Below are 40934 nucleotides of genomic sequence, written 5' to 3' on the forward strand. Positions count from 1 at the left end.
CTGCTCACCCTCTACGTGGCGAGCCGGGTGTGGAACATCGCCTTCTGGCGCTCACCCTGCGAAACGGTCGCGCCGACCGCACCACTGCCCGCGCTTATGGTCGGCGCCACGGTCGCCCTGGTGGCGCTCGGGGTGGCGCTGACCGTGGTGGCGGGTCCGCTGTTCGAGTACACCGGACGGGCGGCGACCGATCTGATCGAACGCACCCCGTACGTGCGCGCCGTCCTGCCCGGCGGGGCGTCATGACCGCGCCGGACACCGTGCCACCCGCGCCGCCGGACCGGCAGACCCGGATGGGCCGATGGCGTGACCAGCTGATCGCCTACGGCTGGTTGGTGCTGGCCTGGAACCTGTTCTGGGGGGAGTTCACCTGGGGCAACCTGCTGGGCGGGCTGCTGGCCGCCGCCGTGGTGCTGCTGTTCTTCCCGTTGCCGCCGGTGACCTTTCACGGCCGGCTCCGGCCGTGGGGCCTGCTGGTGTTCGGCGGCCGGTTCGTCGTCGAACTGGTCCGGGCCAGCGCCCACGTCGCCCGGATCGCGGTGCAGCCGGGCTACACCCCCCGCTCGGCCATCATCGCGGTGCGGCTGCGCCTGCCCACCGACCTCAACCTGGCCCTCACCGCCGAGGTGCTCTCCCTGGTGCCCGGCACGTTGATCGTGGAGGTGGACCGGGACGCCGGAATCCTCTACGTGCACGTGCTCGACGTACGCGGCCCCGACTCGCTCGCCGCCAGCCGTGAGCAGGTCCGCGCCGTGGAGCGCCGGATCGTCGAGGCGGTCGGCTCCAACGCCGAACTGCGCCGGGTGCGTACCGGATCCGTAGACAAGGAGTCGCCGTGACCGTCTTCCTCGCCATCGCCCTCACCAGCCTGCTGTCGGTGACCGCCCTGCTCGCCCTCGCCCGCCTCTACCGGGGCCCGTCGCTGCTGGACCGGGTCGTCGCCGCCGACATGCTGCTCGCCACCATGGTCGGCGCCGTCGGCGCGGAGGCGGCGGTCAACCGGCACGCCACCACCCTGCCGGTGCTGGTGGTGCTCGCCCTGCTCGGCTTCGTCGGATCCGTGTCGCTTGTCCGCTTCGCCGTCCGGGACCGGCCGTGACACCGGGTACCGTCGCCGACTGGTTGGGTGCGGTCAGCCTGGTCGCCGGTGCGCTGCTGAGCCTGGCCGCCGCCATCGGGGTGCTGCGCTTCCCGGACACGCTGAGCCGGATGCACGCGGCCACCAAGCCGCAGGTGCTCGGGGTGCTGCTCCTGCTGCTGGGCCTGGGGCTGCGGCTGCGTAGCCCTGCCGACCTGGGCATGATCGTGCTCGTCGGGGTCTTCCAACTGGCCACCGCTCCGGTCGCCGCGCAGATGATCGGTCGGGCCGCGTACCGCGCCGGGCGGGTGGACCGGAACCTGCTCGACGCCGACGAACTCGCGACCGCCGACCACCCCCCGCCCGGGCGGGCACAATGAGTGCACTCGCGCCCGGCCCGGGCCCGGACGCCGGTAGAATGACCGCATGATCGACTCTTCTGCCCAGGAGGGCAGCAGTAGCCAGCCGGGTAGGCCCCGGCATCCCCACAGACCGACGACCCCGGGAGCCCTGAACCTCCCGTGTTGATCCTCGTCGGCCTTCTTCTGATCACTGTCTTGACCGTCGCGACGGGGTACTTCGTCGCGCAGGAGTTCGGCTACGTCGCGGTCGACCGCGGCAAGCTGAAGCAACGCGCCGCCGAGGGCGACCAGGCGTCCGCCCGGGCCCTGGAGGTCGCCGGACGGCTGTCGTTCATGCTCTCCGGCGCGCAGCTCGGCATCACCGTGACCGCCCTGCTCGTCGGCTACGTCGCCCAGCCCTACCTCGGTGCCGGCCTGGCCGAGCTGCTCGGCGTGGCCGGCGTCTCCACCCGCGTCAGCCTGCCGCTCTCGGTCGCGCTGGCCCTGGTCATCGCCACTGTGGTGCAGATGGTCGTGGGCGAGCTGGCGCCGAAGAACCTGGCCATCGCCCGCCCCGAACCGGTCGCCCGGACGTTGGCCCGGTCCACCCTGGTCTACCTGGCCATCGCCGGCCCGCTGATCAAGCTCTTCGACAAGTCCGCGGTGCGGCTGCTGCGGCGGGTCGGCATCGAGCCGATCGAGGAACTGCCCAGCGGCGCCACTCCAGAGGACCTGGAACAGATCATCGCCGAGTCCCGGCTGGAGGGGCACCTCGACGCGGAGATGTCGGAGCTGCTCGACCGAGGGCTCGACTTTCGGCAGCTGACCGCCGGTGAGGCCATGGTGCCCCGGGTCGACGTGCACACCGTGCGGGCACACGAGCCGGTCAGCCGGGTGGTCGAGCTGCTCGACACCGGCCGCTCCCGCTTCCCGGTACGCGGTACGGAGGGCGTCGACGACCTGGTCGGCGTGATCGGCATCGCGGACGTGCTCCAGGTGCCACCGGCCGAGCGCGCCACCACCCCGGTCAGCGCGGTGGCCGTACCCCCGCTGCTGGTGCCCGAGACGCTGCCGCTGCCCACCGTGCTGGACCGGCTCCGCTCGGGGCACCGCCAGCTCGCCTGCGTGGTCGACGAGTACGGCGGCTTCGCCGGCGTCATCACGCTTGAGGACATCGCCGAGGAACTTGTCGGCCCGATCCGCGACGAGGACGACCCGCCGGAGCGGGCCCCGGCGCGGCAGGACGACGGTTCCTGGGTGGTGCCCGCCCGTTGGCGCATCGACGAGGTGGCCGACAGCACCGGCATCGCCCTGCCGGAGGGGCCCGAGTACGACACCATCTCGGGGCTGGTCATGCGGGAGCTGGGTCGGGTGCCGGAGGTCGGTGACCGGCTGGAGATCAGCCTGCCGGCCGACGGTGACAACGGTCAGGTCCCGCCGCGCGCCCTGGTCGAGGTGCTCGCGGTGGATCGGCACGTGGCCGACTCGGTCCGCCTCCAGGTCACCGACGGGCCCGCGGAGGTGACGGCATGAGCACCGGATTCGCACTGATCACCTCGGTGGTCCTGCTGGCGCTCAACGGATTCTTCGTCGCCGCCGAGTTCGCCCTGGTGGCGAGCAAGCGGTACCGCCTGGAACAGGCGGCGGCCGGTGGCGGCCGGGCCGCCCGGGCAGCGCTCGACGGCGTACGCGAGCTGTCGCTGATGCTGGCCGGTGCGCAGCTCGGCATCACCCTGTGCACGCTGGGTCTCGGTGCCCTGGCCGAGCCGGCGATCGAACGGCTGCTCGGCCCGCTGCTGCACGCCGTCGGCCTGCCGTACGGCGCCAGTCACGTGATCGCACTGATCTTCGCGCTGAGCCTGGTCACCTTCCTGCATCTGGTGGTCGGCGAGATGGCACCGAAGTCCTGGGCGATCACCCACCCGGAGCGGTCCGCGCTGCTGCTGGCGCTGCCGTTCCGGGCCTTCGCCCGGGTGGCCCGTCCGGTGCTGTCGGTGCTCAACGCGGTGGCGAACGCGATGCTGCGGCTGGTGAAGGTCAACCCGCAGGACCAGCTGGCCCAGGTGCACGGCCCCGATGAGCTGCGGATGCTGCTGGAGCAGTCCCGGGAGCACGGGCTGCTCGGCGCCGCCCAGCACGAACTGCTCACCAGCATGCTGGAGTTGCAGGGCACCACTGTCGCCCAGGTGATGGAACCGTTCGACCAGATCGTGACCGTACGCCGGGACGATCCGGCCGGCCGCATCGAGCAGGTCAGCCGGGACAGCGGCCGGTCCCGGCTGGCGGTGCTGGACGCCGCCGGTGACGTCTGCGGCCTGGTGCACGTACGGGAGGCGGTGCGGGCCACGGCCGGCCGACCCGACGCCACCGCGGCCGACCTGATGAACGACGCCATCACGATCCCCGACACCGCCACCGTCACCGAGGCGGTGGCCGTGATGCGGGCCCGCCAGTCGCAACTCGCGCTGGTCCGCAACGGTGGGGGGCCCACCCGGCCGGTCGGCTTCGTCGCCCTGGAGGACCTGCTGGAGGAGGTCATCGGGGAGTTCGACGACGAGACCGATCCGATTCCACGCGCGGTACGACGGCTCAGATAGGAGCACACGGGTGCGGCTGACGGGGGTGTCACCGGGATCGGGCGGAACGGGCCTGACGGTGCAGACCGCGCTGGCCAACCCGAGCACCCGCCCCGGCCTGCGACTGCCGGGGCGGGTGAACCTCATAGCCGGTTCCGTCGACGTGCCGGTCCTGCACGTCCGGCTCGGCCTGGTCAGCACGGCCGAGCCGGACGATCCGGAAGCTCCCCGCCGGCTGGTGCAGTTCCACCAGGCGCAGGTGGCCGACGCCCTGGTGCTGCGGGCCGGGCGGGCCCGCTCGATTCCGTTCGAGTTCCCGGTGCCGTGGGAGACGCCGGTGACCACGCTGGGCGGGGTGCCGCTGCTCAGCCTGCGGATGGGCCTGCGTACCGAGGTGGCGATCGAAGCCACAGTGGACCAGGGCGCGATGGTGCCGATCTTCGTCCATCCGCTGCCGACCCAGCAGCACGTGCTGGCCGCCCTGGACACGCTCGGCTTCAGCGTCCGCCAGTCCGGGCTTGTCGACGGCCGGTTGCCCGGCGTGGAGCAGGCCCTGCCCCTGCACCAGCGGTGGGGCTTCTGGGTCGGCCCGCTCTACGCCGGGCCGATCACCGAGCTGGAGGTGATCTTCGTGGCCAACTCCGCCGGCCTGGAGGTGATCCTCTGGTGTGACCGGCGGCTGGCGCTGGCCGGGATCACCCACACCAGCATCAGCCGGTTCCGGATCTGGCACGTCGGCGCCGACCAGCGGGACTGGGTGAACACCGTGGACGGGTGGCTGCGCGAGGCGATCAACCGGCACGCCGCCGCCGCAGCGCACGCCGACTGGTCGGCCACCGTCACCGAGTCGGCCCACGTCAGTCGACCACCCGACCGGCCGCTGCCGCCCGGCCCGGAACCTGGTGGCGACGCGGGCGGCGCCGGTGTCGGTGGCGGCGAGGGCGGTGGTGGCGGCGGAGGCGGCGGCACCTGACGCCGTCCGCGCCGGCACCGCGGCGGCTCATCCGCCGGGGCGTCCCCGCCCGTCTCGTCAGCCCTGGGCGAGCTTGAGGCCGAAGCCGAGGAAGAGGGCCCCGACGGCACTTGTCGCGCCCGCCGCCAGCCGGCGACGCCGGCTGAACTGGGCGGCCAGGAAGGTGCCCGCGAAGATCAGCGCGGTCAGGTAGAGCGCGCTTGTCACCTGGGCGATCAGGCCGAGCAGCAGGAACGACAGCGCGGGCCAGGGGTAGGTCGGGTCGACGAACTGGATGAAGAACGAGACGAAGAAGAGGATCGCCTTCGGGTTGAGCAGGCTGATCACCAGCGCCTTGCGGAACGGGCTGCGGGTCGCCGTCGGCTCCGCGGCGTCGATCAGGCGCGGGGTGCTCGGGTCGTTGCGGTCCCGCCAGCGCCGCCACGCGCCGCGCAGCATGGTCAACCCCACATAGCCCAGGTACGCGGCACCCGCGTACTTGATCACGAGGAAGATCGGGGGGTACGCCTTGAGCAGCGAAGCCACCCCGGCGGCGGAGAGGAACATCAGGATCGCGTCACCGACCCAGACGCCGCTCGCCGCCTGGTAGCCGACGCCGACCCCGCGCCGCGCGGCGGTGGAGAGGACGAACAGCGAGTTGGGGCCGGGCAGCAGCACGATGGCCACGGTGCCCAGCACGTACGTCCAGATGTCGGTGATTCCCAGCACGCCCGACATCATCGGGCCGACGAGGGGCGAGCGCTAAGCCTTTCCCGCAGGCTGACCTGTGCTTTCGGCCACTCGTCGACGGTCATCGAATACTGCACGGTGTCCCGCCACGAGCCGTCCGGACGCTGCCGGTCCATCCGCAGCACCCCCTCCCGGCGGGCGCCGAGCCGTTCCAGGGAACGCTGGGAACGTTCGTTGCGGATGTCGGTGTGCCAGACCACCCGCACCGCGTCGAGGTCGTCGAAGGCGCGGGTGAGCAGCAGCAGCTTCGCCTCGGTGTTGATCCCGGTACGCCACAGCGCCCGGCCGAGCACGGTGTGCCCGATCGCCAGCGACCGCCGTTCGGGATCGATTGCGTAGTACGACGTGGTGCCGACCACCGCACCGGTGACCGCACACCGTTGCACCCAGGCGACCCGGTTCTGGCGGTGCTGTTCGGCGAGCGCCGCGACGATCACCTCACGCAACTGTCCCGGCCCGGTCGGCAGTGGCCGGCTCAGGTGCTGCCAGACCTCGGCGTCGGCGGTGGCCGCGTACAACTCGTCGGTGTGGGCCAGATCGAGCGGCTCCAGCAGCACGTGCGCGCCGCGCAGCACCGCCGGTTCGTGCCAGGGCGAGCGGTTCGGGCGCAGGTAGGCCGGCAGTGGCGCGGTGACCCCGACGTCGGGCTCCGGCAGGCCGGGGGTCAGCCGCAGCGGCACCACCCCGGCCCAGTGCGGCAGGTCGAGGTCGGCCGGGTCGTCGCGTACCTGGCCGGTGCGGGTGCGCAGCGACACCTCCGCCAGCGGCAGTGCCAGCACGGCGGTCTCGGCCAGCTCCCGCCGGTTCGGCGGGCGGCTGTCCGCCGCGCGGCCGGTGCCGACCTTCTCCACAAGTGCGGTCAGCACGTCGGCCTTCTCGCCAGGGTCGGTGACCAGGTGAGCGGTGCCGTGTGCGACCACCGACCGGTAGTTGGCGCTGTGGTGGAACTGGGAGCGACCGTAGACCAGCCCGTCGAGGAGGGTGACCGCGACGCAGACCGGCAGACCGTCGGCGCGGGCGGCGAGCAGCGGCCGGCCACCGGTCGAGCCGTGCAGGTAGAGCGTGTCGCCGATGCGTACGTGCAGGGTGGGCAGCACGCGGGGTTCGCCGTCCACAGTGAACCCGAGCGCACAGTCGTACGCCTCGTCGAGCACGGCGTGCGTGGCGGTCCGGTCGTAGCTCATCCGGTCCCGGGAGCGGCTGGCGGTGGTGCGGGTGGTCTGCGGGTACATGCTTCCACCTTTGTTCTAGTACAATCCCATGTTTGTGTCAGCACGCTATCAGGTGGCAGGTGCGACGGCTGTCGAGATTTCGGCGAGCATCGAGTCCGGCATCCGCGACGCCGCCCTCGCCCCCGGTGATCCACTGCCACCGGTCCGCGCCCTCGCCGCCGACCTGGCCGTCAGCCCGGCCACCGTGTCCCGCGCCTACGCCGAACTGCGTCGCCGAGGGCTCATCGTCACCGCCGGCCGACACGGCACCCGGGTACGCCCCCGCCCACCGGTCGCCGCCCGCCGGGCGGCGCTGCGCCCACCGCCCGCACCCGGTCTGCGCGACCTGTCCCGAGGCGAACCAGACCGGCGCCTGCTGCCGCCGCTGGGGCGGCACCTGGCCGCCCTCGCCGAAGCCGCCGGCGACCCGGTGGGCTATCCCGACCTAGGCGTACTCCCCGAGATGGCCGAGGTGGCCGGGGCGCGGCTGGCCGCCGACGGGGTGCCGGCCGCCGGGCTGACCCTCACCGGCGGCGCACTGGACGGCATCGAACGACTGCTCGGCGCACACCTGCGGCACGGCGACGCGGTAGCCGTGGAGGACCCCGGCTGGGCCGGGCTGCTCGACCTGCTCGCCGCCCTCGGGCTGCGGCCGATCGGGATGCCGATCGACGACGACGGACCGATCGTCGCCGGAGTCGCCGCGGCCCTGGCCGCCGGAGCCCGAGCGCTCATCGTGACCAGCCGGGCCCAGAACCCCACCGGCGCGACGCTCTCCGCCGACCGGGCAGACGCCCTGCGCGCCCTGCTCGCCGGCCGCGCCGACCTGCTGTTGATCGAGGACGATCACGCCGCCGAACTGGCCCGCGTACCGCTGCATCCGCTCGCCGGAGCGACAGCCCACTGGGCCTTCCTCCGCTCGGTCAGCAAGCCCTTCGGCCCCGACCTGCGCCTGGCCGTGCTGGCCGGAGACGAGACCACCGTGGCGCGGGTGGCCGGCCGAGCCCGGATCGGCGCCGGCTGGGTCTCCACAGTGCTGCAACGGCTGGTGCTGTCAATTTGGGGCGATCCCGAGGCGACCGCCCTGGTCGACCGGGCGGCGGAGAGTTACGAACGGCGACGGAACGCCCTGATCACCGCCCTGGCCGAGCGTGGCCTGCCCGCGCACGGCCGCACCGGCATCAACGTCTGGGTGCCGGTGGACGACGAGACAAGCGCGCTCACCACCCTGCGGGACGCCGGCTGGGCGGTCGCGCCGGGCGCGCTCTACCGGCTCGCCGGCCCGCCCGGGCTGCGCATCACCGTCAGCAACCTGCACGAGGAGGAGATCCCCACACTCGCCGACGCGGTCGCCCGGGCGACCCGCCCCACCCCGGCACCGGGTTTCACCGCCTGACCTACCCACACCACACGCCCGGCGTCGACGTGCGGCAGCAGCATCCCCGATGTTGCTGTCTGGGCTGGGGTTGGAGGCGGCAGCATCCCCGAAGTTGCTGATTCGGGCGCAGGGTCTCCGGCCCGGCCCGGCCCGGCCCGGCCAGGGGCCAGGGGCGGCGGCGCAGGGGCCAGGGGCGGCGGCGCAGGGGCCAGGGGCGTCGGCCCAGCTTGCGGCATCTCGGGCTTTCCCGGGCGGCGGATACACCGAGTTGCGGCATCCCGCGCGGGCCGGGCGTGCCATGCGTGCCTGGCGGGCCAAGGCGGGCCCTGTGGGCCCGATGTGCCCCGGCCGTGCCGTGCGGGCCGCTCGTGCCGTGCGGGCGGGGCTTCCTGTGGGCCGGCCTTCCCGGGCGGGCTGTTTCCTCGGGCTGGCCGTCCTGAGGCTGGCCTTTCTCGGACTGCCTCCCGGGTGGCCGGTTCGCCGGAGGTGCCGGGAAAGGGGCACCGATCCGGCGTTCCTGCTCGCGTGGGCCGCGTCACACCGGGTAGAACAGTCGCCATGGCCGACACCGAGACCGCGCCCGGCGCCCAGCGGTTCATCCCGCCGCAGGCCGACACGCTCGACGAACTGCGCGCCGCCGCCACCGGCTGCCGGGGCTGCGAGCTGTACCGGGACGCCTCACAGACCGTCTTCGGCCGGGGTGACGCCGCCGCCCGCGTCGTCTTCGTCGGCGAGCAGCCCGGCGACATGGAGGACCAGAAGGGGCTGCCCTTCGTCGGCCCCGCCGGTCGGCTGCTGCGCAAGGCGGTCGACGACGCCGGGCTGGACCCGGGACACATCTACCTCACCAATGCGGTTGCGTTGTCAAGGGTTTGTAGACGGATGTATGGTGCAACGCATGACCTCGTTGCGCCTGCTAGGAGCCGTCCGCCTGTCTCGCCACCGTGGCGAGGCTGACCCCAGCACCAGTCCAGAGCGTCAAACCGCAGACGTCGAGTTTGCTGCCGCTGAGGAGTCGGGAGAGATCATCGGCTGGGCTCGGGATCTTGACGTCTCCGCAATCAAGCTGACGCCGTTCGAACGTCCAGAGCTAGGACCGTGGCTGAAGCGGCCCCAGGCGTACGACGGGATCGTGTGGAGCCGTGCTGACCGTGCTGTCCGGAGTATGCGCGACATGCATTCGCTGAGTGAGTGGGCGGTTCAGAATCGCAAACTAATCATCTTCGCCATTGGCCCTGGTGGCGGACCGAAAATGCGTCTGGACTTCCGTAGTGGTCCGCTGGACACCATGACCCAGTTGATGTTGATGCTTTTCGCGTTCGCGGCCGAGATGGAGGCGAACGTCATCAAAGAGCGCAACCGCGATACCAAGGCGTTCATGCGTGCTACTGGTCGTTGGGGTGGTGGCATGTTCCCCTACTGGGCTATGCCTGAGAAGCAGGGTAACGAATGGCGGCTGATTCACAACCCCGATACCGTTCCTGCGACGCTGGATATCATCGATCGTGTCCTCAAGAAGGAATCCAAGCAGTCCGTGATGCGCTGGCTCAATGATGAGGGGATTCTCAGCCCTCGTGAATACCGCATTCAGCAGGCCGGGAAGGTGCCTACGGCCCCTATCTCTGGTGTCGTGAGTGTTGGTGAGGGGACGGTTTCGATCACGCCTGAGGATGGCTCTGAGGCGGTCACAGTGAACCTCTTCCCTAAGCACGTCAGTGCGTCCGTCGAAGATGGCCAGAAGGTCGAAGAGGGGGACCGGCTTACCAAGCGAATCCTCTGGAGTGCTCAAACAATCAAGATGATGCTGCGTTCCCGTGCTCTCCTCGGTCAGGTTGAGCTAGACGGGAAACCCTTCCTCGGTCCGGACGGTATGCCAGTGAAGCGGGTAGAGCCTCTGACTGACCTAGACACTTTCGAGAAACTTCAGCGCATCCTTGACGCCTCCGCAGTGCACGACGCTTCTACCCGTACCGCTGGAGCGGGAATGCTGCTTCGCATTGGATGGTGCGGCATCTGCGGTGAGCGCCTGTACCGCCGTAGTCAGCCCAAGCCCTACGGGCGGTATGAGTATTACGGATGCCGGTCGGCATGGGGCTATCTCAAGAAGCAGAGCAGTGATGAGAAATGCAGGGCTTTGGCAATCTCGGCTGAGCTTCTAGAGAGCACCACTGAGGAGATGCTGCTAAAGACCATCGGAAACCTTGAGGTGCTGGAAAAGGTCGTTATTCCTGCTCAGTCGCATCACCAGGAACTTGCCGAGGCTGAGGAGGCGTACGCCTTTCTCTATGGAGAGGCAGCCAAAAAGCCTGCCAACCTCGCTCGGCTGTTGCAGCCGCAGATCAAAGCGCTAGAAAAGCGCATTGCGGTGTTGTCCGCTCTGCCAGAGCGGGAAGAGCGGGAAGAGCTACGTGCTACCGGCGAAACGTATGCTGAGCGCTGGGAACTGGCTGACGCTGGTGAGCGAAGGAAGATGCTCCTTGAAGCAGGAGTCCGCATCGAGGCAGTCAACGAGGACACCGAAGAGGTTGCCGTCCGTTCCTTTGAACGTCCGCAGCGAGATGATGAAGCTGTGTGGCTGGGAAGCACAGAGGGTGTCTCTTATGCCTTCTACGTGCCGAAGGATCTAGCTGAGCGTGCCACTGGCAAGAGCCAGAGCCTAGGTTTCGTAGACCAGAAGCTCTAACCGTCTAGCGAACGAAGCCCCGGAGATGATCCGGGGCTTTTCGCTGTCCTACTTCACAGCACCAGTACCCGCCTGAACGCCCATGAGATCCCGGATCTTCTTGAGAGCCTTGATGCTGTCATCGAAGCCTTCCCGCTTCACCTTTGGGTCTACCTCTGGACAGTACCTAACCCTGAGCGCTTCGCGCTCTTCCTCGGTCAGTTCGCCCATCTTCTCTTCGAGCATCGGATTAGTGAACCGTCCGGTGATTCCCCAGATGTACAAATCCAATTCGATGTCGTAGCGCTTCGCAAGCCACTCCATCCGGCTCTTCGGCTTGGCTTCTCTCATTGGTCGGGCTGCGAGCACGTCAGCGGTTATCTCGTCATCGGTGCTGTTGGCCGTAGCAGACCCACGGAAGCCACTCAGAGCGCCTGAGAGCCATTCAGAGTCTCCAGGGGTGTCTTCGTATACCTCAAGGGACTCCAGGGCCGCAGAAAGGCTCTCAGAGCGATTGCCGTTGGCGTACACCCCTGCTAGGTAGTCGCTCTGCTCCTGGTCGGGGTAGCGACGCTGCCTGAAGCCTGCCGGACGTAGCTGCGGACCCCAGCCGTAGGCGGCATGGTCCTCAGGGTCGGCGTGCTCCCCGGGAGCGTTGCCAGAGTTCAGGATCTCTACGAGTTTGTCACGTCCGCGCTGAAGGTTGTTGCGACCTACGGCGCTCGCTCGCTGGCCATCCCGATAGTGCCTGGTGAGAGCATCCCTGTACGCCTCACTGAGGCGATCGGAGGCTAGTGCCTCCACTACAACCTCAGGAAGGTTGTCCCAATCCTTCAGCGCGTTGCCTACGGCCTTGCCGGTCCATAGCGACTGAATTTGATCCTCAGTCTTGAATCTACGAGTTTCAAGCTCGCCGCTCTTCAGTGCCCTAGCAACTTTGTTCGCCTCAAGAGCGAACACCTTAGCGGCGCTGTAGTTGACTTCCCAATCGTCAACCGTGTACCACGGGTCATGGATGGCGTTCGCTTGATGATGCATCCGGATAGTTGCTCGATCGATCAGGTCTGGGCGACTGCTGATTGCCCAGAGAAGCAACTCCGAATAGATGTCTTCGGCATCATCCTTAGGACTAGCTAACTTCGCTTCGTTAGCAGCCCTTCGGGCGGTTTGCTTGAGGAAGATATCCAGTCGCTTTCCAGCGACGTAAGAGAACTTCTCAAAGTCTTCTTCGTTCATTGGCGTTCCTATTTGAAGTTGTTATGAAGTTATTCGCCATCGGTGGTGTCGATGGCGGTCTAGCTATCTACCACCCCGGGAGTGACTGCCTCAGCAGTACGACCGGAGGAGAATTGATGCCGTAGGCATCCTGAGAGCCCAACGTGCCGGAGGCACGAGGGTTCTCATCGGCATCTGAGTAGCAGCGAAGATGCCTTCAAAGTGTGACCTACGTCACCTCACGCTCTAATAAGTAGAGGGAGAGTGAGGGCCTACGGCCCCTGAGGCTAGGTGAGTAGTGCTGGCCAGAGGCCAGCGAACACGATGACTCACCGGCCAGAGCCGAAGGGTTAAGAGCCGTAGGACCGAACGACATCCCAGGAGGGACTACGGGAACCTGGGTTCCCGTACCTAAAGAGAGAGCCCGGAGTCATTGAGCCTAAGCGCCGTAGGCGCTGACTGATGGCTCGCCCTCCGGGCTCGCTACTGTGGTCCTCTGAGAAAACTACTCCTCATACTATATATATTCGTCTCCAAGCCGCTTAGCGCGGCATCACTCCAAAAGTTTCTGCCCACTAGGGCAGGGTTAATGATGGGCCAGCGTTCAACGTGGCCGGGTTCGGTGGAGCGGCAGGTTGCTACAGGTGTGCCGCAAATGGGTAACGCAACCAAAGGGTTGAACACTGGAGTTGAGGGGTTTGTCTCCGCTTCTCCTCCGGTGTTCCCCTCAATTCTTCTGGCTAGGTGCCAATGACAAACAATCCTGAGTACCGCAGATTGCACACTGGCAGATACGAGATCGCCAGAGCAGAGATGTTCGCCTTGTACGGCGACACCTGCTGGCTATGCGGGCACAGTGGTGCCGGTGATGCTGACTACATCACGCCGCTGAAGGTTGATCCCAACCAACGCCCCAGCGTCGAGACGCTGCGCCCTGCTCATGGTGTACGTAGCCGCTGCTTCGAGTGCGATACCGCACGAGGTAAGTGCTGCAATCAAAGCCGTAACAAGAAGACCTGGACGCCACCTGCGAACCGTAGTCGTGACTGGTGACCGGGGGTAGGGGTCGGCGACCTGATCATGAGCCTTCCTGACCCATGCCCCTGAGGTCCAAAAATTTACCCCCCAGAGGTGATGCCCCATGAACGACTTTTCGAAGGTCATCCAAGAGGGCTGCTACCGCGAGCAGCTTGAAGCCCTACGCGACCTTTTGGCGGAACGACTGGAGCGGGCCTTTCCGAGAGATGCCGCTGGCATCGCAAAACAACTAGCCGAGGTGCTTGCTGAGCTGGAAACGCTCGGCGCGGAAGATGAGGAGTCTTTCATTGATCGACTCCAGCGCGACCGTGATAACAGGCGCTCAGGAACCAACTAGCTGGTACTGCCCACCCTTCAAGTCTTCTGCCGTCGATGAAGCAATCAGGCTCCTTGAGGACGGTCTAGGGTTCAGGCTGTTTCCCTGGCAGAAGTTCCTTCTAGAACACATCTTCGGAGAGAACGAAGTTTCTCCTGGAATTTGGAAATGGGCTGCTAAGCAAGTCGTCGTCTCGATTCCCCGCCAGAATGGCAAATCGTTCCTCCTTGACTGCATCATCCTCGTTGGGCTTTTCGCCTTCGGGGAGAGAATTGTCCTGACTGCTCAGAACCGTGACACCGCTGCTAGGGCGTTCCTGCGAATCGTCGCCCTTCTTGAAGAGCCTCGGCTCGCCTTCCTCAGGAAGGCTGTCAAGAAGGTCAGCAAGCGCAGCGGTAACGAGTTCATCGAGACTCGCAACGGTGGCGTCTTCTTTGTGAAGACACGAGGGCCGGACTCCGCTCGCGGCTTGGATGCCATCGATCGGTTGCTCCAAGACGAGGCGTACGATCTTGATGATTCTGACCTTCAGGCGATCATGCCAACGGTCCTGGCTTCTCGGAATCCTCAGGTTCTCTACTTCTCAACTCCTCCCCGCAATGCTCTCATCGGTGAACCGTTCGCACGCCTTCGGCAGCAGGGTGAAAACAAAGTCGATGGGGTTGCCTACTTTATCTGGGGAATTGATCCCAAGAAGCTAGAAGGCGAACTCGACACTAGCGATCGTAAGCACTGGACGGTTAATCCGTCCCTTGGGCTTCCCGGTGGAATGCCGATCGAAAACCTCGCCATCATGCATGGCAGTTTGTCGCCAGAGGCGTTCAGAATCGAGTGCCTAGGGATTTGGCCTGAGAAGGTTGGAACGGCTCTGATCACGCCGGAGGCGTGGGCTGCTCTGGCCGACCCTGAGTCTCGTCCTGCTGGTGATATCGCGTTCGCCGTTGACACTTGCGGTTGGGGAGACCGAGCGGTTACCTCTATCTGCGCCTACGGCGTCCGTGAGGACGGTCTAGGGCACCTGGAGCTGATCGACCAGCGCCCCGGCACTGACTGGGTGGTCGCTGAGGTTGCAAGGCTCAAAGAAGCCCACAACCCCGTAGCTATCGGGTTCGACCACAAGGCTCCTATCGGGTCTCTGCTCATCGACCTTCAGAAGGCCGGCATAGACACGCCTGAGAAGCCCGACGATCCCCGATATGGAGAGCTGGCTATCCCAGGTGCCCAGGATTTCTCTGGTGCCTGTATCGCCTTCGTAGACGGCGTAAACAACAAGACTCTTCACCACCGTGACCAGCCTGAGTTGAACCGAGCTATTACCGCCGGGAAACCTCGCAAGATCGGTGACTCCTGGGGATGGGATCGCTTCAAGAGCGAAATCGACATCTCTGCGCTTACCGCTGCGACTTTGGCGCGCTGGGCTTACGAATCTCGTAGTCATCTTGTCGGGCGTACGCCTAACCCCGGCGCTTACCTCTTCTGACGGAGGAACTTTATGGGCTTTATAAGCCGGATGCGTTCGTGGTTCGGCGTCAACGACATCTCCAGATACCAGCCTCCGGCAGCAGCCGATGCGGCTATGAATTACTTGTTCACCTACGGCACTCCGAACACTGAGAAGGCTATCCCGACTTTCGACAGCATGGCTAACGTCGCGTACGCCGGTAACGGTGTCGTCTTTGGCGTCATTCATGCTCGGCTGAAGTTCTTCAGTGAGGCTCGGTTTAAGTTCCGCAGTCTTGCGGATAAGCGCCTCTATGGCACTGACGCCCTGAGGAAGCTAGAGAAGCCTTGGCCTGGTGGCACTACTGGTGAACTGCTGGCGAGGATGGAGCAGGACGCTTCTCTTTACGGGAACGCCTACATCCGTGATGCCGGTGACAGGCTGGAGCGGCTACGCCCGGACTGGGTAACGATCGTCTCTGAGATCAAGATTGACGCCTACGGCGAACAGGTAAGAGAAGTCGTCGGGTACATGTACGAGCCGATCGGGGATACCGATCGAGATATCGCCTTCTATCCGGTTGAGGAAGTGGCGCACTGGTCGCCAATCCCGGACCCTATGGCGAACTTCCGTGGGATGTCGTGGCTGACTCCGGTTCTGCGAGAGGTTAACGCAGACAACTTGATGACAGATCATCGTGAGGCGTACTACAAAAACGCCGCTACGCCGAATATGATTATCAGGTATCCGCAGGAGTTGACTCAAGAGCAGGTTGACCGGATCGGTAAGACTGTCGCCGCTCGGCACGCTGGTCCGGAGAACGCCTACAGAACGATGGTGTTGGACGTTGGCGCTGACCCGATGATCGTTGGCGACCAGATCAACGACGCTGTTGCGACTGTTCAGGCTGCCGGTGAGAACCGAATTGCTGTCGCCGCTGGTGTTCCTGCGATCGTTGTTGGTCTGAAGGAGGGTCTGAACGCTGCGACCCTCGCTAACTACGAATCTGCGGTGAAGAGCTTCGCTGATCTGACGATGCGTCCGCTTTGGCGCTCTGCTTGTGCATCTCTGGCGAAGCTAGTCCAGGTGCCGGGAGGCGCTGAGCTGTGGTACGACACCAGCGACATCATCGCTCTTCAGGACGGTGAGCAGACGCAAGCGGAGACGTTCTCTGCTGACGCTCAGACCGCCTCGACGCTGATCACCTCCGGTTATACGCCGGATTCGGTCGCTACCGCTATCAAGGCTCGTGACCTCAGCTTGCTTCAGCACACCGGACGTTACTCCGTCCAGCTACTTCCTCCCGGCGCTGATTCGCCCAAGGAAAACGAAAGGGGCGACAATGAAGCGTGAGGAATACCGTAGGACGTTCGCCCTCGATGACATCTCTATCAGCCGGTCGCATTCTGACGGCCGGACCGTCGAGGCGTACGCCGCAGTCTTTGACACTCCTGTTGAGGTCAAGGACCGTCATGGCCACTACATCGAGGTTATTGACCGGGCTGCCTTCAACCGCACCTTGAAGAACAACTCTCACAAGGTCGTCTGCCTTTACAACCATGGCTTCACCCTTCACGGCACTCCTTCAGACCTCGGGTCGGTACCGATTGGTACGCCACTGGAGATCAGGGCAGACAACAAGGGTGTCTTCACGGTCACTCGATACAACCGCTCCGAGCTAGCCGACAGTGTTCTTGAGTCAATCCGGAACGGAGATATTCGAGGGCAGAGCTTCACCGGCAGGATCTTCCGGAGTTCCCCGAATGGGAAAATCCCGAAGGGCAAGCCTGGTGAGCTTCCCACTGTTAGGCGGCTGGAGCTTGGCTTGTCTGAGTACGGTCCGACTCCTGTCCCCGTTTATGAAGCCGCAGAGATTATGGCTGTGCGCTCCATTGAAGAGATCGCTGACGAACTTGCGCATCTTGACGAAGATGCTCTTGCGGAACTAGTCCGCACCCTGACCTCTACTTCTCAGAACTCAGAGGCAGCAGTACGCGCCACTCCCGGAAATGCGGGACTCGGCTCCGAGGACTCGCCTGACAGGCACTCCGTTCGGCTTCGTGCGCTCCGGCTTCGGTCGGAGATCCGTGACCGAGGAGTCATGAAAATTGAAGAAGCAGAGTGAGCAGCTTGCCGATGAGATGGAGATCATCCGGGCTGAGCTGAAGACTATCCAGGATGCCGAAGATCCCACCGAGGATGAGCTGAGCCGTGGTGAGGCTCTGCTTGAGGAGTGGGACGTCAAGAAGGCTGTTTACGACAAGGCTGTTGCTCGTGAGAGCAAGGTCGATGAGGTTATGCGTGCGTCGCTGGCTAGCGGCAACCGCGAGTCTGGTCCGACTGTCATCACTCGGACGAAGCGTAATCCGTACGAGGAGCTTCACAGGTCGAAGACTTGGACTGATGCGGACTTCATCGAGCGTGCCAAGGACGCCGTTGAGCAGGCTCCGGAGCACATGACTGATGATGCTCGGGAGAACGCTACGGCGCTGATCGAGCGTGCTGCGAAGGGTCAGCGCAAGGCTGTCGCTAAGCACATTCTCACCACCGGTTCTCCGGAGTACCACGAGGCGTTTGAGGATTACCTCAACGATCCTGAGAACACGGTCAATCGGGCTGCGCTGTCGCTGACCGCTGCGAACGGTGGTTACCTGATCCCGTTCACGCTTGACCCGTCGATCATCCTGACCAATAACGGTTCTTCGAACCCGTATCGGCGTATCGCTGCGATCAAGCAGACCGCTACCAATGAGTGGAACGGTGTCACGTCCGCTGGTGTGAACGCTGGCTGGCTCGCTGAGGCTGCTGAGGCGTCGGACAACACTCCGACCGTGGGTCAGGTGAAGATCCCTGTCCACAAGGGCGCGGCGTGGCTGTTTGGCTCCTTTGAGGTTCTTCAGGACTCGGACTTTGCCTCTGAGCTGCCGATGCTGATTGCCGACGCGAAGGACCGGATCGAAGAGACCGCCTTCACCACCGGCAACGGCACCACTGCTCCGAAGGGCATCATCACTGCTGCGACCACCACGGTTACCGCTGCTGGCACTGCGGCGTACGCCGTAGGCGACGTCTACGCCTTGCAGGCTGCGGTCCCGCCTCGGTGGCGCGACAAGGGCTCCTGGCTGATGAACATCAGCACCGTGAACCGGACTCGACAGTTTGACGAGGCCGGCGGTTCGTCCTTCTGGGCGAACCTGGGTGCTGGCACCCCGGAGCGGCTGCTTGGTCGGCCCGTTTACGAGTCCAGCACGATGGCTAGCGCTCTGACGACTGGTTCGAAGATCGCCGTTTACGGTGACTTCTCGCAGTTCGCCATCGTGGACCGTATCGGCGTTTCGCTGATGTACGAGCCGCTGATTAAGGGCGAGAACGGTCGTCCGACTGGTCAGGCTGGCTGGTTCGCCTACTGGCGTACTGGTTCTGACGTCCTCACCCCGAACGCTTTCCGCGTGCTGGTGACTGGCTAATTCGGAGTCGGAGTCGGGGACGGAGCTAGGCGCTCCGTCCCTTCTCCCTGCCTGCCGGAAGGAGGTACGCAGTGAGTGACATGATCGCTAAGACTACTTTCTTCGTTTCTGACGGCACCGTTGAGACGTGTGTCCGTAAGGGTGCGGAGTACGCCGCCACCGATCCGGTGGTCAAGGCAAACAAGCAGTTCTTCGAAGGCAAGCCCAAGCCTCCGGCTTCTCGTAAGCGGGGTTGAGGATGGCTAACGAATACACCAGCCTTGAACTCCTCAAGGAGTTTGTAGGCGAAAAGACAGACACCTTCAACGCTCTACTAGGGCAGTGCCTTACGACTGCCTCTCGGGCAATCGACGCTCACTGTCGTCGCAGGTTTTACGCCGACGACACCGTTTCGGAGCGAACCTATCGCCTCGGCGACCGGCTTGTGTACGAAGCTGACGGAGACCTGATCATCGTTGATGACATCTCTAGTGTCGATGGCTTGGTAGTCGAGATCAGGAATGACTCTAGTTGGCGGACCATCGAGGATTACCGCACAGAGCCGGACAACGCTGTAGCCCACAACCAGCCGATCACCTACCTTCGCCTTCCTGGTTCCAACTGGGCGATCTCGCTTCGAGCTGAGGCGAGAGTCACTGCAAAGTGGGGTTGGCCGGCAGTTCCGGACCAGGTTGTTCAGGCGACTTTGCTGCAAGCAGCCCGGTTGTTTAAGCGCAAGGACTCGGTTGGCGGCACCGTAGGTAATGAGGAGTTCGGATTCCTTCGGATCACTCGGGTTGATCCCGATGTCGAGTCGCTGCTTCGTCCGTTCGTGATTCGGTCGGTGGGGTGATCCGGTGAACATCTCCGCTATCCGCTCTGCGCTTGCAGAGTCGGTCGCCTCTGTCACTCCGGAACTGAACACCTACGGCTACGTCCCTGATTCGGTTGCCGTTCCATGCTTCTATGTCGGTGGCGTCGAGATCGATTATGACGTCACGATGGGGAGAGGTAGCGACGAACTCTCTGTTACCTGTGTGGTATTGGTGAGCGCGAACAGTGACGCATCCGGTCAAGAACAGTTGGACGCCTATCTCAACGGTTCTGGCGCAAGCTCCTTGAAGGCTGCTATCGAGGCTGATGAGACGTTGGGTGGCGAGTGCTTCACTCTGGCTGTCAGCAGAGCCCAGGGGTACGGATTTCACAAGGTCGGCACTACCGATTACCTCGGTGCCGAATTGGTCGTGAACATCACTGGGGACGGTAGCTGATGGCTCGTAAGCGCTACCGAGTGAAGGTCGGTTTGAACTATCCCACTAAGGGTGGGAAAGAGAAGCGCGCTAATCCTGGCGACGCCGTTTCCGATATCCCTGCGAAGTCTCTGCCGTTGCTGATGAGCCTCGGCTACATCGAGGAGGTCTAGATGGCAGTGCATAGCAAGCAGTCGAGAGTCGTAATCAACGACAGCCACGTCTCCGGTCGGGTGACCGGCTGGGGCGTATCGAGCAGCCGGACGATGGCTGCCATCACTGGGCTACTGGACGAAGGCGCTCGGTACGTACCGGGGCTAGCCTCCGGTGAGATCACACTCAACGGCGTCTTTGACGCTGACCCCGGGGCTCTTGTCGATCAGGCTCAGGCTGCCGCTGGGGTTGATAACGGCGCACTTGTGACCGTGCTGCCAGCGGGGTTCGCCATAGGCGGTGTGGCGCTGGGTGCGGTCACTGACGTCGAGGGCATCGACGTCACCTCGACTGTCACCGAGGCTGTGAGCGTCGCAGTCAGCAGCCAGGCGGACGACGGCGTTGACCTGGGCTACGTCCTCCATGGTGCTGACGCTGAGACTGCCAGCGGCACGGCTGATGACGTAGACGGACTGCTCTCCTCCGCCAACGGCGGTGTCGGGACGCTGCATGTCCTGAGCTTCACCGGGCTGGACGAGCTGTCGGTGACCATCCAGCACTCCGCAGACGGAGACACCTGGGCTGACCTCGTGACGTTCACGCCTGCCGCTGACAAGACCGCTGAGCGTCTGAAGGTCTCCGGCACGGTCAGTCAGTACCTCCGGGCGACGTGGACGGCAGACGGCACGGGCAGTGCCGGATTCGTTGTGACGTTCTCTCGCCGCTAATCCCCAAACTCTTCCTCTTAACCCGCCTATGTGCGGGTTTTTTGCTGCGCTCTCAAGGAGTGATTCATGGCTGCCAGTCACGGCAAGAATGCCGTCTTTAGTCTCGACAACGCTTCGGGTACGACCCCGGGCACCCTTCAGGATATTTCTGTGTACGTCGATAACGTCTCCGGTCTTCCTGGCACTCGGAATCTTTCCGAGGTGACGGCGTTCGGTGACGAAGGAGTCCGGAACATTCCGGGGCTTGAGAACACTCAGTTCACTATCTCCGGAACCCTTGATCCTCAGGTGGTCACCATCGTCGGTGGTGCTCACAAGGCGTCCGTTACCGCTAGCTTCGAATACGGCCCTCAGGGCAGCGGCTCCGGAGCTGTGAAGTATTCGGGTGAGGCATGGGTCAGTGACTTCAACGTTGACGCCTCGGTCGCTGAGAAGGTTCCGTTTTCTGCGACGCTTCAGGTTGACGGCGTAGTCGCCATCGGCACCTACAGCTAAGCCAATGGGCTTTGACGTCCAGATGTCCGGAGGCGCTCTTTACCGCCTCCGGACTCAGCTCAAGAAGATAGGCGACACCGGGCTAGGCAAACAGATTGACCGTGGGATGAAGCGAGCGGTAAAGCCGCTCGGCCCTGCGATCGTCGCTGAAGTGCCTAAGGCTATGCCCTCTGGGTACGCCCCGTTGCTGTCAAAGAGTATGCGCTTCCGGCTGTCCAGCCGCACGAAGCGCCAATCAACGACCCTCAGCTACAAGGTATTTGGTGACGGCAAAAGGGAGCGCAGAGACGTTCCGGCCCTCAACCGAGGTCGCCTCCGTCACCCCGTTTTCGGTAAGCGCCGTAGGGCCTGGGTTGACCAGAAGGTCCGCTCCGGCTTTGTAGACAGACCCGTTGATCGCCTTCAACCGGAGATGCGCCGGGAGATGCAAGCCGTTCTGAAGTACGTCGCAGACCAATTGAAAGGCTAGCCGATGATTCGCTTTACCCTGACCGAGGAAGATCGAGCTGTGCTCGATGCTCCCGAGGTTCTTGAGTACGACCCTTCCCGACCCAAGCTGAAGGAACTCCGGGAGCTTGAGCGCCAGTGTGGCGTCACTTATGACGCCCTGGGTGACGGTCTCTCCTCTGGCGACATGCTGTCGCTCGCCCGAGTGGTGTGGATGGCCCTCCTCCGGGCTGGCGTCACCGTTCGGTGGGAAGACCTCGATCTTGACCTCCTCGGTATTACCTACGAGGTCGATGAGGAGTCCCCAAAAGCGCAGAAGCCCAAGAAGTAGAGGCGTACCTTCCTCTGTTCGCTCACCTCTTCGGGCTGAAGCCTTCGGACGTCGATGAGCTTGACGTCACGCAATTCGAGCTGTTCAAACAGTTCGCTGACAACTACATAAAGGAGCAGGCATGAACGCTCGTGAACTCCTGTTCCGATTCATCGGCAAAGAGACGATCTCCCCTGCTGCCAAGAAGGCTGGAGATTCTGTCAAGAATCTCGGCAACAACTTCAAGGCGACAGCCGAAGACAGCAAGAGCCTCGATCGTGAGATTGAGAAGAGCAAAGCCAGTCTTGCTCAGCTAGCAGTAGCGTTCGCTCGCACTCAGGACGCGACAGAGCGGGTAGACCTGTCGAGGTCCATCCGGAAGCAGCAATCCGAGCTGCGGAAGCTGACGAAAGCCAAGGATCTTGTTGCCGAGTTCGCTGAGGCCGGAGCTAAGGCCGCGAACGGCTTTGGCGCTCAGTTCGTCACAAAGGTCGGGCCGATTCTGGCTAGAGCGCCTATGCACCCTGTGGGGCTGGCGATCGGCGTTGCGCTAGCTGCCGGCATCCTGCCGCCCTTGATGGCGGCACTCGGTGGCGCTGTGCTCGCTACCGCTGTCGCTGGGGCTGTGACTGGTGGCGTCATCCTCGCTTCCCGGGATGTCCGCGTGAAGCAGGCCGGGCGTGACCTCGGCGAAACCGTCATGGGCGACCTTGACGACATCGGAGCTAGGTTCGTCGGCCCGACGCTCAAGGGAATCGGCATCCTCAAGGAGGGATGGCGTGACGTCCGCAGTGACGTCGATGGCGCTGCCGCCGCCGCTAGCCGCTTCGTAGAGCCTCTGACACGCGGTGTCGTCGGCCTGGTCCGGGAGCTGCTTCCCGGGCTCCGCTCAGGGCTGGAGAAGGCCGGACCAATCGCCCGGGAGCTAGAGCTTGGCTTCACTCGCGTCGGTCGCACCGTAGGCGAACTCTTCCGCCAGCTAGGCGAGAACAGCTCCGAGGGTGCTGCTGGGCTCCGCTGGGTGTTCCTCGCGATTGACGACATCGTGAAGGTCACCGGCTGGGCTATCGACAAGTTCGGAGACTGGCTCCGAGGAATGCTGATGATCGCTGACGCTGCCGGCAAGGTCGCGTCCGTGTGGTCGTGGATTCCGGTCCTCGGTGACCAAATCGACCGCTCAAACAGTCACATCGATGAGATGCGCGCTGCCCTGAACGGCAGTGGCGACGCTGGAGAGAACGCCGGAGAGAACATCTTCGAGGGCTTGAAGAAGGCTGCCGATGGTGCAGGTTCAGCGAACCGGGAAGTGAAGTCCCTGACCGAGACTCTTCGAGAACTCCGGGAGCAGACGGCTAACGCCATCGATTCTGAGATCGCGTTCGAGCGTTCCCTTGATGACGTGGCTGCCGCTGCCAAGAAGGCCAACGGTGGTATCGATCTGAACACCGAGGCTGGCCGCAGGAACATGGAACAGCTTCGGTCGCTGCATGAGTCTACGAAGCGGTACGCCGACGCTATCCGGGAGCGCACTGGTTCTGAGGACCAGGCTTCGGCTGTCACTGAGAAGGGCCGGAAGGCTTTCATTGCCAACGCCGTTGCCATGGGCGTCTCAAAGAAGGAAGCTCGGGATCTGGCGACTCAGTTGTTCGGCATTCCGAATATCAGCCGAGAGGTAACCGTCAAGACCGATAAGGCTGCGCACGATGTAAGGACGCTGCGTGGTCTGATCGCAGCGATTAAGAGCAAGCGCGTCGTGATCACTGCGGTCACACGCTCTGAGGGTCGCGCTGTGCCTATCGGTGACGGTATCGGTGGACGTGCCTCCGGTGGCCCGGTGAAGGCTGGGCAGACCTTCTGGGTCGGTGAAAAGGGTCCAGAGTTGGTCACCTTCAGCCGTGACGGCTGGGTGCATGACGCTGAGAAGTCAAAGCGCATGACTACTCCGAAGATGGCTTCTGCCCACCGCAGTTCTAGAGGTACAGGTGGCTCTAGCAATCAACCGACCGTTGTTCAGATCGATCTAACCGGCGGCGAAGAGGCGTTCAAAGCGTTCTTCCGATCGCTCCTCCGCAAGAACAAAAACCTACTGGTTATGGGGTGATCATGGCTTTTCCTCAAACGCCCCTCCCTTTGCATGGTGAGATTTACGTCGCTGGTCTGGGGTGGGTAGACGTGACGTCGGATATTCGGCTCTCGTCTGCCTCCTCCGGAGGCGGTATTGATATTGCCCGTGGACTACGGGATGAGGCTTCGTCTGCTGATCCCGGAACCTGTTCGTTCGTCCTGAACAACCGCATGGGCAGGTACAGCCCACGAAACCCCTCCAGCGAGTATTTCAGCCGCATCGGTCGGAATACCCCGTTCCGGCTAGGCGAAGCTCTCATGAGCGACGACTTCAACCGGCCAGACGCTACAGGCTTGGGTGCCTCTAGCGAAGGCTGGGAGTGGACGTCTGGAATCACTGGGTGGGAGATCAGCGACAATCAAGCTGTCGCTAGTTTCACCTCCGCCAATCAAGTCCGGCGCATTTCGGTCTTCGGAAACGACCTGCTTGACTCTGACGTCCTAGCAGCAATCAGTCCGTCCGTTGTGCCGACCGGCGGCGGTCTGGTTACTGGGGTCCACAGTCGCTACCAGGATGCGCAGAATTACTACTGGTTTCAACTCGTCTTCGAGACGAGCGGTCAACTCACACTGAAAATCACTCGTGAAGTCAACGACGTTTACTCCGAGATTGCTACGCTGACCGAGGTTCCTGGGGCTAGTTCTTACACCGGAGGCGAGCTTTGGTGTATGCGTGCGTCAACCGCTGGGATGAACCTCGCGGTCAAGGTGTGGAGGCATGGCGAACCGGAACCGCCGCACTGGCATCTTCAGGTTGCCGATGATTCACTGCTGACTCCCGGACGATCGGGGTTTAGTGCCTGGCTGCTTTCGGGAAACACCAATGACCCGCGACCAACTGTGCACTTCGATGATCTGGTTATCCGAGCACCCATCTTCTACGGGGAGATATCCTCCTGGCCGACCAGATGGGACATCTCCGGTAATGATCAGTGGACTCCTGTCACAGCCTCCGGCATCCTTCGGAGACTGGAGCAGGGCAGGAAGCCGGTCACGTCTCCGATCTTTCGGAATCTCAGTAGGTACTCCCCGACCGGCTACTGGCCAATGGAGGATGGCGCAGACAGCTCGGCTCCGGCTAGTGGTATCGCTGGGCAGACTCCCGGCATAGCGAACGCTGTCACCTTTGGTGAGGATGGCAACCTTCCTGGAGCTTCTACCGTCGCTCGGCTGGAGTCGCCAGCCTCGTTTATGCGGCTGTACCCGCAACCGGTCGGCGGTAATACCGGCTGGTCATTCGTGATGTTCTTCAAGCTAGACAGCTTGCCAGGCTCGGAAACCACCTTGGTAGAACTAGCCTCGACGGGAACAGTAGTTACATGGCGCTTCTCTGTGGACAGCTTGAACTACCGGTGGACTGCGTTGAATTCGTCCGGCAGTACCGTTTTCACGTCTGCTGGCAACTACGCCCTGGTGCCGCCAACGAATTGGATAGCGCTGCATCTAGAGGTCACTCAGCTCGGCGGCAATGTCGAGTTTCGTACGCACTGGAATATGGTGGGAGATCCCAACTTCTACAACCCGCTATCGATTCCTCAGGTTTATGCGGGGAGCATCGGAAGTCCGACAAAGGTTCAGATTGGACCAACTGCGCTAGCGCCCACCTCAATCGGGCACGTAGCAGTCTACGGCTCCAACGTCCCGTTTGTTGATGCGGGATTCCTCGCTACGTCTAGTGGATACGCCGGAGAAACTGCCGGCAACCGGATGTTGCGACTAGCCGCAGAGCAGGGAATCTCCGTTGGGGTCGCTGGTGATCCGGACCGGACCGAACCGCTAGGTCGACAGAGGGCTAAGAGCTTCCTGGAACTAGTCGAGGAGTGCGCCTCGGTTGATGGTGGGATCTTGTACGAAAGTCGGGCCGGGCTAGGGCTGGTCTACCGCACCCGCACATCGCTTTACAACCGACAAGGTCTAGAGCTGTCGTACGCATCGGGACAGGTATCAGAGCCGTTTGAACCGACCGAGGATGACGCCAACACCCGAAACGATGTGACGGTCACCAGGGAGTCAGGTTCGTCCTCAAGGTTCGCTCTTGAGAGTGGACCTCTGTCAATCCAAGCGCCCCCAGACGGCGTTGGCCCCTATGAGGAGTCGGTAACTCTCAACCTGCACCAGGATTCGCAGACAGCCAATCAGGCGTCATGGCGGGTTCATCAGGGAACGGTTGATGAGGCTCGGTACCCAACGGTGAGCGTCAACCTCGCAGCACCAGGCTTCTCCGATGCAGCACTAGTTCGGAGAGTCGCTGCGCTCGATTCAGGGGACTTCATGGCGGTGGTGGACACTCCGGAATGGCTGCCTCCTGGTCCTACATCAGTGATGGTGCGTGGCTATTCGCAGCACTTGGACGCATACGAACGAACCATTACCTTCAACGCAATACCCGGCTCTCCATGGCGTGTGGCAGAAGCGGACGGAACCCAGCGAGTGCCAGCAGACGGCACCGTGGTAGCGGCTGCATTGTCCGAGGCGTCAACAAGCGTAGTGCTGGGGTCGACAGCCTCAAACGGGCGTTGGACGACCGATCCTGTCGACTTCCCACAGGATGTTCTTGTCGGTGGTGAACTGGTGACGGTATCGATGATCGAGGATGGAGCTGTCGATACCTTTGACCGGACGCTCTCCGGCTCATGGGGCTCTACAGAATCCGGCCAAGCCTGGCAACACCTCGGGACGTCATCAGCATTTCGCGTCGGGTCGGATGCAGGTTGGCATCTACATACAGCCCTGAACACTGGGCGTCACTCGATGATTGATATCGGGTCGGGAAACGTAGACTTCGTTTTTGCGGTTTCGACTCCGCAAATCGCCAGCGGTATCGCTCTGACCGCGTACGCGGTTGCGCGGATTGACCCGTTACAGGACATGTCCAACTGCTATCAAGTGAGGTGTGCGTTCTTGCCTGACGGCAGGGTGACGTGCACAGTGCGCAAGCGTGAGAATGGCATTCCCGACTCTAAGCACTCTGTACTAGTCCCCGATCACCAGTACGCCATCAATCAATTGCACTGGGTACGGATGCGGGTCGAAGGGGCTCTCATTCAAGGCAAGGTTTGGCCTGCCGGCCGTCCGGAGCCGCGAAGCTGGATGGCGTCGTGGATAGATCCGGAACCACTACCGCAGTCATGGACGCGTATCGGCATCACGACGTTGACTGAACCTGCGAGCACTAACGTTCATCCGATTGAGTATCCAATCTCATCTTTCCAAGTCCTCAATCCTCAGCGAGCCGATGTTGTTCGCGGAGTCAACGGCGTGCAAAGGGCGTGGCCAGTCAATACGCCAGTGCAGGTGGCTCAACCTGCAATCGCTCCACTGTAGGGAGAATCGATGATCGAAGCTGGACAACTTCTCTATCCGGCACGCCTCAATTTTTACGCCCCAACGCTAGTTTATAAGGCATTCAACACGGAGCGAGCGTCTACGACGACGCTTGCCGATGATCCTGAGTTGACGCTGCCGGTCGAGGCTGGCGGCGTGTACCGGATGGAATGCGTGCTTGGCGCTTCTGGGGCCACTGCTGGTGACATCAAAACCGCGTGGGCAATTCCGGCTGGGGCGGTTATGAATCGGGTTGCGATGGGGCCTTCCGTCTCAGCGACCGACCGCGACAACATGCAGGTTGTTCGGCGGGTGAACGGTGCAGCTACAGAGATCAGCTATGGCTTGACCGGATCATCTGCGAGCACATACATCGAGGAACGTGCCGTTCTAATCATGGGTGCGACTTCCGGCGCTATCACTTTGCGGTGGGCGCAGGCCACCTCTAACGCCACCGCCACGCAATTGCAGTTCAATAACTGCTGGCTTATGTTGCAGAGGGTTTCGTAAACGGTGCGTCGCTTCGCACGGAGCAATCTGATTGTGCGAGGAGGCACATGGATACCCCTAACACCATCACCATCATTGTTGCCGTCATTACGACTCTCGGCGGAGGCTGGCAGTACCTCGAAAAGCGCAAAGCTGCGAAAGAGAACCGAGAGCTTCAGAAGCATCAGGTCGAGGCTGAAGCCTACGGCAAAGCTCGCGTCCATTACGACGCAATCATCTCCGATCTGATGAGTCACGTTGACTGGCTCAAGCAGGAACTAGCTTCCGCTCTCGCTGAGAACGCCAGACTCAAGGAGCGTATTGCAGCCCTTGAGGAAACCATCGAGGCGCTGAAGAGCGCTCAAGTGATCGTGATTGAAGGAGAAAAGAAGTGAAGCTCAGCCCGTACGTCAAGGCTGTTGTTGCTGCGGTCGGCACTGTCGTTACCGCCCTGGTCCCTGTTGTCGCTGACAACATGTTTGATGCCTCCGAGGTCCAGTCTGTGACTGGTGCCCTGGTGGCCGCTGCGCTGACTGTGTACGGCGTCTGGAAGGCAAAGAACCAGCCGGTAGAGGAGTAGTCGATGGCTTGGTTTCTCAATCGAGCGTTGACCAACTTCCGGAACGCGGTGAACGCTGCGTACCCGAACCGGGATAAGACCTCTGACGGCACCATCGGGGACGCTGCCCACCAGGCGACGAACTCTGATCACAATCCTGATCCTGACGACGGATCGGTCGACGCATGGGACATGGACGTTGAAGTCAACGGCAAAGGTAAGCCGTATGCGGCTGATGTCGCAGCACTCAAGAAGGTCTTCGAGGCTCACGAGAGTTCCCACTACTGGATTCACAACGACCAGATCAGCTTTCGCTCTGAAGGCTGGAAGCCTCGGAGCTACGCGTACGCCGGAGCAAAGCGAAACCGGCACACCCAGCACGTCCACTGGAACAGTCGTGAGTCTCACGAGACCAGCAATAAGCCCTGGGTGATCCCAGGGAGTGAGGTGAACGTGATGTTTTGCAAGCGAGGTGACAAGGGCACCGATGCGGTTGAGACCCTTCAGCGGATGCTCGCTGACATGGGCTACTACAAGGGTGCCATTGACAAGGACTACGGTCCGGCTACCTCCGCAGCTCTGCTGGCGTGCCGGCTGGCCATGGGCAGCGTGGTCACCTCTGGTGACGTCTACAGCCCTGCTGCTTACACCCAGGTCCACAAGGCATACGCCCGTTGGGCTGCTGGTGCCGGCAAGGAGGGTCCGCGTGGTCCCCAGGGCGTCCAGGGTGTGAAGGGCGACAAGGGCGACCCTGGTGAGTACACCCCTGCTGAGGTCGTGCGGTTGATCGCTGAGCACCTGAGCAAGGCAGCCTGAGAGGCTTTCTGAGCCCCTAAACAGCAAGAGCCCCACCCTCGATGAGGGTGGGGCTTCTCTGCGTTCTCAGAGCTTCCTGAGACCTTCGATCAGGACGAACAGTGCCCGGCGGGCTACGGCGTCGCCCTTGTCGTTCAGTTGATAACCTTCGATCCATACCCAGCCGTCGTACGTAGTCCAATCAAGCTTCTTGATCACTCGGAACTTGATCGGCCGGTAGAACTGAGGGCTTGCCTCCCGGGAGATCCACAGAAGATCGCCCGACCGAGGTCCGCCAGGCGTTGATGGTCGCTGCGCCGTTCGTGAGGCTTGGACAGGAGCCGTCCGGCTGGCACCGAGAGCAGACCGTGACGTGATGGGCGTCGATGATCGACCAGGCAAGTTGAACTCTGAAGGGGACTTCATCCCTGATCCGGTCGAGTGCCATAGCCCCTCTGATTCATCGAGCGGACAGCGAACGCAGAGCGCCACCAACCGCCACGCGTCATCAGCCTGACGTTCGGCAACAGCCGTGTCGGTCCGTTCCATGCGGGCTGTGCCCTGGGCTGTCTGCGCTGCGGAGGAGGCTGCACTACGTCTACGGGCGCATCAGGACGTTGGAACCACTTGGTCCTAGGCATACGCCTAGGGTAAGGGACTAGAGGCAGTGCCTACTAGGCTTCCGTAAAGGTGACACACGCCTAGTTGGCAGACACCTACCTTCACGCTCATGGCGAGGAAGCTCAGGCTGGTCGGGTCCGCAGAGATCCGAGTCATGCTCGGAGGCATCTCGCGTCAGCGCGTCTACCGGATCACCAGCCGACGCGACTTCCCTGAGCCGGTCGCGCAACTGTCGATGGGGAACGTCTGGCTTGCTGAGGACGTTGAGCGTTGGATCGCAGAGCGACGCGCCGACCTGGACTAATTGCTTACCGCCCCCTAAACTGGCTCCGCTTCCAAACGGAAAACCAAGAGGGTTGTCCGCCAACTGCACCTGAGAAGCCAAGAAGAGCCCCTACCCATACTCGGGTAGGGGCTCTCGGCTGTTATCGCCTTAGAATCGCTCTCAGCGGGCTACAGAGCCCTTCTAGGAAGCTTCAACGACGTACGTGACGTCGCAACGGCGATCCTTGTAGATCGAAAGGACGTCATTGCTGAACAGCGGGATGAAGAGATCGGAGACCAGCGAGTCTCCGTACCGCTCAAGAAACTCATCTTCACTCTTCCAAATGATCGTCATGCGGCAACCTTCCCCCAGCGCTGACCACGCCGGATGTTCTCTGCTTGGGTGGTGGGTTCAAGGTGTTCGGGGTTGATACACAGTCCGAGGCCAGAGCAGCCCCGGGAGACGACGTGATCGATCACCTCATCGGGCTGGAGCCCGAGGTAAGCACGTCCGATGATTCGATGGCAGTAGTCAGGCACACCGTTCGTGCCCTGGACCATCCCGTAGACGTTTCCTACGTTCACCGCTGCCCCAGTCCAATACAGGCATCCGGTCTCAGGGTCTTCGATCGTTCGCTCAGCGAGCATCCACGCCGCTAGCTCAGCCTCACTGGTCATCTTTGGGCGACGCTTCGAGGGAACGTAATAAGGGTTCGGTCGGTCCATGGTGTGTCTCCATATTCAGTTATGGGCAAAGCAGAAGGAGCCACTGCCCGGGCAATGACTCCTTCATCCTGTATATATGTGTCGCAGAGGCCGCTTGCGCGGCACGGGCTAGAACAGGCTGCTAATCGGTCCGTAGGAGCACAGGATGATCAGTGCGACCAGGAAGCCCCATGCAAGCTGCCGGGAGGTCGGTACGAACATCCACAGGAGTCCCCTCACGGCTTCACCCCGTTCAGGGCTCGCCTCACGGTGCGCTCAGAGACTTTGGCCCTACGGGCAACCTCTTCGATCCGGCCGTCAGGAACGCTCCGCAGAGCCTTCATGACCTTCTCTGCGGTCTGAGGGCTGACCCGAGCAGCCGGAGGCTTCACGGGCTCGCTGTCCGGCACTGTCACTGGCACCAGGCGCAGAAGGCGCACGCCAGCGGGCACCACCGGAGGACGCTCGATCCTGGGCTTGACCTCGGTGACAACCGGCTTCCTGTCCGGCATTTGTCCGGCACTCTCGGCCGCTCGGATGCGACCTCCAAGCTCAACCAGGCTGATCGAGGCAACTACGACCAGGCCGTCAACGCTGAACGGGATGAGGTACTGGCTGCCTCCGGTCTCGCCGTAGTGGCTCGCTACGGAGGCCATGTGCCAGTAGGACACCCAGGCAGCGATGCCAGCGACCACGGACGTAGCCACCCAGCGGACAACCGCCAGGGACTTGCGGTGAACCGGGACACGGCTGATGAGTTCGATGGTCAGCAGGAGCGCCAGAGGCGACCACGCCGAAACGATTTGGCTGATCAGGTTGTCTCGGGCATGCAGCACGTTCCCCGCGATACTCGCTGCGACACCGAGCGCGAGCACCAGGCGGACAGCCCAGCGGAGACGCTTCAAGCTCTTGAGGTCGGTGGTCACAGCAGCCCTCCGTCCTGGAGCGCTTCGCTGGTCTCCTCGGAGAACACCGAGTTGGGGTCGCTCTGGCGGAACGCCTCCACGAGGCTGTTGAAGGCCATCATGAGAGAAGGCCAGTAGGGCTTGCTGCTGAGGTCTTCGTGGCTGATGACCCACGTCCAGTCACCGAAGTCATCGGGGATGTTGCTGGTCACAGGGGCTCCTAGGTGAGAGTGGCGATTGCGTCTACAACCTAGGAAATTCGCGGTGAAGCACTTCCGGTTCGAGCTGCGCGGCAAGCGGCGCATCCACCAGACCCCCGACCGGGTGCACATCACCGCCTGCCGGCCCTGGCTGGTCGCCGAGTTCGCCCAGCTGGACCCGGAGGTGATAGTGGTGCTCGGGGCGACCGCCGCCAAAGCCCTGCTCGGCCCGGCCTTCCGGGTCACCCGGCAGCGCGGCGAACTGCTGCCCTGGCCGGCCACCGCGCAACACCCGGAGGACTTCCAGCGGGTACCTGTCGACAGCGCCGGGGGGACCACCGACGCGCCGCCGGCCCGACTGCTGGCCACCATCCACCCCTCCGCCGTGCTTCGCGCCGACAACCAGGACGTCGCGTACGACGGACTGGTCGCCGACCTCACAGTCGTCGCCCGCGCTCTCGCCGGCTGACCTGCCACGCTCGCCCTCAGCCGCAGCGGATGGTCGCCGTGGGCCAATGCCGGTGGCGGTCGCCAGCACCCCCTCAGGCCGCCGCCACCGACCCCGCGGCGAGGCTGCGGACGGTGCCACACTTGCCGCCATGCAGCAGCATCTCTACGAGCCCGACCACGACGAGTTCCGCGACCTGTGCCGCAGTTTCCTGAACCGGGAGGCCGTGCCGCACCACGAACGTTGGGAGGCCGACGGGATCGTCGACCGCGAGGTGTGGCACAAGGCCGGCGCCGCCGGGCTGCTCGGCATGGACGTCGACCCCGAGTACGGCGGCGGCGGACAGCGGGACTTCCGGTACAACGCCGTCCTCGTCGAGGAGATCGTCAACTCCGGCTGCTCCGGGCTCGGCTTCGGCCTGCACAACGACGTGGTCGCGCCGTACCTCACCGAGCTGACCACCGAGGAGCAACGCAAGCGCTGGCTGCCCCGGTTCTGCTCCGGCGACCTGGTCACCGCCATCGCGATGAGCGAACCCGGTGCCGGCTCCGACCTGGCCGGCGTACGCACCACTGCCGTCCGTGACGGGGACAGCCTCGTGCTCAACGGGCAGAAGACGTTCATCACCAACGGCGAACTGGCCGACCTGGTGATCGTGGTGGCCCGGACCGCCGACGAGGGTGCCCACGGAGTCAGCCTGATCGCGGTGGAGACCGGAACCGAGGGCTTCACCCGGGGCCGTCGACTGGCCAAGGTCGGATTGAAGGCCAACGACACCGCCGAACTCTTCTTCGACGACTGTCGGGTGCCGGCAGCCAACCTCATCGGCACCGAGAACCACGGCTTCTACCACCTGATGGCCAACCTGCCCCGGGAACGGCTCAGCATCGCCGTCGCCGCGGTCGCCGCCGCGGAACGGCTGCTCGCCCTCACCCTCGATCACGCGCGCACCCGGGAGGCGTTCGGCCGGCCGATCGGGAAGTTCCAGCACAACCGGTTCCTCCTGGCCGAGCTGGACACCGAGGTCACCATCGCGCGGACCTTCGTCAACCACTGCGTCGCCGAGTTCAACGCGGGCCGGCTGTCGGTGACCGACGCGGCCAAGGCCAAGTGGTGGACCACCGAGTTGCAGAACCGGGTCGCCGACAGGTGCGTGCAGTTGCACGGCGGCTACGGCTTCATGCTGGAGTACCCGGTGGCGCGGGCCTGGCTGGACAGCCGGGTGCAGACCATCTACGGCGGCACCACGGAGATCATGAAAGAGATCATCGGTCGCGGCCTGGGGCTGTGACGAAACCGGGCTGCCGGCGGTCGGTCGGGTGCGAAAGGATGGTGACCCCTTACCAAGGAGCCTCCCGTTGGCCACTGACCTGACGACCACGCCGGCGGCGCACCCGGAGGTCGCGCCGATCCAACGGCGTACCCTCCGGCTGCTCTTCACCACCCAGATCGTCGGCGGCATCGGGGTGACCATCGGCATCGCGGTCGGTGCCCTGCTCGCCGCCGAGATCGCCGGCACCGCCGTGGCCGGCCTGGCGCAGAGCGCCGCCGTGATCGGTGCCGCCCTGCTCGCCGTGCCGGTCACCCGGATCATCACCGGGTACGGCCGCCGCCCCGGCCTGGCCTTCGCGTACGTGGTCGGGGCGCTGGGCGGGGCGCTCGTCGTGCTCGCCGCGGCGACCCGCTGGGTCCCGCTGCTCTTCCTCGGCATGCTCCTCTTCGGCGGCGGCTCCGCCGCCAACCTCCAGGCCCGCTACGCCGCTGTCGACCTCGCCGAACCGGACCGTCGCGCCCGGCAACTGTCGCTGATCGTCTGGGCCACCACCATCGGCGCGGTGGCCGCGCCCAACTTCGCCGCGCTCGCCGACCGCACCACGAGCGGCTGGGGACTGCCGGCGCTGTCCGGCCCGTTCGCGTTCAGCGCCGTGGCGTTCGTGCTCGCCGCCGGCGTACTGCTGCTGTGGTTGCGGCCCGATCCGCTGCTCACCGCGCGCCGGCTCGCGGCGGCCCGCACCGGCGAGGCCGGCTCGACCTCGGCGGCCGGTCCAGCACCGACCTCGGCGGCCCCGGCCCCGGCCGCGTCGGCGCTCGCCCCGGCCGGCACGGTTCCGGCCGAGCCGGTCGCGGCACCGGCACCGCCGGCCCGGCGCGGCGCGGGCATGCGCGCCGCCTGGTCGGTGGTACGCGCCCGACCGGCCGCCCGGCTCGGCGTCGCCGCCGTGGCCGTGGGCCACCTGGTGATGGTGGCGGTGATGGCGATGACCCCGGTGCACCTACGGGAGTACTACCCCCTCGACGAGGTGCTGCCGGTGGTCGGGCTGGTGCTGAGCCTGCACATCGCCGGCATGTACGCGCTGGCACCGGTGGTCGGTTGGCTCGCCGACCGGTTCGGCCGGCGCCCGGTCATCCTCGGTGGGATCGGGACGCTGCTGGCCGCCTGCGCGGTCGCCGGCACCGCCGGGCACCACACTCCCCGGCTCACCATCGGGCTCATCCTGCTCGGGCTCGGCTGGTCGGCGACAATGGTGGCCGGTTCCACACTGCTGTCGGAGTCGGTACCGGACGCGGTGCGACCCAGCGCGCAGGGACTGTCCGACCTGCTCATGGGGCTGGCCGGAGCGCTTGCGGGAGCGCTGAGCGGGTTTGTCATGCAACTGGCCGGCTATCCGGTGCTGACCCTGCTCGCCGCGGTCGCGGTGGCGCCCCTGCTGGCGCTAGCGTTGCGTCCGGTGCCGGTGGGTGCACCGGACAGGGAGGACTGATCACGTGCGGCTGACCGACTTCTGGGCACGCCTGGCCGAGGCGTTCGGGCCGGCGTACGCGGCGAGCATCGCCAGCGACCAGGTGTTGCCGGAACTCGGCGGACGGACCATCGAGCAGGCCCTCAAGGCCGGCGTGGAGACGCACGTGGTGTGGCGCGCCGTGGTCGCCGCCTATCCCGACCGGGTACCCGCCCGGCTACGCTGAGCAGTCGATTCGTTACTTCCGCGTGTCTCTTGCCGAGTCGTACACCTGTTCGGCTATTGTCCACAGCGGGGTGCTCGTCCACAGGCCACGGCCAGTCGGCTGGTTTTCTGTCGGACCCAGCGCCTAGCGTGTCCCGCGTGACGCGAAGCTCAGGAAAGACGCCGGCGAAGGCAGGGGTGGCAACGATGGCGGCAGGTCCTGACCGGGAGAAGGCGCTCGACCTTGCTCTCGCTCAGATCGACAAGCAGTTCGGCAAGGGCTCGGTGATGCGGCTGGGGGAGCGGCCGGTCATCCAGACCTCGGTCATTCCGACCGGTTCCATCGCGCTCGACGTGGCGCTCGGCGTGGGTGGTCTGCCCCGCGGCCGGGTCGTCGAGGTCTACGGCCCGGAGAGCAGCGGTAAGACCACGGTCGCCCTGCACGCGGTGGCCAACGCCCAGCGGGCCGGCGGCATCGCCGCCTTCATCGACGCCGAGCACGCGCTCGATCCGGAGTACGCCAAGGCGCTGGGCGTCGACACCGACGCCCTGCTGGTTTCCCAGCCGGACACCGGCGAGCAGGCGCTGGAGATCGCGGACATGCTGGTCCGCTCCGGCGCGATCGACATCATCGTGATCGACTCGGTCGCCGCGCTGGTGCCGCGCGCCGAGATCGAGGGCGAGATGGGCGACAGCCACGTGGGGCTGCAGGCCCGGCTGATGAGCCAGGCGCTGCGGAAGATCACCGGTGTGCTCAACAACACCGGCACCACCGCGATCTTCATCAACCAGCTCCGCGAGAAGATCGGCGTCATGTTCGGGTGCATGTCGTACTCGACCCGGGTGACGCTGGCCGACGGCACGCAGGAGAAGATCGGCAAGATCGTCAACCAGCGGATGGACGTCGAGGTCCTCTCCTACAACCCGGACACCGACCGGGTGGAGCCGAAGCGGATCACCAACTGGTTCAACAACGGTCCGGCGGAGCAGTTCCTCCAGTTCACCGTCGCCAAGTCGGGCGGCAACGGGCGGGCGCAGTTCGCCGCCACCGCCAACCACCTGGTACGCACCCCGGGTGGCTGGCGGGAGGCGGGCGAGTTGATCGCCGGTGACCGGGTGATGCTCGCCGAGTCGCGACGCCTCAGTGAGCAGCAGTGGCAGGTCGTGCTCGGTTCGCTGATGGGTGATGGCGCCCTGTCGCCGAACCGGCAGGACCGTTCAGGTGTCCGCTTCCGGCTCGGCCACGGCGCCCAGCAGGTCGACTACCTCGACTGGAAGATCTCGCTGCTCGGCAACATCGGCCACTCCCGGCGTACCGACGCCCGGGGCGCCGCATTCGTGGACTTCACCCCGCTGCCGGAGTTGGACGAGCTGCGCCGCGCGGTCTACCTGGGCGACGGCAAGAAGCACCTCAGCTGGGACTACCTCAAGGCGCTCACCCCGCTCGCGCTCGCCGTGTGGTACATGGACGATGGCTGCTTCACCGTCCGCTCCAAGGGCTTGCAGGAGCGTACGGTTGGCGGCTCCGGTCGGATCGAGATCTGCGTCGAGGCGATGGCGGAGGGCAGCCGCGACCGTCTGGTCGAGCATCTGCGTGACGCGTACGGCATGGATGTGAAGCTGGTCTCCCGGGGTGCCCGGCAGACGGCGTCGATCATCTTCACCACGGAGTCGTCGGCGAAGTTCCAGGAGCTGGTTGCTCCCTACGTGCCGGCGGCGATGGAGGCCAAGCTGCTGCCGCGGTTCCGAGGCCAGTGTGCCGTCGAGCCGCAGTTCGTCCCGGCGGAGCTGATGCCGGTGCCCGCACGGATCATCGATGTCCGAGTCAAGCCGAAGACCCGCTCGATGAACCGGTTCGACATCGAGGTCGAGGGCAACCACAACTACTTCGTCGACGGCGTCATGGTGCACAACAGCCCCGAGACCACCACCGGTGGGCGGGCGTTGAAGTTCTACGCCTCGGTCCGGCTCGATGTGCGGCGTATCGAGAGCCTGAAGGACGGCACCGACGTGGTCGGTAACCGGACCCGGGTCAAGGTCGTGAAGAACAAGGTCGCGGCCCCGTTCAAGCAGGCCGAGTTCGACATCATGTACGGCAAGGGCATCTCTCGCGAGGGCTCCCTCATCGACGTCGGCGTCGAGCAGTCGATCATCCGCAAGTCCGGTGCCTGGTACACCTACGAGGGCGACCAGCTGGGCCAGGGCAAGGAGAAGGCCCGCGAGTTCCTCCGGGAGAACCCGGACGTGGCCGCCGAGATCGAGAAGAAGATCCTGGAGAAGCTCGGCGTCGGGGTCGGCGCGGGCGACGCCGCCGGTGGCCCGGAGCTGCCGCCTGTCGACTTCTGATCCTGAGTCGTGGCAGGACGACGTGCCCGCTCGGGGCGGGGCTGGGATGCCAGCCCGCCCCGAGCGGGTGACTCCACACCGCGTCCCCGCCGAGGCCGCCGCGCCTCCGGGAACGCCTCCGACCCGGGTGACCCGGCGTCGGCCGATCCCCGGGACGCGTCGGCTCCAGGCACCCAGGCCTGGGGTGCAGCCGGCTCCGCCGGACGGGCCGGCGGTCCGGCGCGCGGCGAGGCGGCATCCGCGCCTCGCGACGAGGCCGAGGTGGCCCGGGAGATCTGTCTGCGGCAGCTCGCGGTGCGTCCGCGTACCCGGGCCGAGCTGGCGACCGCGTTGGCTCGGCGGGGCATCTCCGAGGAGACCGCCAACCAGGTTCTCGACAGGTACGACGAGGTCGGCATCATCGACGACGCGGCGTTCGCTCGGGCCTGGGTGAGCAGCCGGCACGCCGGCCGTGGGCTGGCCCGCCGGGCACTTGCCAATGAGCTGCGCCAGCGTGGCGTGGATGGTGACACGGCCAGCGAGGCGCTTGACGAATTGGACGAGAGCACCGAGGCGGAGACTGCCCGCGCCCTGGTGGACCGGAAGCTGCGTACCGCCCGAGGTGAGCCGGACGCGGTGTTCCGGCGGTTGGTCGGCATGCTGGCCCGGAAGGGCTACCCGGCCGGTGTGGCGATCCGGGCGGTGAAGGACGCGATCGCCGCGCAGAGCGCCGAGGCGGCCGAGTTCGCCGAGCAGATCGACGCCGACGCCCTCGCCGACGCCGAGGGCGAGATCGACCGCTGACCGTCGGTCCAACTCCCGCAGCGCCCGGGTCCGTTGACCTGACCAGCCCGGATGAGTCAACTCGGCGTTGGGTGTTCGTCTTTTTTGCCCACTGGCGTCCGAGTATTCATTGGCGGAGGGTGACGAGTTAACTTCTCTCCGTCCGGGTGGTTTGATCATCTGTTCTTGACCGGAGGCCGGTTGGGACCTAGCCTCGCCATAAAGGCTCACATTGCCCGACCAAGCGCAGGCTAAGCGCACAACATAGATCCCGTAACAGAACAGCATCACTTTGGCCGGCACCATCGGCCACGTACGTCAGCTTCGGACAGGCCGGTCCGGGCTCACGTGACACTGCACCCGGCCCGCCGACGGCCGTCAGGGCCGTCGGCGGAGGAAGCCAACCCACGGCCACGCGCTCCGGTCGGGCGTCCAGAGTCGCAGGAGCATGCCCACCCGGCAGGCTGTTGCGGCGCGACGGTTCAGGGGAGGCGCGCCATGGCGAGGCGGCAGAGGTTCACCGGAGTCCCGGCATGAGCGAGCGGAGCGAGCCGACCTTGCGGCTTCGTTCGGCGCTGCCCGCTAGGGGCGCGCGGCGGAGTGGAGCGCCGGCATGAGCGGGGGGCACGGCGCTCCCGGTGCGGCGGAATCCGGGGCCACCGACGACGGTGAGCAGAGTTCGCGATCGCCGGGGCGCCATCCGGTGTCGCCCACCGGTGCCGCCGTGGTCGGGCTCGGGGGTGCGGCGGAAGCCGCCGGTGTCGTGGCTCATTCCGGTGGCCGGCGGGACGGAGCGGCCGGATGAGCGCCTTCGATGTCGTGATCCTGACCGCCGTGCTGGTGCTGACCCTCGTGGTGCTCGGTGCGGTCCTGTTCGGGGTGCGGCTGATGCGGGGGCTGTTGACGCGTCCGGCACCTGAGGATCCCGCGTACGTCGCGGAGAAGGACCGGCAGGAGCAGTCGCTGGCCGCGCTGCGCACCGCCGCTGACGAGGTCAACAGCACAATCGACGTGGCGAAGTCCGCAGCGGCGGCGGCCCGCGCCGAGGCGGCGGCGGCCAAGGCCGAGGCGAAGGCGGCGCGGGCGGAGGCCCGCCGGGTGCTCGACGACGCCCGCGCCGAGGCGGACACGGTGCTCGAACGGGCGCACAAGCAGGCCGAGGCGGATGCCGAGCAGTTGCGCACCGCTGCGCGGCGCAGCGGTGAGCGGGAGGTGGCGGTGCTCGCCGCGACCACCCGGGAACAGGCCGCCGAGGTGGAGCGGCGGGCGACCCGGATGGACGAGCGGGAGCGGCTGCACACCGAGGAGGTGGAGCGGCTCGCGGAACGGGAACGCCAGCTCACGGCGGCGAATGCCGCGCTGGCCGCCCGCGAGGCGGCGCTGGCCGAGCGGGAGGCCGAGCTGGCCGAGGCGGAGAACCAGCGGCGACGTGAGTTGGAGCGGGTCGCCGAGTTGACCGCCGACGCCGCGCGGGCCGAGCTGGTCGAGGCGATCGAGGGCCAGGCGAAGCGGGAGGCCGCGCTGCTGGTCCGGGACATCGAGTCCGACGCGAGGTCCACCGCCGAGCAGCGGGCCCGGCACATCGTGGTCGACGCGATCCAGCGGGTGGCGAGCGAGCAGACCGCCGAGAGCGTGGTCAGTGTGCTGCACCTGCCGGGTGATGAGATGAAGGGGCGGATCATCGGCCGGGAGGGCCGCAACATCCGGGCCTTCGAGTCGGTCACCGGGGTGAACCTGATCATCGATGACACTCCCGAGGCGGTGCTGCTGTCCTGCTTCGACCCGGTCCGCCGGGAGATCGGTCGGTTGACCCTGGAGAAGCTGGTGCTGGACGGCCGGATCCATCCGCACCGGATCGAGGAGGTGCACGACCTGGCCCGCCAGGAGGTGGATCAGCTCTGCCACCGGGCCGCCGAGGACGCGCTGGTGGAGGTCGGCATCACCGAGATCCACCCGGAGCTGGTCACCCTGCTGGGCCGGCTGCGTTACCGCACCTCGTACGGGCAGAACGTGCTCAAGCATCTGGTGGAGACCGCGCACATCGCCGGGGTGATGGCGGCCGAACTGCGACTGGACGTGCCGTTGATCAAGCGGTCGGCGTTCCTGCACGACATCGGCAAGGCGCTCACCCACGAGGTGGAGGGCAGCCACGCCATCATCGGCGCGGACGTGGCCCGCAAGTACGGCGAGAGCGAGGACGTGGTCCACGCTATCGAGGCGCACCACAACGAGGTGCCGCCGCAGACCGTGGAGGCGGTGCTGACCCAGGCGTCCGACGCCTGCTCGGGCGGCCGGCCGGGGGCGCGGCGGGAGAGCCTGGAAGCGTACGTCAAGCGGCTGGAACGCATCGAGGAGATCGCGGCCGGCAAGCAGGGCGTGGAGAAGGTCTTCGCCATGCAGGCGGGCCGGGAGATCCGGGTGATGGTCAAGCCCGACGACGTCGACGACATCGGCGCGGCGGTGCTGGCCCGGGACGTGGCCAAGCAGGTCGAGGAGGAGTTGACCTATCCGGGTCAGATCCGGGTGACGGTGGTTCGCGAGTCCCGGGTCACCGAGATCGCCCGCTGATCCCTGACAACTGCGAAATGCGTCGCGGAAAGGCCAAGGAGGTGCCCGCGGCGATCGCCAAGGGCGTCGAGGAGGCCAAGAAGCACTTCTTC

At 64.8% G+C, this 40934-nt stretch carries 41 protein-coding genes and 4 pseudogenes (1 of these 45 running past the window's edge); 37 read left to right on the forward strand and 8 right to left on the reverse strand.

The window, feature by feature from the left end; genetic code table 11:
* From AB0I71_RS20835 to AB0I71_RS20865, 7 genes are all read left to right on the forward strand, one after another.
* Positions 1–246 carry the 3' end of a Na+/H+ antiporter subunit D gene (locus AB0I71_RS20835; protein WP_357587061.1) on the forward strand. It extends 1257 nt beyond the left edge of the window, so 246 of the gene's 1503 nt are visible here — the last part of the coding sequence; the start codon falls outside the window, past its left edge; its stop codon occupies positions 244–246.
* Complete coding sequence (locus AB0I71_RS20840) at positions 243–839, forward strand: Na+/H+ antiporter subunit E (RefSeq protein WP_357586970.1); 597 nt, start codon at positions 243–245, stop codon at positions 837–839. The genes AB0I71_RS20835 and AB0I71_RS20840 overlap by 4 nt, the downstream gene beginning before the upstream one ends.
* Complete coding sequence (locus AB0I71_RS20845; protein ID WP_357586972.1) at positions 836–1099, forward strand: monovalent cation/H+ antiporter complex subunit F; 264 nt, start codon at positions 836–838, stop codon at positions 1097–1099. The genes AB0I71_RS20840 and AB0I71_RS20845 overlap by 4 nt, the downstream gene beginning before the upstream one ends.
* Positions 1096–1458 (forward strand): monovalent cation/H(+) antiporter subunit G, encoded by a 363-nt coding sequence (gene mnhG / locus AB0I71_RS20850; protein WP_357586974.1) that lies wholly within the window; start codon positions 1096–1098, stop codon positions 1456–1458. Before AB0I71_RS20845 ends, mnhG begins: the two co-directional genes overlap by 4 nt.
* A gap of 141 nt (positions 1459–1599) precedes the next feature.
* Entirely contained in the window at positions 1600–2952 is a 1353-nt protein-coding gene (locus AB0I71_RS20855; RefSeq protein ID WP_357586976.1) for a hemolysin family protein, read from the forward strand.
* The gene (locus AB0I71_RS20860; RefSeq protein WP_357586978.1) at positions 2949–4016 is read left to right on the forward strand and encodes a hemolysin family protein; all 1068 of its coding nucleotides are present in this window, start codon (positions 2949–2951) and stop codon (positions 4014–4016) included. Before AB0I71_RS20855 ends, AB0I71_RS20860 begins: the two co-directional genes overlap by 4 nt.
* Positions 4017–4026: 10 nt before the next feature.
* Positions 4027–4968 carry a sporulation protein gene (locus AB0I71_RS20865; protein WP_357586980.1) on the forward strand — a complete coding sequence of 314 codons (942 nt, stop codon included), beginning with the start codon at positions 4027–4029 and terminating at the stop codon, positions 4966–4968.
* A 57-nt stretch (positions 4969–5025) separates the two neighbouring features.
* On the opposite strand, the gene leuE is transcribed toward AB0I71_RS20865, so the two are convergent.
* On the reverse strand, positions 5026–5688 hold the full coding sequence (gene leuE / locus AB0I71_RS20870; protein WP_357586982.1) for a leucine efflux protein LeuE: 663 nt from the start codon (positions 5686–5688) through the stop codon (positions 5026–5028).
* Positions 5685–6929, reverse strand: coding sequence for a bifunctional pyridoxamine 5'-phosphate oxidase family protein/GNAT family N-acetyltransferase (locus AB0I71_RS20875; RefSeq protein ID WP_357586984.1), 1245 nt, complete (start codon positions 6927–6929; stop codon positions 5685–5687). The genes leuE and AB0I71_RS20875 overlap by 4 nt, the downstream gene beginning before the upstream one ends.
* A gap of 34 nt (positions 6930–6963) precedes the next feature.
* On the opposite strand from AB0I71_RS20875, the gene AB0I71_RS20880 reads away from it, so the two are divergent.
* The 3 genes and pseudogenes from AB0I71_RS20880 to AB0I71_RS20890 all read left to right on the forward strand — a co-directional run bounded on the left by AB0I71_RS20880 (position 6964) and on the right by AB0I71_RS20890 (position 10969).
* A complete protein-coding gene (locus AB0I71_RS20880; protein WP_357586987.1) occupies positions 6964–8304 on the forward strand; it encodes an aminotransferase class I/II-fold pyridoxal phosphate-dependent enzyme in 1341 nt (446 codons plus the stop codon).
* A gap of 540 nt (positions 8305–8844) precedes the next feature.
* Positions 8845–9144, forward strand: a pseudogene (locus AB0I71_RS20885) (uracil-DNA glycosylase family protein); the annotation flags it as partial.
* Positions 9145–9184: 40 nt separating this feature from the next.
* Positions 9185–10969 (forward strand): recombinase family protein, encoded by a 1785-nt coding sequence (locus AB0I71_RS20890; protein WP_357586989.1) that lies wholly within the window; start codon positions 9185–9187, stop codon positions 10967–10969.
* Positions 10970–11017: 48 nt separating this feature from the next.
* Here AB0I71_RS20890 and AB0I71_RS20895 read toward each other — a convergent pair whose 3' ends face one another.
* Entirely contained in the window at positions 11018–12184 is a 1167-nt protein-coding gene (locus tag AB0I71_RS20895) for a hypothetical protein (RefSeq protein WP_357586991.1), read from the reverse strand.
* A 1120-nt stretch (positions 12185–13304) separates the two neighbouring features.
* On the opposite strand from AB0I71_RS20895, the gene AB0I71_RS20900 reads away from it, so the two are divergent.
* From AB0I71_RS20900 to AB0I71_RS20980, 17 genes are all read left to right on the forward strand, one after another.
* Positions 13305–13538, forward strand: a complete 234-nt coding sequence (locus AB0I71_RS20900) for a hypothetical protein (RefSeq protein ID WP_357586993.1) — start codon at positions 13305–13307, stop codon at positions 13536–13538.
* Positions 13489–14997: a hypothetical protein gene (locus AB0I71_RS20905; protein WP_357586995.1), complete on the forward strand. Its 1509-nt coding sequence runs from the start codon at positions 13489–13491 to the stop codon at positions 14995–14997. The genes AB0I71_RS20900 and AB0I71_RS20905 overlap by 50 nt, the downstream gene beginning before the upstream one ends.
* 30 nt (positions 14998–15027) lie before the next feature.
* On the forward strand, positions 15028–16311 hold the full coding sequence (locus AB0I71_RS20910) for a phage portal protein (protein WP_357586997.1): 1284 nt from the start codon (positions 15028–15030) through the stop codon (positions 16309–16311).
* Entirely contained in the window at positions 16301–17083 is a 783-nt protein-coding gene (locus tag AB0I71_RS20915; protein ID WP_357586999.1) for an HK97 family phage prohead protease, read from the forward strand. The genes AB0I71_RS20910 and AB0I71_RS20915 overlap by 11 nt, the downstream gene beginning before the upstream one ends.
* Positions 17067–18425, forward strand: a complete 1359-nt coding sequence (locus tag AB0I71_RS20920) for a phage major capsid protein (RefSeq protein WP_357587001.1) — start codon at positions 17067–17069, stop codon at positions 18423–18425. Before AB0I71_RS20915 ends, AB0I71_RS20920 begins: the two co-directional genes overlap by 17 nt.
* A gap of 71 nt (positions 18426–18496) precedes the next feature.
* On the forward strand, positions 18497–18661 hold the full coding sequence (locus AB0I71_RS20925) for a hypothetical protein (protein WP_357587003.1): 165 nt from the start codon (positions 18497–18499) through the stop codon (positions 18659–18661).
* A 2-nt stretch (positions 18662–18663) separates the two neighbouring features.
* Complete coding sequence (locus AB0I71_RS20930; RefSeq protein ID WP_357587005.1) at positions 18664–19257, forward strand: phage gp6-like head-tail connector protein; 594 nt, start codon at positions 18664–18666, stop codon at positions 19255–19257.
* 4 nt (positions 19258–19261) lie between these two features.
* Positions 19262–19675: a hypothetical protein gene (locus tag AB0I71_RS20935; protein ID WP_357587007.1), complete on the forward strand. Its 414-nt coding sequence runs from the start codon at positions 19262–19264 to the stop codon at positions 19673–19675.
* 152 nt (positions 19676–19827) lie between these two features.
* A complete protein-coding gene (locus AB0I71_RS20940) occupies positions 19828–20535 on the forward strand; it encodes a hypothetical protein (protein ID WP_357587009.1) in 708 nt (235 codons plus the stop codon).
* A 66-nt stretch (positions 20536–20601) separates the two neighbouring features.
* Complete coding sequence (locus tag AB0I71_RS20945) at positions 20602–21030, forward strand: hypothetical protein (RefSeq protein ID WP_357587010.1); 429 nt, start codon at positions 20602–20604, stop codon at positions 21028–21030.
* 472 nt (positions 21031–21502) lie between these two features.
* Positions 21503–21808 (forward strand): hypothetical protein, encoded by a 306-nt coding sequence (locus tag AB0I71_RS20950; protein ID WP_357587012.1) that lies wholly within the window; start codon positions 21503–21505, stop codon positions 21806–21808.
* A gap of 121 nt (positions 21809–21929) precedes the next feature.
* Positions 21930–23888 (forward strand): hypothetical protein, encoded by a 1959-nt coding sequence (locus AB0I71_RS20955; protein ID WP_357587015.1) that lies wholly within the window; start codon positions 21930–21932, stop codon positions 23886–23888.
* Positions 23889–24169: 281 nt separating this feature from the next.
* Positions 24170–27235, forward strand: a complete 3066-nt coding sequence (locus AB0I71_RS20960) for a hypothetical protein (RefSeq protein ID WP_357587017.1) — start codon at positions 24170–24172, stop codon at positions 27233–27235.
* A gap of 9 nt (positions 27236–27244) precedes the next feature.
* On the forward strand, positions 27245–27745 hold the full coding sequence (locus tag AB0I71_RS20965) for a hypothetical protein (RefSeq protein WP_357587019.1): 501 nt from the start codon (positions 27245–27247) through the stop codon (positions 27743–27745).
* Between the two features lie 47 nt (positions 27746–27792).
* Positions 27793–28119: a hypothetical protein gene (locus tag AB0I71_RS20970; protein WP_357587021.1), complete on the forward strand. Its 327-nt coding sequence runs from the start codon at positions 27793–27795 to the stop codon at positions 28117–28119.
* Positions 28116–28304: a hypothetical protein gene (locus AB0I71_RS20975; protein WP_357587023.1), complete on the forward strand. Its 189-nt coding sequence runs from the start codon at positions 28116–28118 to the stop codon at positions 28302–28304. The genes AB0I71_RS20970 and AB0I71_RS20975 overlap by 4 nt, the downstream gene beginning before the upstream one ends.
* Before the next feature lie 3 nt (positions 28305–28307).
* Positions 28308–29099 (forward strand): peptidoglycan-binding protein, encoded by a 792-nt coding sequence (locus AB0I71_RS20980; protein ID WP_357587025.1) that lies wholly within the window; start codon positions 28308–28310, stop codon positions 29097–29099.
* A gap of 66 nt (positions 29100–29165) precedes the next feature.
* Here AB0I71_RS20980 and AB0I71_RS20985 read toward each other — a convergent pair whose 3' ends face one another.
* Positions 29166–29351: a hypothetical protein gene (locus AB0I71_RS20985; RefSeq protein WP_357587063.1), complete on the reverse strand. Its 186-nt coding sequence runs from the start codon at positions 29349–29351 to the stop codon at positions 29166–29168.
* Positions 29352–29808: 457 nt separating this feature from the next.
* Between AB0I71_RS20985 and AB0I71_RS20990 the strand changes: the two genes are divergently transcribed.
* Positions 29809–30003, forward strand: coding sequence for an AlpA family phage regulatory protein (locus tag AB0I71_RS20990; protein ID WP_357587027.1), 195 nt, complete (start codon positions 29809–29811; stop codon positions 30001–30003).
* 162 nt (positions 30004–30165) lie between these two features.
* Here AB0I71_RS20990 and AB0I71_RS20995 read toward each other — a convergent pair whose 3' ends face one another.
* The 4 genes from AB0I71_RS20995 to AB0I71_RS21010 form a co-directional block, all read right to left on the reverse strand.
* Positions 30166–30318, reverse strand: a complete 153-nt coding sequence (locus AB0I71_RS20995) for a hypothetical protein (RefSeq protein WP_357587029.1) — start codon at positions 30316–30318, stop codon at positions 30166–30168.
* Positions 30315–30689 (reverse strand): hypothetical protein, encoded by a 375-nt coding sequence (locus tag AB0I71_RS21000; protein WP_357587031.1) that lies wholly within the window; start codon positions 30687–30689, stop codon positions 30315–30317. The genes AB0I71_RS20995 and AB0I71_RS21000 overlap by 4 nt, the downstream gene beginning before the upstream one ends.
* A 215-nt stretch (positions 30690–30904) precedes the next feature.
* Entirely contained in the window at positions 30905–31594 is a 690-nt protein-coding gene (locus AB0I71_RS21005; RefSeq protein WP_357587033.1) for a DUF2637 domain-containing protein, read from the reverse strand.
* The gene (locus AB0I71_RS21010) at positions 31591–31785 is read right to left on the reverse strand and encodes a hypothetical protein (protein WP_357587035.1); all 195 of its coding nucleotides are present in this window, start codon (positions 31783–31785) and stop codon (positions 31591–31593) included. Before AB0I71_RS21010 ends, AB0I71_RS21005 begins: the two co-directional genes overlap by 4 nt.
* A gap of 49 nt (positions 31786–31834) precedes the next feature.
* Here AB0I71_RS21010 and AB0I71_RS21015 point away from each other — a divergent pair.
* The 9 genes and pseudogenes from AB0I71_RS21015 to rny all read left to right on the forward strand — a co-directional run.
* A pseudogene (locus AB0I71_RS21015) lies at positions 31835–32242 on the forward strand (uracil-DNA glycosylase family protein); the annotation flags it as partial.
* A 130-nt stretch (positions 32243–32372) separates the two neighbouring features.
* Complete coding sequence (locus tag AB0I71_RS21020; protein ID WP_357587037.1) at positions 32373–33512, forward strand: acyl-CoA dehydrogenase family protein; 1140 nt, start codon at positions 32373–32375, stop codon at positions 33510–33512.
* A 67-nt stretch (positions 33513–33579) separates the two neighbouring features.
* The gene (locus tag AB0I71_RS21025; RefSeq protein ID WP_357587039.1) at positions 33580–34983 is read left to right on the forward strand and encodes an MFS transporter; all 1404 of its coding nucleotides are present in this window, start codon (positions 33580–33582) and stop codon (positions 34981–34983) included.
* A gap of 4 nt (positions 34984–34987) precedes the next feature.
* Positions 34988–35188 (forward strand): DUF3046 domain-containing protein, encoded by a 201-nt coding sequence (locus AB0I71_RS21030; protein WP_204011106.1) that lies wholly within the window; start codon positions 34988–34990, stop codon positions 35186–35188.
* A 185-nt stretch (positions 35189–35373) separates the two neighbouring features.
* Positions 35374–35988: pseudogene (gene recA, locus AB0I71_RS21035) on the forward strand (recombinase RecA); the annotation flags it as partial.
* 3 nt (positions 35989–35991) lie between these two features.
* Positions 35992–36840: pseudogene (locus AB0I71_RS21040) on the forward strand (recombinase RecA); the annotation flags it as partial.
* Positions 36841–37011: 171 nt separating this feature from the next.
* Positions 37012–37512 carry a hypothetical protein gene (locus AB0I71_RS21045; protein ID WP_275410384.1) on the forward strand — a complete coding sequence of 167 codons (501 nt, stop codon included), beginning with the start codon at positions 37012–37014 and terminating at the stop codon, positions 37510–37512.
* Positions 37513–37521: 9 nt separating this feature from the next.
* Complete coding sequence (locus AB0I71_RS21050) at positions 37522–38295, forward strand: regulatory protein RecX (protein WP_357587042.1); 774 nt, start codon at positions 37522–37524, stop codon at positions 38293–38295.
* Between the two features lie 780 nt (positions 38296–39075).
* Complete coding sequence (gene rny, locus AB0I71_RS21055) at positions 39076–40842, forward strand: ribonuclease Y (protein WP_357587044.1); 1767 nt, start codon at positions 39076–39078, stop codon at positions 40840–40842.
* Positions 40843–40934: the final 92 nt, after the last annotated feature.

Source organism: Micromonospora sp. NPDC049891 (genome assembly GCF_040660295.1).
Lineage (GTDB): Bacteria > Actinomycetota > Actinomycetes > Mycobacteriales > Micromonosporaceae > Micromonospora.

Coding starts and splice junctions, on each gene's coding strand:
- AB0I71_RS20965 (WP_357587019.1), top strand. CDS start 27,245: ATGATCGAAGCTGGACAACTTCTCTATCCGGCACGCCTCAATTTTTAC.
- rny (WP_357587044.1), top strand. CDS start 39,076: ATGAGCGCCTTCGATGTCGTGATCCTGACCGCCGTGCTGGTGCTGACC.
- AB0I71_RS20970 (WP_357587021.1), top strand. CDS start 27,793: ATGGATACCCCTAACACCATCACCATCATTGTTGCCGTCATTACGACT.
- AB0I71_RS20915 (WP_357586999.1), top strand. CDS start 16,301: ATGAAGCGTGAGGAATACCGTAGGACGTTCGCCCTCGATGACATCTCT.
- AB0I71_RS20955 (WP_357587015.1), top strand. CDS start 21,930: ATGAACGCTCGTGAACTCCTGTTCCGATTCATCGGCAAAGAGACGATC.
- AB0I71_RS20950 (WP_357587012.1), top strand. CDS start 21,503: ATGATTCGCTTTACCCTGACCGAGGAAGATCGAGCTGTGCTCGATGCT.
- AB0I71_RS20960 (WP_357587017.1), top strand. CDS start 24,170: ATGAGCGACGACTTCAACCGGCCAGACGCTACAGGCTTGGGTGCCTCT.
- AB0I71_RS20930 (WP_357587005.1), top strand. CDS start 18,664: ATGGCTAACGAATACACCAGCCTTGAACTCCTCAAGGAGTTTGTAGGC.
- AB0I71_RS20900 (WP_357586993.1), top strand. CDS start 13,305: ATGAACGACTTTTCGAAGGTCATCCAAGAGGGCTGCTACCGCGAGCAG.
- leuE (WP_357586982.1), bottom strand. CDS start 5,688: ATGATGTCGGGCGTGCTGGGAATCACCGACATCTGGACGTACGTGCTG.
- AB0I71_RS20860 (WP_357586978.1), top strand. CDS start 2,949: ATGAGCACCGGATTCGCACTGATCACCTCGGTGGTCCTGCTGGCGCTC.
- AB0I71_RS20840 (WP_357586970.1), top strand. CDS start 243: ATGACCGCGCCGGACACCGTGCCACCCGCGCCGCCGGACCGGCAGACC.
- AB0I71_RS20875 (WP_357586984.1), bottom strand. CDS start 6,929: ATGTACCCGCAGACCACCCGCACCACCGCCAGCCGCTCCCGGGACCGG.
- AB0I71_RS21045 (WP_275410384.1), top strand. CDS start 37,012: ATGAACCGGTTCGACATCGAGGTCGAGGGCAACCACAACTACTTCGTC.
- AB0I71_RS20895 (WP_357586991.1), bottom strand. CDS start 12,184: ATGAACGAAGAAGACTTTGAGAAGTTCTCTTACGTCGCTGGAAAGCGA.
- AB0I71_RS20940 (WP_357587009.1), top strand. CDS start 19,828: ATGGCAGTGCATAGCAAGCAGTCGAGAGTCGTAATCAACGACAGCCAC.
- AB0I71_RS20990 (WP_357587027.1), top strand. CDS start 29,809: ATGGCGAGGAAGCTCAGGCTGGTCGGGTCCGCAGAGATCCGAGTCATG.
- AB0I71_RS21000 (WP_357587031.1), bottom strand. CDS start 30,689: ATGGACCGACCGAACCCTTATTACGTTCCCTCGAAGCGTCGCCCAAAG.
- AB0I71_RS20910 (WP_357586997.1), top strand. CDS start 15,028: ATGCGTTCGTGGTTCGGCGTCAACGACATCTCCAGATACCAGCCTCCG.
- AB0I71_RS21020 (WP_357587037.1), top strand. CDS start 32,373: ATGCAGCAGCATCTCTACGAGCCCGACCACGACGAGTTCCGCGACCTG.
- AB0I71_RS20890 (WP_357586989.1), top strand. CDS start 9,185: ATGACCTCGTTGCGCCTGCTAGGAGCCGTCCGCCTGTCTCGCCACCGT.
- AB0I71_RS20995 (WP_357587029.1), bottom strand. CDS start 30,318: ATGACGATCATTTGGAAGAGTGAAGATGAGTTTCTTGAGCGGTACGGA.
- AB0I71_RS20945 (WP_357587010.1), top strand. CDS start 20,602: ATGGCTGCCAGTCACGGCAAGAATGCCGTCTTTAGTCTCGACAACGCT.
- AB0I71_RS20980 (WP_357587025.1), top strand. CDS start 28,308: ATGGCTTGGTTTCTCAATCGAGCGTTGACCAACTTCCGGAACGCGGTG.